Raw genomic sequence first — 57,671 nt, forward strand, 5'->3', positions numbered from 1 at the left:
AAGCGGTAATAAAAACCCAATACAATCGGTAAAAGTAGTGATGATGATGGATGATGCTACCGCGGGGTCAATCCCTACCCTTTTCAATATCAACGGGATGGAAGCGCCTGTTAAGCCTGCTATGATCAGGTTGCCTGTCATGGCTAAGAACAATACCAGGCCAAGCAGCGGGTTGGCATCGTAAAAGAACGCCACTATAAACACGATGAGCCCATTGGCCGCGCCGTTAATCAGGCCTACTAAAAACTCTTTTAATACGGTGTTATAAGCTTGTTTGTCGGAAAGATCGCTTAACGAAATACGCCTTACAGTTACCGCCAATGCCTGTGTGGCGGCATTGCCACCCATACCTGCAATAATGGTCATATAAGCCGAGATAATGGAAAGCTTGGCAACTGTCGAATCAAATGTCCGGATAATGGATGCAGCAAGGAACGCGGTACCGAGGTTGATCACTAACCACGGCAAGCGGCTTTTTACAGCCTCCACCCAGTTACCGCTCAATTCCTCATCTTCTGATACACCGGAGATCTTCAAAATGTCCTCGGTGTTTTCTTCCTCCATTACGTCGATGATGTCATCTACTGTAACGCGGCCAAGCAGTTTCATATCGTCATCAACAACCGGGATACTGGTAAGGTTGTATTGCTTGATCAGGCGGGCTACCTCTTCCTGGTCAAGCTCGGCTTTTACGTAAACAAAATCGGTAGTTACCAGATCGCTGACACGGGCATCGGCGCGGGCTTTGATAACTGTTTTAATAGAGAGGATGCCTTTCAGTATGTCGTTATTATCAACCACACAAATGGTGTAAAACTCCTCCATCTCCTCGGATTGCCGGATGATCTCGTCCAGCGCGTCCTTTTTATCCAGGTTAATGTTTACCTTGATAATTTCAGAGTTCATCAAACCGCCGGCAGTATCCTCGGCATAGGTCATCAGCGCCCGGATGCTGCTGGCATCTTCATGGTCAAGATCCTCTAAAATCTCCTGCTGGTCTTCCTCATCAAGCTGGGATATGATATCGGTAGCATCGTCATAATCCAGCTCTTCAACTATCTCTGTACGTTTTTCGGGATCAAGGTTTACAAGCAGTTCGGCAGGGCCGTGCTCTTCGTCCATTTCGGATAAAACTTCCGAAGCAACATCAGCCGGGAGGATATTGATGATCCTTTCTTTTTCTTCCTGCTGAAGTTTTTCAAATAGTATAGCAATCTCCGAAGCGTGATATTCCTTCAGAACATTCTCTAACTCAGCATCATCGGCTTCGAGCGCAGTTTTAATGCGGAGCAGGTCGGTTTTATCTAAATCAAAAGATTGCATACCCGACTAAATTAAGACAATTACGTCACAATTAAGGAATTAAATCGGCACAAAAACAGTGCCCGAAGCAGATAAAGTAATGGAATAGTTAGATGCTGTGGTTGTATTTGGCCAATGCACCGCTTACCTTGTTTAATTTAAAAAGTGCCTGCTCAACCTGCGTTTTACGAATAGAAAGCTGGATGCTGCAGTCGTTGTCAAATAGCTGATCAAGTATAATAAGGTTCTCTTCCTTAATAATACGCATCACATCATTCATCTGCAGATAGTTAAACGATACGGTATAGACATCATTGACCGTTTTTGAAATGATAACCGCCTGATTTAATGCTTCTTCAGTTGCGGCTTTGTAAGCGTTGATTAAACCGGGAACACCTAACAAAGTACCGCCAAAATACCGAACAACTACAACCAGAATGTTGGTGAGGTCTTTTGACAGAAGTGTATTTAAGATTGGCCTGCCGGCGGTACCCGAAGGTTCCCCATCATCATTAATCCTAAATACCGAGCGATCGATAGTTAAACGCATTGCCCAGCAATGATGATTAGCCTTCGGATGTTCGGATTTTAATTGGGCAACAATAGCCTTGATATCGTTTTCAGAATTTACAGGAAAAGCATAGGCCAGGAATTTGCTGCCGCGGTCGCGAAAAATACCTTCAGCAGGGTTTTCTATCGTTTTATAAGTATCGTCAAAAAGCATTCAGAAATATTACAGGTGCAGGAAACTCAATGTTTGCGGGAAATAAATAATAACAATCGCCAGTACGGCTACGGCAATGCCAATTTTGTTAATCAGGCTCAATTTCTCTTTAAATACAAATATGCCAACCAATGCACCAACTAAAATAACACCTATGTTTACTGACGAAAATACTGCCGAAGGACTATTGGCCAGCGCCTGATGTGCTTTTAAATAAAACAGGATATTACCAAAATTAGCTATCCCCAATACCCAGCCTATGAGGATATGCGGCAATGAAAATTTCATTTTTTTAGTGGATACCTGGTAAATCAAACCCGCAAGGGTTAATATAAAAGCAATAATGAAGATCACAAAAATAGCTGTGGTAAAAGGCACATTACTAACCTTGGTAAGCTGTTTTAGCAATACATCAATTACGCCAAACCCCATGAAAACAATTAACAGGTAAATCCATGAGCCCTTTTCAACTTTGCTACCTGCCGATTTTTGCCAGGGTATAGAGCAAATGATAGCAATGAAGGCCAGTATAATGCCAATTGCTTTAATTGTACCAGTGGCTTCGCCAAATAAAACAAATGCAGCCAGTATGGGGATAAACAAGGATAAGCGTTGGGCTACGTCTGTACGAACAATACCGGCCTTGCGCACCGACGTTGCCATGATTACAAATATAGCGGGAAACAGGATGCCCAGAGCCACGTAATTATAAACAGGCCCGTTTTGGATAATGCTCAGCTGTGGTTTAAAAAAGAACCAGGTGAGCAGAATAGCCATAGAGTAATTCCAGGTAATGGCCTGGTAGACGTCCACGTGGTAGCGTTTTGCCAGTTTCAGCAAAATGGAAACGATAACACTACAGCAAATACTTAAAAAAACGAACAGCATTTATATAACCGGCTTATTGTATAACAATTGGAGGCGATCGGCGCCTACAGGATATTCATCGGCAAGTATACCTGTTATTTGCGGTGCTTTTATACCTTTCCCTAAAACTTTATTACCGGTAAATATCCTGGCTTCGTCCCAAAGTCCGGCTTCAATAAATGATTCAAGTGTTTTAGCGCCGCCTTCAATAATAACAGATTGGATATCCTGAAGGTATAATTGGTACAAAATGTATTGCGGCACAAAGCGTTCAAAATCTTCAAGTGCTATATACCTGTTTTTACCGTCAACATCAAACTTAACCTCGTTAAATATCAACGTTTCGGCAGACTGATCAAATACCTTCAATTCTTTATTTAATTCCAGCCTTCGATCTATCACTACACGTTTGGGTGATGGCCCATCCCAGTAACGGGTATTTAATTGCGGATTATCGCTAAATACCGTGTTTTTGCCGACCAGTATGGCATCCTCTTCGCTACGCCACTTGTGTACAAGCTTGCGCGATTCGGGACCGGTGATCCAGAACTGGCCGCCATCTGCCGGGGCAAAAAAGCCATTCTGTGTTTGTGCCCATTTCAGAATAATGTACGGTCTGTGCTTTTGTACTTTGGTAAAAAAGCGGCGATTGAGCCATTGGCATTCCTGTTCCAGCACACCGGTAATTACTTCAATGCCGGCGGCCTGCAATTTTTCAATACCCTTGCCATCAACCTGCGCAAAAGGATCGCGGCAGCCTACTACTACTTTAGAAATTTGGTGTTTGATGATCAGATCGGCGCAGGGAGGTGTTTTACCATAATGCGCGCAAGGCTCCAACGAAACATATATTACCGAATTTTTGAGCAACTCGGCATGGTTATCATACTTTTGCATAACCTGTGCAATGGCATTAACTTCGGCATGGGCCTGGCCATATTTCTGGTGATAGCCCTCTCCTATTATTTTGCCATCGTGAACTACAACCGCGCCAACCACAGGGTTCGGGCTAACGTATCCTGCACCCAATTGAGCAAGCTCCAAACAGCGGCGCATATATTTTTCATGTTCAAGCATGGTGCAAAAGTAGCTTTTATGTTACTTTGTTGCATGATTACGATTAAGGATGTTTTTGAAGATTACAGGCGGCAGATAAATGGCATTTATGATACTAATGAAACCGAAGCTATTACGCTGTTCGTTATTGCCGAAGTGACCGGTTTATCAAGGGCATCTGTTAAGGCATTCCCCGAAAGAGCGTTAACTGCTGAACAGTCGGAACGGGCGAAAAACATCCTTGCCGAACTAAAAACAGGCAAACCCATTCAATACATTTTTGGTATCACCGAGTTTTTTGGCTTGCTATTTAAAGTAAACCCATGTGTGCTGATTCCGCGCCCGGAAACTGAGGAACTGGTGGAATGGATTTTAGAAGGCGAAAGGTTAAAGGCGAAAGGTGAAAGGTTTTCTGTGCTGGATATAGGTACCGGTAGCGGGTGTATCGCCATCAGCTTGAAAAAGAATTTGGCAAATGCGGATGTTTCTGCGATAGATATATCCGAAGGAGCTTTGGAAATCGCCAAGGAAAATGCTTTATTAAATGAAGTTGAGGTTAGTTTTATTCTGGCTGATATTTTAAATATTGAGCATGATAAAGAAGAGGCTCAATATAATATCATTGTAAGCAACCCTCCTTATGTTACGCTTGATGATAAAAAGCAGATGCATAGTAATGTTACAGATTTTGAGCCACATACTGCTTTGTTTGTACCAGAACATGATCCGCTGATATTTTACCGGGCCATAGCCGATTTTTCACTTAGTAATTTGATTGCCGGCGGTCTGCTTTTTTTCGAGATCAATGAAAATTTAGGTAATGAAACTGTTGAGCTATTAGCCGGTAACGGATTTAAAAACATTGAGTTAAGAAAAGATATGAGCGGCAGGGACAGAATGATTAAAGCACAGTTTTAAAGCTACAGCTTATCGCTTACCTCTCCTTCAAATTTGTAATAATTATTATAGAACAGCAGGTAGGCTAAACTTAAGTTTAACGGTATAAGTATCCAAAGCAGTTTGAACATAATGATCCAAAACAATACAATAAATAACCCCAGGATCCATTGCAGGTACTTATCCATATTAAGGCCAAACCAGTAAAGCAGGCAATGAAACAGCATCACGGTGCTTAAGCCAACAAACAGCAGTTCAATAGCCATTAGCAAGTTAAACCTGCTGAACAGCCAGATACTTTCGGGGATGAGGAGAATGAAATAGACGCCTATAAAATTTAGAAATAGCTGTGGCCTGCTATAAGGCAAATTGCGGGAAAAGCAAAGGCCGTTCTCTTCAAATTTCCTTTCCTCAAATATCAATACAATATGTGCCGTTATAACAGCAAGGATTGCTATACCGGCAACACGGACATCAGTTTTAACATCAGCAAACACGTAAAACACCCCGGTGATGATAAGCCAGGAAAGCGCCTTGGTAATGAGGTATGGAACCTTGCGCTTATCTAACAGGTGGTAAACGTAAAGGCTGAAATAAGGTTTACGCCATTTGCTGCTTAGTTTTAATAATATAGATTGATCATTGCCATCAACAAGTCCGTTAATTTGCTTTGTATAAATAACTGCACTTAAATAAGTTAAGGCGATTAAATACAGTAAAATGCAAACTGGAAATAAATAATACTGATTGGAAAAACCCACCCCCACAGCGATGAGTGCGTACAATATTACCGGCGATAATATAGCAGCCTGTACCCAAAACCAGCTTATTATTTGTTTCCCTTTGTTCAGGGCATTGCTGCTATAAAATAAAAAATGTTGACTGGGGGCAAAGATTTGCCCGGATACGTAATGCCAGCTTTTAACGGCATAAATAAACCAGCTTATAAACACCAGGATCATTACAACCGAACTGCTGTCCATAGCCAGCATCAGTGCTTTGTGATAGCCTATTAAATACTGGGGAGGCACTACGCCAACCATTGCCAAAAATATAAATAGCAAAATCCCGGCATGCACCCGGAAAAAACCGTTTGCAAAAATCTTTAACAATACAATGGTTAGCGATTTCATCAGCTGATAAACTTTAAAGTTTGATCTTCGACGAGAAGTTCACCTGATACAGGTAATGAGCCATCTTCAAGTATCTGGTGCGATGACAGTAAAAAGCCGGTTCCCTCCTGCTCATACCTTTCCCTTATCCAACTATTTAATGTTGCTAACGACGCCATATCAATGGTGATCAAAGGTTCATCGAGCAGGATCAATTTGGGCTTGCCCAAAAAGGCAAGTAACAGGGAAAGCTTTTTCATCATGCCACTGCTGTAAGTGCCAACCCGGCGGTCTATGAAGCTTTGCATGCCCATGCTTTTAATATACTGCTCCTCCTGTCGCGCCGGCGCGCTTTTAGCAGCGATAAACAGGGCGATCATTTCTGAACCTGTTAAAAAATCGGGAAATACGGGTTCGGCCTCGGCAAAGTTTACCAGCTTTCGGTAAGCCACCGGTTGCTTTTTTATGCTGATACGTTCTTCAAGCATGATGTCGCCATCAAATGCCAATATGCCGGCGATGGATTTTAATAGAGTGCTTTTACCCGATCCGTTTATTCCTTTTATCCAATAAATGCCGGTTTCAAGGTTAAGATTTTCAATTTTTAAAGCAGGATAATTACCGTATGATTTTGTGAAATTTTGAAACTGCAGCATCGTTGGTTTTTGACGGTAGAATGATCTTGTTGTTACACTAAAAGAGACGCTTGTAACGCGTCTCTGAAAGTAATTATCTAAATAAATCCAAAATCGAAATCCCCAATTCCGAAATTATAACGTGGCTCCTTCGATCAGCGCACTGTAAAACTCGCCTACATCCATACCTGCCGCACGTACCTGTTGCGGAATCAAACTAGCGGCAGACTGGCCTGGTGTGGTGTTGATCTCAATAAAATAAAAATCATTACTGCCTTCAAGCAAAATAAAGTCGATCCTAGCCATGCCGCGGCAGTTGAGGCGGGTATACACCTCGGTAACTATGCCAGCAATTTCTTTAACCTTTTCAGCCGAAAGGTCGGCGGGAGTTATTTCTTGTGTTACACCAGAAGTATATTTCGCCTCGTAATCAAAAAAATCTTTTGAGGTTATAATTTCTGTAGCAGGCAATACCTTTATTTTACCGTGCAGGCGTGCTATACCAATACTGAACTCGCGGCCTTTAATAAATTCTTCTACTAACACCTGGGCATCTTCCAGAAATGCCCTGTTCAATGCTTCTGGCAGGCCGGCTATGTTTTGAACCTTGCTCATACCCACGCTGCTGCCACCATTATTAGGTTTAACAAACAACGGAAATTTCAAATTAGCTGCTATGGTGGCAACGTCATGCACATCGCGCTCAAATAAACGCATGGAATGTGCAGTATGCAAGCCATGGATCCCGTTCACGATAGCTTTGGTATAAGCCTTGTTCATGGTAATGGCCGATGTCGTAGCGTCGCAGGTATTATAAGGAATGCCAAGCATATCAAAATAGCCCTGCAGCTTTCCATCCTCGCCGGGAGTGCCATGAATGGTGATGAAAGCAAAGTCGAACTTTATTTTTTCCTGGTTAAGAGTAATGGTAAAATCATTTTTGTCAACATCAACTGTTGCGTCGTCTGCTTCAAAAAACCACCTGTCGCGGGTAATTAATATAGTATAAACCTTATAGTTGCTGTTTGACGCCAGGTTAGCCGCAATATTTTTTGCGCTGTTAAGAGATACTTCATATTCGCCGGTAAAACCTCCGGCCAAAAGGGCAATATTTTTAAGACTCATTTTATTTCGGATTTCGGATGTTCGATTTCGAATTTATTTCCAGGAGCAACGAAAGCGACCTGATTTCGAAGTCGAAATTAGAATAAATATCATTGCAAATAATACTAAAGTTTAAATTTTGAGTTTAAAACTCCCGAAATTCTGCAATAATTAATTCCGAAATCGAACATCCGAAATCCGACATCCTAACACCCATATCCAAAATAATTCCTATGTTTGATACTTAATTAAAAGGTTTACCCTTACATATACTGATGAGCAAATTTGGGGCTTACTTAAAATCAAAATCATTTCGGAATAACTTATTGATGGCTATTGTGACCGTGATAGCCGTTGTTTTAATAGCATTTTTCAGTCTTGGTTATTACACCCGTCATGGATCGGGCATACCTGTACCAAAGCTTAAAGGCCTTACTATTGATAAGGCGATGGATATTTTAAAAGAACAGGGATTCGGCTATAAAATAGATTCTGTGTATGTACAGGATGTGGCCCCCGGTACTATCGTAGAGCAAGACCCGGATCCCGGGACCAACGTTAAAGAAAGCCGGGTAATCTATCTTACTATGGTAACCCTGCAGGCGCCAAATGTAGCCCTGCCCGATCTTGAACAAAGCAATTATCGCGAAGCTATAGCTACCATATCAAATTATGGCTTAAAAGTGGGCGACACAACGTACCGTTCGGATATTGCCCGCGACCGGATCCTGGAGGTACGTTTTGGCGGACAGGTGATAAAAACAGGTACCAAGATCCCCAAAGGCTCAAGAATAGATTTGGTTTTGGGTGATGGTGAAGGTGCAAGCGAAGTGGAAATACCTGAACTCGTAAATCTTGACCTTGATGCCGCCCGCTTTGCTATAAAAGGCGCTGGCTTAACTGTTGGGATCATTACTTACCAGGGTACTATTACCGATTCGACCAATGTGGTTGTTGTTTCGCAATACCCGATGAAGACCGATTCGTTAAGCAAAACAAGTATTGGTACGCGTATTAACCTAACTGTTTCACAAGGCACAAAAACAGATGCAGCTCCACCGGCAAATTAAAGCTACCGAGCTGCTTGAACGTTTAAATAAAGGTGAAAGCCTTAATTTGATTGACGTGCGCGAGGTTATTGAATATCATACCTACAATATAGGAGGCGAAAATATCCCGCTGTCAAATTTAGAGAATACACTTAACCGTTTAAGCTACAACAAAACCGATGAGGTAATCGTTATCTGCAAAGCTGGTTTACGGAGCGAAACAGCGCAAGCCCTATTGGAACAGCGTGGCTATAGCAATGTGCGTAATTTAAGCGGCGGGTTAATGGCTGTTCAAAAACTAAAATAAATACTCTATTCAATATCATGACCGCGGAAAAACAAGGATCAGGCATGCTCAAAAAATTTATCATAGCATTGGTAATCGTTATCATTGTGCTTTTAGGCTTTACAGGTTTCAATTATTACCTTAAATACTTTGGCCCTAACGTTACCGATAAACAGGAGTATTTATACATCCATACCGGCGCTACTTTTAGTGATGTTTTTAAAACCATACAGGATGAAGGCATTGTAAAAGATACGGCTTCATTTGGTTGGGCTGCCCGAAATATGAATTATACTACCCGTGTAAAACCAGGTAAATATCGCCTGCATGAGGGTATGGGAAACCGCAAGCTCATCAATATGCTGGCCTCAGGTACACAAGAACCTGTTAAGGTTGAATTTCACGGATTGCGACTTAAAGAACAGTTTGCGGGATTTATATCGAAAAAGATTGAACCGGACTCAATGGCGATTATCCGGCTGCTCGATTCGGCAAGTTTTGTAAGTAAGTACGGTTTTACTACCGATAACGTATATACGGTAATGATGCCGGATTCCTACCAGATGTATTGGAATACAAGTCCGGAAAAGTTCTTTAAACGGATGTATGATCATTATCAGGCTTTTTGGACCCCTGAACGTAAACAAAAGGCTGCCGCTATAAACCTTACTCCGCAGGAAGTATCTATCCTGGCATCAATAGTTGATGCCGAAGCGTTGCACGATGATGAAATGCCTGCTGTAGCGGGCCTATACCTTAATCGCTTAAAAAGAGGCATGACACTGGACGCTGATCCTACAGTCATCTTCGCGATGAATGATTTTACTATAAAACGTGTACTCACCCGCTACCTTTCATACAATTCGCCATACAATACTTATCTGCATAAAGGTTTACCTCCGGGCCCTATCATGATGCCATCTGTTAATGCTGTAAAGGCCGTGCTCAACTATCAAAAGAACGATTACATTTACATGTGCGCCAAAGCTGATTTTTCGGGATACCATGCCTTTGCCACCAATGTGGCCGACCATTTGGTTAACGCGCATAAATTTCAGCAAGCCCTTAACGAACGTAACATCCTCAGGTAATGTTTGAGCACACCATCAAAATACGGGTGCGCTACGGCGAAACCGATCAAATGGGCTATATGTATTACGGTAACTATGCCGAATTTTATGAAGTTGGCCGGGTAGAGATGCTTCGCAGTCTTGGTCTTACTTATAAAGGTATGGAAGAATCGGGCATTATGATGCCTGTGCTCGAGCTTCAGTGCAAATACCTGAAACCTGCTTTATATGACGAGGAGATCAGCATCAGGGTGATTATGGATGAGCTGCCCGGCATTCGAATCCATTTCAGGTACGAACTTACAAATCCCAAAGGCGAACTTATTAATACCGGCGAAACGCTGCTCGTATTCATTAACATGAAAACCAACCGCCCATGCCTGCCCCCACAGGATTTTAGCGACAGATTAATGCCCTTTTTTAAGTAGCTTTGGTTTAAATGAAATGGCTGCACCGCTTTTTACTTCGGTTTAGGTTCTACAGGTACATCATCGAGTGGACGAAGTCTGTCATTATTCCAGGTTTCAGGCCACTGCCCCTTTATACAGTTATAGACTTTTTTGTAAAAGAAATCACCAATAACTCGCTTATTAACCGGGCCTATGCTTTAGCCTACAGCTTTATGCTGGCTGTTTTCCCTGCTACCATTTTTTTGTTCACGCTTATCCCCTACGTGCCTATAAAACATTTTAAAGGCAATCTGATGATGGTGCTGGCCTCTGTAATGCCTACAAATGCCTATATGGCGTTCAGAGAAACCCTTTTCGATATTGTAAGTAATCAAAACGGCAAGCTCCTTTCATTCGGTTTCTTAACAACCTTGTATTTTGCTACGAATGGCGTTATCAACCTCATGAAAGCCTTTAATAAATCCTCATTAATTGAGGATAAACGGAGCTGGCTCAAAAGGCGCCTGGTAGCAACAGGAATTACCGTAGCTATAAGCTTCGCGTTATTACTGGCCATTTCCATACTTATCCTGGGTCAATCCATTATCCGGTTCATCCAATCGCATGTAGCGTCTGAAAATCATTTTTGGGTTTACCCTGTGATGCTGTTCAGATGGGTGATTATTGTGGTGATCATTTTTGTAACCATAGGGTGCTTGTACCGTTACGCTCCTGCACATAAAAAGAAATGGAATTTTATTAATCCAGGCTCCATACTGGCTACGGCACTGGCAGTTTTAACCTCACTGGGCTTTTCCTATTATATCAACAATTTCTCGTCGTACAATAAAGTTTACGGCTCGATAGGTACGCTCATCGTTGTGATGATCTGGATGTATATAAACTCATTAATTTTAATAATCGGGTTCGAATTAAACGCGTCCGTAGAGCTTTCCAAGCGTACAATTCGCATCGTAAAACCCAGATTTAACACTTTTCGGGCAAAAAAAACCGACCAGTCAAAAAATTAAAATATTATTAATCAATAACTTACATAGATTATTTAATTAAATCAAAAAAAGTGAAATTCAAATTTGGCAATTCGCCCCGGATTTGTACTTTTGTCCCCGGAGAGTTGGCAGAGTGGTCGATTGCGGCAGTCTTGAAAACTGTTGAACTGTGAAAGGTTCCTGGGGTTCGAATCCCTAACTCTCCGCCAAGTATTATTCAATTAGGATCAGAAAGCGCTGTAAATGAATCATTTACGGCGCTTTCTGATTTTAGCCCTCACCAAAACAAACCAATCAATAGCTTTGTTCTGGTGCCCAGTGGGTGACCTTTTTCAAGGTAAGCTTGCCGGGTCACCGGAATGCTTATAAGTCTCTTATATTGAGCGTTTTATTAATTTAAACACCTTGATTTCAGCAGGATATGTAACTGATTTTATTCACTTAAAGCTTCAGTGATGAACAAATCTTTTAACCACCTCTTTTAAGTAAAGAGATCAAAAGCAAATGCCGAAGGCTTCGCCCCTGTTTATCTGCGTATCACTGTTGATGGCGTACGCATCGAAGTCTCCTCTAAGCGCTATGTCAATCCCGACAAATGGAACACAAATGAACAAAAGTTAAACGGAAACAGCGAAGACGTAAAAAGTATTAATGCCTACCTGAAAACTTTAGAACACCAGGTGTATGATGTTCACCGTGATATGATAGAGCGAAAGTTTAATTCCCCGCGGGAAATCTTTAGGCGCGGCATTATACTTGCCAGAAGAGAGGCAACTGCGTAACAAAACTGCTTTCGTGGAACATCTATTGCTACCCTGGCAGGCAGGGCGGCAGAAGAACTTACTTTTGGCGAAATATCGTCCGGGGCGTTGGATGATTTGGAAAAAGCGACCAAAGAAGCAAGATCGATGGTCATGTATTATGGTTTTGCCGAAAAGCTTGGAAACCTCAGTTATTACGATTCAACCGGTCAAACCCGATCTGGCAATACAAAAACCCTTCAGCGAATCAACCAGCAAAATCATTGACGATGAAATAATAGGGTTGCTGGCGCAGGCCTACCAGAACGCGAAAGGAATTCTTGCCAAAAAGAAGCCTTTATTGGACCAGTTAGCAACGCTATTGTTAACTAAGGAAGAAATAGATAAAGGTGACCTCGAAAAGATTTTAGGCACACGGTCCGATTTTTTTTTTCATTTACCTATACTTTAATAAGTGATTATAAGGAGCTTGGGATTGATTGTCGGTAATCAATTATTTTCCACAGAATTATATTGGGGATTATAGGTATTTAAAACTCAATTTACCTCGGGTATCTCAAATTCTTGTTCATAATAATAATTCATGCCATCATGTTCCCACTCAAGCATTGCCTTCCATTTACCGCTGCAGAGACCTGTTACCGAAATTTCAATTAAGCCCCCGTGCTGGTCATCAATCTGTACTACGCGTATTTCTGCCGGATAAAGTTTATTCAAAAGCCTGAGGAGACCTTTTACGGGATGACAAAAATTAAATGTGAGCTTTTCCATGATCCGCACTTAACAAGTTCGCGTAACATTGCAATTTAACAACCCTGCTTTAAATGGCTTAGAAAGTAACCAGTATTCAAATATTGATAAATATTAGCTAAAGAAAAATGACGTTTATCATTAAATTAACCAATACTGTCAATTTACAGCATCAGGCACCGATTAACAGTATTGTTGCATTCAAAATCAAGATATTACACAGTACCACGTATCACATTACAGCTGTTGATTCAAACTGAATAAAAGTTCCTTGTGGTAAGGCTTCATAATCTTTACTGTTAGTTTCAACTCATCCTGGATCTTAACCCGAAGAGTGTCTTGTGCGCATGGTTCGCCATGTACCAGGTAAACCTCGGATACCGAATTTTGAAACTGCTTTAACCAGTTAATCAATTCGTTTTGATCGGCGTGAGCGGACAAACCTTCTATCTCCTGTACCTTCGCCACCACCGGGTAATATTGACCATGAATTTTCAATTCGTGAGTATGGTTAAGTAACGCCCTTCCCCGTGTGCCCTCGGCCTGGAAACCAATCAGGAGTATGGTGTTACGCGCATCGCCCAAATAACGCTTCAAATATTCCAGCACACGGCCTCCGGTTAGCATTCCACTTGCCGCAAGAACGATCTTAGGTCCTGCCCTTTTAATGATCTTTTCGGTATTCTTATAATCCTTGTTGATCGTTACGCTGTTAAACATGTCAGTACATTCTTTTTCATCAATAGTAAACCATCCGGGAAAGTGTACCAGGGTCTTTCCGGCAACTGCAGCCATTGGACTGTCAAGGTATACCGGAATGGATGATGGAATCAGATTATGTTGTTTTAAACGATAGATCAGGTGCATCACTTCCTGGGCCCGGCCAACTGCAAAACATGGGATCAGGACATTCCCCTTATTAAAAATAGTATCATTAATAGCACCCGCTAAATCCTGTGAAGTGTCATTTTTAGAGTGTAGGCGATCGCCGTAAGTAGACTCCATGACTACAAAATCCGCTTGCCCTAATAGCTCGGGGCCAGGTAATAGCTCTGACTGGTCACGCCCGATATCCCCGGAAAATACAATTGTCTTCTCAAAGCAACTTATTTTGACCGAACAAGCACCCGCGATGTGCCCGCATGGGTACAAACTAAAACTTAGCTGTTTAGCCAGGCTGATTGTTTTATGTATTTCACAAACTTCAAAATAGGGCAACGCAGCCTCAACATCTTTCACGGTGTACAGAGCCTTTGCCGGATGATGCCTGGAGTAGCCGTATTTATTAGCCTTTTGGGCATCTTCTTCCTGTAGTTTGGCGCAGTCGCGCAAAATAAGCTCTACAAGGTCTCTGGTCGGCTGGCTCATGTAAATCTTGTTACGATACCCGTTCCGTATCAGTAAGGGGATATAGCCACAGTGATCGAGGTGTGCGTGGGTCAGTATCAGTGCACTAATATCAGCCAGGTTAACAGGCAGGCTTTCCCAGTTTTTTTCCCGCAAAGCCTTTATGCCTTGAAACAGGCCGCAATCGATCATAATGTTCCCCCCGGGAGTAAGCAGCAGATGCTTGGATCCTGTTACAGTACCTGCTGCACCTATTGACTGCAGGTAAACATTTTGTATTGCAGGCCCGGTTTCTATTGCCGACCCCCTGTCATTAAAAGATTCATTCATAACTTATTACTTGTTACCATAAAGGTATTGCGATAAAGAAACCGCCAAACTGACATGAATCACACCAAAGCGTGACAGTGGTCATTATACTTAGTGTCTCCCATGGCGAAATTTGGATAACCAATCATTCAACAAACAAATTTATGACAGCCTTAATAAAATCACATCGCGTTCCATCATGGAAATCAATGATGCATAATTTTTGGAGTCCAGACCGTTTTTTTGATAAAACTTCCAGCGGCGGAGAATTTCTCCCGGCTGTAAATATCCGTGAAACCAAAAATCATTATAAGCTTGACGTTGCTGTTCCGGGCTTAAAAAAAAAACGATTTCAAAATCATTACCGAAGACGGCTTACTGACCATCAGTGCGGAAACCAATAAAGAAGAAAAGGAAGAGATTGATAGTTATACACGTAAAGAATTTTCCTTTGCTTCCCTTCCGTCGCACATTTAAGCTACCCGACAATGTTAAGGAAGACGGGGTGAATGCCAATTATCACAATGGCCTTTTGGAAATCGAACTTAAAAAAAGCGGCAGAAACCAGGCGGCAAAGAAAGAAATTAAAGTAGACTAAAAATTTTCTGTCGGCAACACCGGCGATTTTGACAACCGGACGCTCTTCGGCCGGCTTAATAACAGTAACATGGAACATTTTATCAGAAAGTTTAGCGAAATCACCATCGGTGATATTGCCGATGTTGGTGGAAAAACAGCTTCATTGGGAGAAATTTACAATCAACTAACCAACAATGGAATAAATACGCCAAACGGCTTCGCTGTAACAGTAGCAGCTTTTCGTTATTTCATCGGGTTCAACCGGCTCGAAAAAAAGCTTGTTGATTTGATGGCCGGTTTAGACCGGCAGAACTTCTCTAACTTAACGATAAGCGGCGCCAGAGCCCGAAAACTGATCATGGACGCCGTTATGCCGAATGACCTGCAAATGGCAATCATAGACGCCTACGATTATATTTTTGAAAATGCAGAACCGACTGTGGCCGTGCGAAGCAGTGCCACAGCAGAAGATTTGCCAGGGGCGAGTTTTGCAGGACAGCACGAATCCTTCCTGAATATTAAAGGTCATAGTGCTTTATTAACTGCCGTAAAGCAATGCTTTGCATCACTTTATACAGATCGCGCTATTAAATATCGGGAAGATAAAAATTTTGATCATGGGAAAGTTTATCTTTCAGTTGCAGTCCAGAAAATGGTGCGATCTGATATGGGGTGTTCCGGTATCGGATTTACTTTGGAACCTGAAAGTGGGTTCAAGGATATTATACATATTTCGGGTGTGTGGGGATTAGGGGAAAATATCGTACAAGGTACTGTTACGCCTGATGAATTCCTGGTGTTTAAACCAACTCTTAAAAAAAATTTAAGGGCCACTATCCAAAAAAACCTTGGTAGCAAAAACAAAACCATGGTTTGCGCAACTACCGACGACGCAACCAATCCAACGATAAATCAGGATACGCCCTGGGAACTCCGGCAAAAATTTGTGCTCAGCGATCAGGAAGTTGAAAAGCTTGCCAACTGGGCGTTGATCATCGAAGACCATTACCGTCAGCCTATGGACTTTGAATGGGCTAAAGATGGATTCGATCACCAACTCTATATTATCCAGGCTCGTCCCGAAACTGTACATAGTCAAGAAAAAAAGATACAGGTAAAAAGTTTTAAAATTGCCGAAAAAGGGGAAGTTATAACCATGGGGGCTGCCATAGGCAATGGTATTACAGCCGGCAGGGCCCGTGTGCTCAAAACTCCTGACCAGGCTAACCTGCTTAAAGAAGGCGAAATTTTGGTTACTGAAACAACCAGCCCGGATTGGGACCCCGTATTGAAAAAGGTAGCGGGAATTGTTACTAATAATGGCGGCCGCACCAGCCATGCTGCTATTATAGCTCGGGAACTCGGCGCGGTGGCTGTAGTTGGAACGACAAACGGAACCTATAACATTGAGGATGGTGAGATGATAACCATTTGCTGCGCCGAGGGGAAGACAGGGATGGTTTACAGTGGCAAACTGGAGTGGACTGAAACGGTCAGTGACGTAAGCAAAACCCAGCTGCCGGCACACCCGAAAGCCCAACTAATCATAGCCGATCCGGGGCAGGCCTTTAAATCATCGATGTTTCCCAACCAAGGTGTTGGATTGATGCGAATTGAATTTATTATCGCGAACCAAATTGGGATACATCCGATGGCACTCGCACACTTTAACCAGGTGTTGGACGAGCAGGAACGGGTAAAAATCGCTCACCTAACAGCTGGCTATGCCGATAAAAAAGCTTATTTTGTAGATAAACTTGTACAGGGTGTTGCCACGATAGCAGCGGCATTTTACCCGAAAGATGTGGTCGTGAGGATGAGCGATTTTAAAACCAATGAATATGCCGGCCTAATTGGCGGAAGGTACTTTGAGCCAAAGGAAGAGAACCCGATGATTGGCTTCAGGGGGGCCTCCAGGTATTATGATGATCATTACCGCGACGGCTTCCTGCTTGAATGCGAGGCCATGAAAGTGGTTCGTGATGAAATGGGCTTCAATAATATTAAATTGATGATCCCTTTTTGCCGGACAGTTAAAGAGGGGCAAAAAGTCATCGATCTGATGTCGTCCTGCGGGCTTAAACGGGGTCTGAATGACCTTGAGATCTTCGTTATGGCAGAAATTCCCAGCAATGTATTACTTGCCGAGGAATTCGCGGAAGTATTTGACGGTTTCTCAATTGGTTCAAATGACCTTACACAATTAACATTAGGCATTGATCGGGATTCAGCACTCATAGCAGGCTTATTTGACGAACAGGACGCCGCGAGCAAACAACTGATCGTCATGATGATCCAAAAGGCAAATAAACTGAAAAAAAAAGTAGGCCTGTGCGGCCAGGCGGCAAGCGATTCAGAAACGTTCACCAGGCTACTGGTTGAAACCGGCATCGACAGCATCGCTTTTAACGCGGACGCATTGATTAAAGGTATCGAAAATATTAATGACGCCTTGAAATCCTGCAAGAACAAGTCTCAACCAAGTGCGGTATAAGAAAGGAAACCATGAGTTATCTCTTGGATAAACACAAACCGGTTTCTGCCTATGACACACCTGTTAAAACCATCTTTTATATCCTGGTTAACCAGTTGTTCCGTCGGGCTTAAAAATGATTTGCGTCACTTATCAGTGGTATAGATATCAAAAAAAATGCTGTCCGATATCACAAATTTTTCTTCGGACCCATATTAATTTTACCGTAGATCATTTTTTCAAATCAAGTTAAACAGATATAACGATGGCTTTCACTAAAAATATCAAAGCCTTTTTGAATGACACTGGGGATATCGCAGGATTTGCCGGCCAGTTTTTCTCTACCGGAATTAAACCGCGCTTTGAGGTCCGCGAATTATTAAACCAATGCTATATAATTGGATATAAATCGTTGCCGCTTATCGGCCTCACAGGTTTTATTATGGGCCTTGTTCTTACAATGCAGCTGCGGCCATCCCTGGTTGCCTATGGTGTTGAATCTCAACTTCCGGTGATGGTAGGCATTGCCATAGTTAGGGAGATAGGTCCGGTTATAACAGCGCTGATATTTGCAGGTAAAATAGCCAGCAGTATAGGAGCCGAACTTGGATCCATGAAGGTCACAGAGCAAATTGACGCAATGGAGGTAAGCGGAACCAATCCATTCAAGTACCTTGTCGCTACGCGTACCGTGGCAACTACATTAATGCTACCCGTGCTCACTGTCCTGGGCGACGCTATCGCCTTGTTCGGAGCATACATAGGCGTTAATATCAGGTCGGCCACCAGCTTTTATCTTTTTTTTATTCAGGTGTTTAGAAGTCTCAGTTTCGGCGACGTACTTCCTGCATTTTTTAAAACATTTTTCTTTGGTTTTGCTGTTGGAATCGTTGGTTGTTATAAAGGTTACACATCAAGCAAAGGTACCAGGGGTGTTGGAAGTTCGGCCAACTCAGCGGTTGTGTTATCATCTGTAGTAATCTTTTTCATCGACTTGCTGGCTGTGCAACTCACGGATCTGCTTGGTTTAAATTAAAGCATGAAAACACAAACAGCCACCGAAAACAAAGTGATTGTGATAGAGAAACTTTGTAAGCATTTCGGCGATCATACCGTGCTGCAAGACTTTGCATTATCAGTCAAAAAAGAAGAGAATGTGGTAGTGCTTGGCAAATCCGGATCCGGCAAGTCAGTACTGATCAAATGCATTATCGGTTTGTTGAAACCTGATAGCGGAAACATCAAAGTTTTTGGTCAAAATGTCCCTGATATGTCTCACGAAGTACTCGATCAGGTCCGCGCCCGCATTGGCTTTCTTTTCCAGGGCAACGCATTGTACGATTCCATGACCGTTCGTGAGAACCTGGAATTTCCTTTACGCCGTCACTGGATTGCTGCTTCGCAGAACGAGGTGGAAGCCCTGGTTATGGAGGCTTTGGAAAACGTAGGGCTGGCGCATACTGTTGATCTGATGCCGGAAGAATTATCCGGAGGCATGCTAAAACGTGTCGCTCTCGCCAGGACCATGATCCTTAAACCGGAAGTGATATTATATGATGAACCAACAACAGGGCTCGATCCGGTTACAGCCCGGGAAATCGATAAATTAATTTTGAAACTGCAGGATAAATACCATACATCATCCATTATCATCACACACGACATGAACTGTGTAAAAAACACCGCCGACCGGGTGGCTCTGCTGCTGGACGGTCGTTGTTATGCACAAGGTACATACACCGATTTCGAACATTCGACAGATCCAAATATTCATCAATTTTTCGAATAAATTATGGCAAACCAAACAGCAGGCAATATAAAACTTGGCGCATTCGTACTATCAGGCCTATTTGTGTTAATACTTGCCTTCTATCTTATCGGCAAAAATCATAACCTGTTTGGTAGCGATTTCAACATACGGGTGAGGTTTTCTAATCTCAATGGCCTCACCGTTGGCAATAACGTACAGTTCTCCGGAATTCAATCTGGTACGGTAAAAAAGATCAACATGATCAATGATACCACAATTGAGGTAACATTATCAATCGACAACAAATTCACATCCTATATTCATAAAAATGCGGTTGCTTCAATTGGCACAGAAGGGCTGATGGGCAATAAAATAGTAAACATAGTTCCTTCAAACTTACCAAGCCCACAAGTTACTGAAGATGATCTTCTTATAGCGCAAAAAAAAATCAGTACCGATGAAATGTTGCAGACCTTGTCCAAAACCAATAATAACGTTGCAGTTATCTCAGAAGCGTTAAAGGGTACTGTCCTGAAGGTTAACGGTAGCACATTCATGGCCATGCTGAACGATAAAAATGTCTCCGGCAACTTACTTGCCTCTTTGCAAAATTTAAACAAAGCGAGCGCAAATGCTATCAAAATTACCAATGGCATAGATGATCTGATTGTAGGGATAAAAAATGGAAAAGGGGCGGCGGGGGTCTTGCTCAGGGACACCATAGCTGCCGGCAACCTACAGGCAGCTATTTCGAGTATCAGGAAAGCAAGCGATAACGCCGATTCGTTAACCTGGCAGCTGAATAACCTGGCGCGTACCGTAAACGGCCATTTAAACAGCGGGAATGGCTCGCTGCCAATGATTTTAAAAGATTCAGCATTTGCCAAAGACTTGAGGGCAACTATGTATAACCTGCGCCAGGGCACAGATGGATTCAATAAAAACATGGAAGCGCTCAAACACAATTTCCTTTTTAGGGGCTATTTCAAAAGCCAGGAAAAAGCGCAAAGAAAACAACAGGCTGTGCAATCTCAATAAGCATTTGGGCAATATATTTAATATGCAAATTCATAAATAGCACATAGTGGCAAATGACTATTAAAATTTTGTCTTTTTCGCTCCTAATCACATTTTTTAATGATCGAAATCATTCTCTACATGCTGTTTACGAGTGATTTTTGTATATGTAAGTCAAACCAATTATGAAACAAATATCACAAAAAGTGGCCCTCGTAACCGGGGCCGGATCAGGGATTGGAAAAGCCATTGCAAAGCTTTTCGCCGAACAGGGCGCAAAAGTTATGCTTACCGATATCCATCAATCAAATATTGAAGCTGTCGCAGCTGAAATTCGCGCAAATGGCGGTATGGTAGCCTGTATCGCTGCAGATATCTCCGTAAAAGGCGATGTGCAATTGGTGATGAAGTATGTTCGCAACACTTTCGGCACACTTGATATTTTGGTAAACAATGCCGGCGTTATGGACAATTTTACTCCGGTGATCGATGTAACAGACGAATTATGGGAGAAAGTAATAGGAACAAACCTGAACGGTTGTTTTTTTGCCTGCCGTGAAGCTATACTTCTTTTCCTGGAAAGCGGCTCCGGTACAGTTATTAATATTGCATCCATCAGCGGCTTTCAGGGAGGCCGGGCCGGTGCCGCTTATACAGCATCCAAGCATGCAATAATCGGTTTAACTAAAAACATAGGATATCAATATGCCGATAAAAATATCCGCTGCAATGCTATAGCACCGGGGGGAGTGAATACCAATATCGTTTTTGGCATGGAACCCAATCCGTTTGGCTTTGAAAGGATGAACGCCGGAACAGGCAATGCACCAGGTGCTGCGGCTCCCGAAGCAATTGCCGAAGTTGCCCTTTTCCTGGCTTCGGTAAAATCAAGCTTTATTAATGGCTCCGTGCTAACAGCGGATGGAGGCTGGACAGCATATTAAGCTTTGTTCAAGAAACAATTCGGGCTTGTTTTTCTGGTTTAATTGCTGCCACCGGTTTTTACAGTGGCAGCAACAGGAAACATACCCCGGGAGTCACTATCCCTTAAATCAATTACAACCACTCCGCAGAAAACCGGTTAAACTCGTGGCGCAAATCGTTGAATATTTTTTCTTCGTTAAGATAGCGCTCATGAACTCTTGAATGTTCGGCAGCTATACTTTCAGAAACCATAGTACCGGAAAGCAAAAGATCTGCTTTTATGTCAAGGTCATTACGGTGAATGTCTTGTTTTAGCTCCGTAAGGCATTTTTCATGAATTATGAACTGATTCTGAAAATGCTCCACTTGTTCCTGTACTTCGCGGGCCGTATTGTCGCCGGCAATCTCCTGTAACCTTTCCTGTAAAATAGCCAACTCCTGTGTATAGAACGCGATACCCCTTAACACATCGTTGTTAAGGTTCTTAATGTGTTTGATGTTAATTTGATTTTTCATAACACAAGGTTACAACGCGCGTTATTCCGGATGAATGACATCCGGCAACCACGAAAATGATATTGGTCATGTTATTACTGATTGTCGCTGATTTTAAGACAAGTGACCACTATCATTTTCAAAGGCCAATAATATCATCTTTTTTTACTTGCCGAAAATCTATTTTTATAGTCGTTGGCGCGCCGGCAATGTAACACATAGCTATGCCTCGCGGGAGGAAATGTTTTTCTCTTACCATCTACTGGCAACGGAGCCGGAAATCTGCGATATATCGGTTACTCTCAAATGGTATGTTAATGAACAGGTAACTTTCTGAAACAGGATATTAAGATTATTGTAAATTAATAAAAGATTAATATGAAACACACTGGTGACATGCAGGCAATGGTGCTTGAAAAAGCCGGCGGGCCACTGATATATCGCCAGGTTCCCATTCCTCAGCCTTCTGACTATCAGGTGCTGATCAAAATAATTGCCTGTGGTATCTGTCGTACCGACCTCCATATATTAGATGGCGAACTGGATAAACCAAAGCTTCCGCTGATACCCGGCCACGAAATTATCGGAACCGTGGTTAAAACGGGCAGTACTGTAACTGAACTTTCTTCCGGTCAGTTAGTGGGTGTTCCCTGGCTCGGTCATACCTGTGGGCGTTGTAAATTTTGCCTGTTGGGCATGGAGAACCTTTGTGATGCCCCCTTATTTACGGGATACACCATTGATGGCGGTTATTCCGAATATACGGTGGCCGACGCACGTTTTTGTTTTATATTAGACAAACGATATAATCAGCCGGCTTCAGCGCCCCTGCTCTGTGCAGGTTTGATCGGGTTTCGTTCCTATAGCATGATCGCACCATCGGCCAAAAATGTTGGTTTCTATGGATTTGGCGCTGCTGCTCATATCTTGATCCAGGTAGCCATAGCGCAGGGTAAACAAGTATTCGCGTTCACCAGAGATGGGGACGAGCGTGCGCAGCGATTTGCAAAGACCATGGGTGCACACTGGGTTGGCGGAAGTTCCGGCGTACCACCCGAAGTGTTGGATGCGGCTATAATTTTCGCTGCCGCAGGGGAACTTATTCCCAAAGCTTTAAAAGATGTAGACAAAGGAGGCCAGGTAATCTGTGGCGGTATCCATATGAGCAATGTACCCGAATTTCCATATAACTTGCTCTGGGGCGAACGGTCTGTTAAGTCGGTGGCTAATTTAACCCGTCAGGATGGTTTGAATTTCTTTTCTATTTTAAAAAACATCGAAGTATTAACACAAACGAAAGTATTCCGCTTATTTGAAGCCAATGAGGCGATAAATCAATTCAGATCAGGCCAAATTAGCGGAGCGGCTGTATTGGTTATGAACGATATGTAATTAGCATTTCGCTAACTGGGCATATGTGTATGTATTGGGATAAGCAGCTACTTTTATCGATGAATACGTCCTTTTACAACGCCTTGCTTTATGCATACAAACCGGTAAAGTCAGTCATCAGCCATACGGTGAATATTTTCGATTAGAGGTTTAAGCTGACTCCGTTCGAGATGATCAAACCCATTACGCATCACTGATTTCTTTTCAGGATCTTTTTCAATCCAGGCGCCCAATTTTAGCATAAGCCGGTCTTTCCACGACAGCCCGGAAACGACACACCTGCCGGGCAGGAAAAATATTTCGGCAACATCTTTGATCTTGGTACCAAGATTATTTTTTATTATCTCCCGTTGTTGCGCCATGTCATTAACTGCGAAGCTGCAAACAATAAAAATGAAAAGCTTTTTGTCTTTTAGCCTGATGTCATTTTCCTTTAACCAATCTTGCAATACCAGCCGACCGATGTAAACTGAGCTGCCTATAATAATGGTATCATAAAGAGCTAAAACTGCAGGTGTTACATTCTCCACTTTTGATACCGGCATCTGCAATGTCTCTCCAAGCCAATGCGCATACTGCCTGGTTGCACCATATTTGCCCTGATAAATAATAATTCCATTCATAGCGGTAATTTGATTTGGTTATACAAGTTACCGAACCGGAGCTAATGCAAAAATGACAATGGTCACCCCTGAACCGTCAATTACACCACAGCCCACTATAGCGTCACTCGATTCTTAACCCGAAACGAGATACAAAAAGCTTTTATGAGTACTACTCCCCTCTTATCCATGACGAGAATCAATGATCTTGCTGACAGAAATCACAGCATACATCGCTGATATATAGTTTATTTACATATTAATTACTCATTAACAGGGAGCATGAGAACAGATCAAGAAAGTCAGGAAATTAGAAAGAGCATTCAATTATTTGAAACTACCTGGGCAAGGTCGGGCCCGCTCCCATCTTATCCATTACATACACTAACTCATTAGCTATGGTTACGAATCACAAAAACACGGCAATAACCTTTTTGATTGCTATCAGTCTGATAGCAATAATAGTACTGATGATGATTTTGTCTGGTATTAAAGTGTATGGTTATCCGTGGTAATTTTTAATTGGTAAAAACAGATAAATTCAGCGCGGCAATTATGTACATAACGCCCCTATTGCGTGCCTGTCTTTTTCGGCAAATTCAGTTTTTCATTTTAACCAATCGCTGCAGATCAAGCACTGTTATCACACTTCCATTCTTTTCAATCAAGCCTTCGTTACGAAAATCCGACAGGGTACGGCTAACTGTTTCGGTGGCCATCCCTGCAAGTGCGGCCAGGTCTTCACGGGAGATCCGGACGCCTTCATTTGGGGAATCGCTTTGGCGATAAAGCCTCAGAATCGTGTCCGCCATCTTTTTTCTGACAGAATAATATGCAAGTTGCAGTAATCGCTCTTCGCTTTCCCTTATCTGACCTGCCATCAATTTGATAAAACTATCCGTTACTTCCGGGTATAGGTTCAACATTTCCTGTAACTGCTCTTTGGGTATGAGGCACAATTGGCTATCCTCAAGGGCGCTTGCGGTTTCTGAATATGCCTCGCCGGCAAGCAATGCCTGAATACCAAGGTACTGATCCGCTATATGTAAACCAGTAATCAATTCGCGCCCATCGTCTGCAAGTTTACTGGTCTTTATCTTTCCACTAAGAACAACGTATAGTCCATTTCCTCTGTCACCTTCATAATAAATCACCTGGTTCTTTTTAAAAGAACGAATCTTGCGTTCCCGGATAACACGCTTTAGTTCGTTCAACCCATCAGTCCTGGCAACTATATTACTGAGTTCGTCCAACCCCTTACTGTAAAATTCCTTTTGTTGCTTTTTCTTTTTCAACCTGCTTTCGATTGCATTAAGTAATTCTACGTCATCAAAAGGTTTGGTCAGGTAATCGTCGGCACCCATTTCCATAGCTTTACGCAAATCGATCCGTTCGGCTTTGGCTGTAAGAAAAATGAAAGGGATATTAGCCGTGTCGGCCGATTTTCCGAGCATAAACAGCACACCATACCCATCCATTTCCGGCATCATGACATCGCAAAGTATTAAATCAGGTAACTGGACTTTAGCCAATTCCAATCCCATTTTACCATTACTTGCTGAAAATACGGTATAGCCGGCCAGCCCCAGTATTTCCACTACACCCTCGCGAATATCCGCGGAATCTTCAATGATCAGGATTTTAAAACTCATATCGGTGAGCAGTATATTGTGTAATTTAAATCATTAAATTGAAGTGTCCAAATCCCGTGCTAATACAATGTATAACACAAAGCTATTGCAGCTGCCCCCATGGCAGCAAAACTGCTCCAAAGCAGCAATTTGGAAATAAACTTGCTATTGTACTCCCCCATGATTTTGGGGTTAGAGGAGATCCTGGCAATCAGGAACAATAGTGGTACCGCTGCTATCCCATTCAATACAGCCGCATAAACTAATGCCTTAACAGGATCGATGCCAATATAATTGATTAGTAATCCAATTAAAGTGGCAATGCATATGACGGCATAAAAAGAGCGCGCCTTTTTCAATTTTAAATTAAGCCCGGCCTTCCAGTTAAAAGCCTCACAAGCGGCATATCCTACCGAGCCTGAAAGTACCGGAATAGCCAATAAACCAAGGCCTATAATGCCGATCGAAAAAATTAATTTGGCTAAAAATCCGGCGTTAGGAAAGGTATGCACCAGCGGCTCTATTGCCCTTGCCGCATCAGACGCACTTTTTATGTCAGTTACACCGCTATTATGCAAAACTGTTGCAGCTACCACGATAATACTCCAGGTAGTGAATTCTGAAAATATCATGCCAACGGTGTTGTCAATCCGCATTCTTTTAATTTGCATCCAACCGGGCCTGGGTTTATGTCGCGAAAGCCTTTCCTTTTCTTTCTGTTCTTCCACTTCCTGTGAGGCTTCCCAAAAAAACATATATGGAGAAATTGTGGTCCCCAATACCCCCGTTATGATAAATAGAAAATTAAAATTTAACTCAAAATGAGGGATAACAGTCGCTTTCAGGACGGTAAGCCATGGCTGGTGTACAATAAACAAAGTTATGGGATATGCCAACAAAGTTACCGCAAGCCATTTTAATATCCTGGCATAAGAATGATAAGAAGTAAAAATCTCCAGAAGGAGGGTTAACAGTGTAAAAAACAACGTTAATGCAACAAATGAGGCTGGGATAAGTAATTGGGCCGCAGCTGCCATAGCTCCTATATCGGCCCCGATATTGATTGTATTGGCCACTAATACGAGCCCGACAACTGTATATAAAACAGTTTTGCTGTAATGTTCCTTAATTACAGCTGATATGCCTTTACCTGCTACCATGCCGATGCGTGCGCAAGCTTCCTGAACGGCAATCATAAAAGGTAACATATACAGCGCTGTCCACAACTGATTGTAGCCAAACTGTGCGCCGGTTTGCGAATAAGTAGCAATGCCAGAGGGGTCATCATCGGCAGCACCAGTAGTAAGGCCCGGGCCTAAAACTGAAAAAAATCTCAAAAAATGGTTCTTTTGTTTCTTAACCTGTTGATTCCCTTTCATGGTTTTGAATATCAGAAAATTATATTATTCCCGTACACTAAATGAGGAATTTTCTGATGGCCTACTATGTTTTGACGCTGGTAGTAGTGGCCGCTTATAAGTTAAAGGTTCAAAATTTGATTTAACAATTTTTGCGCAACACGAAGCTTATCTTATGCTCGTATTGCGTTGAAGCTTGCCGTAAATAGCCAATTCCAGGTTTGTGTCCATATTGTAGATATCCTCAAACCTGATTAGTTCACCTTTTTTTATGTCACATGTCAGGTAAGTGATTTTTATAGGAACAGGTTTATTAAGCACGAAATTATGTGTCTTTGATTTTTTAAGAATTTTAAACAATTTGTCGCTTTGCTCTGAAGCGTCATATTTGAGCAATAACGCGGCGAGCCCGACAGCGTTATCTAACCAGATACAACCATTGCTTAAATCACGTTTATCTTTTTCAAACAGCTTTTGATCAGCAATTTGATTTAAATATATGTTGTACAAATTTTGAAAATGAAAAACCAGCGATCCCAAGGTGTTATCACAGCCGGGAGCCTGTTTAGCGTAATAGCCCTGGGGCGAAGCCAATATGCTCTTAAGTTGGGCGTTAGTGATATCTGTTAATTGACCAGCCTTATTATAAATACTGATCTGAAGCCGGTCAAGGAATAAACTATCAGCTATTGCTTTCGGAAGGATGTCGCGGATAAATATCCGGTCAGGAACAAGCCAGTCTGGAAAAGAAGTAAAATAAGTGATTTGGCTCTGCAAAGTCGGGCTGGGAGTTTGTGGCGTCCCGACAATAGCTTTAAATACCACCAATGTATCCGGCAAATGAAATGTCAGCTCGTAGGTAGGGATATTGATTTGTATATATTTTTCCCCGTCGTCAACGTTTGCCCACCTGATTCTTTCCATGTTGACGGCGATTTTCATTACATCATTTCCTGGGGTTCCATAGCAATCATCCGGAGCTTGTCCTCTGATTATGTGCAGCATTTCCTGAAAAGCGGTATAGAGTTTTGCATTAGGTTGTACCTCCAAAACAGACTTCGTAAACTCCTGCGAATGTATAATGTCCTGCAGTTTAGCTTCTGCATGAAATGGTACATCCATGCCATGATCTACCCTGTCGGATCCGTAGTCAGGATTAAGCTTTCCATAATGCAAATAGTTCAGCATGGTAATGACAGCATCTGTAAGCAAAACATCAAACTGTGCCTTTAAGGAGTCACTGACCGAACCTGGATTTTCCAAGATATCGCGGAGCATATCAAACTGAAGCTCTTTAGGATGAAAATCATCGTGCGATAATCCGTATTGTAACACACAATCTAAAAGCACCATTGCATTCCCGGTGTTTTGACGTGATTCCGGATTAGTCCATACCGGAAGGTAATTGTTTTGGCGATAAAACCGGGTAACGCTTTGTGGGTAATGTAATTGCTGCGACGTAGCAGCGGTTTTGAGCTGTTCGTTAATTACGTTATTGGTAATCCCCTTCTTTTCCTGGGCAAATACATTAACCAGAAAAAACGAACTGAAAGTGAATAACAAAAGAACCAACTTTTTCATTGCAATATTTTGTGAGTATCCAAATCTTCTTCAGTGCAGCCCATGGCTACATTGATATTGTGTAAAGTTTTGAATAACACCCAACAAAAAGAATGACACACATCAAATAACTTGTTGATGCAGATCATAAAATTATGCCTGCCACCAAATTGGCGTGAGCACCGTCACTATTCATCCTGATATTTATCAAACTTAAAGTACTTAAGAGTGATGACATTAGCAATATGAAAATTGTTAGGAGCTTTAGTATTACTGATAATATAACAAACCATCAGATAAATATTGTAAAAGCGATAATTACTGCATCCACGTTTCTGTTCAGCTTTTCCTGTCAATTAAAAAGCGATAAAATAAGGCCGGTAGTTGCTTCCATATCAGAGTCTGTATATGCGTCTGGCATAATTAAAAGCGGGGATCAATATCAAGCTTTTGCCTCAGTTAGTGGTATCATTCAGGAACAATTTGTAACTGAAGGCCAATATGTTACTGCTGGAACTCCTTTAATATCTATTAAAAAAGAAAATCAAAAGCTAAATGTTGAAAACGCGATGATATCGGCTTCATTTGCTGACTATAAGCTAAATAAAGATAAACTGGCCGCAGCGGCAATTGTGGTTGATCAGGCCCGGTACAGGATGCTGAACGACTCGGTAATGTTGGTCAGGCAAAAAGAACTGTGGGGTCAGCAGATCGGTACGAAAGTACAGCTTGAGGAAAGGGAATTAGCCGTAGTCAATTCAAAAACAGCCTTACAAACAGCCATAATTAATTTCACAGAATTGAAAAGGCAATTGCGTTATAACGCCGCTCAAAGCATAAACAATCTCAGTATTAACAAACAACAGGAAAGTGACTTTACCGTTAAAAGCAATATAGCCGGAATAGTATATAACCTTTACAAAAATCCGGGCGAAACTGTTGGTCCGCAAACGCCGCTGGCCCTCATTGGCAAAGCCGACTGTTTCTTACTTGAATTACAAGTGGACGAATATGATATCGTTAAGGTAAATCCGGGGCTTACCGTTTTTGTCACGATGGATAGTTACAGAGGTAAGGTATTTGAAGCCAGAGTGACCAAAATATATCCGGAAATGAACGAACACACCAAAACATTTCGCGTTGAAGCTATTTTTACTACCCCGCCGCTAAAATTGTATCCTAACACTACTTTGGAAGCAAATATAATTATCCAAACCCGAAAAAAGGCTTTGCTTATCCCCAGAAGCTACTTGCTCAATGATTCTATTGTTGTAAGAAGCGACGGTGAAAAACTTAAAATAAAAACAGGTCTTAGTGATTACCTGCAAGTAGAAGTAATTTCTGGTCTCCAGTTAAATGATGAACTAATAAAACCGATACCATGAATTTTAAGCTGACCTGGAATATTGCGGTAGCTTTATTATTAGCCCACTTAAGACAGACGATTGTTGCCGCAACCGGTGTAACTTTTAGCATAACAATGTTTATTGCCCTATTGAGTTTTATGGGTGGCTTAAACAAGCTTTTAGATGGGCTGGTAATAAACCGCACTCCCCATATCAGATTGTATAATGAAATTGCAGCTGCACGGCATCAACCAGTGGACCTTACCAACGCGTACCGCCACAGTTACAACTTTGTAAGCTCCGTTAAGCCGCAGAACAAGCGCCTGGGCATTTACAATAGCAAGGCTATAATGAAGGCTATCGCAGTCGATCCACGCGTGCAGGGACTTTCACCGCTAATTACCGCGCAAATATTCTACAATACCGGAGAGGTTAATATCACCGGGCTTATTAACGGGATTGATCCGAACAAGGAAAATCAACTTTTTTTATTTGGGGACTATATTATAGCAGGCAAATTCATTGACCTGAAAAATACTCCCAACAGTATTATTTTAGGAAAAGGCATTGCAAAAAAAATGATAGTCCATCTCGGAGACATCATTCACGTAACCCCGGCTAATGGCAACCAGGTGCCTTTAAAAGTAGTAGGAATTTATCAATCCGGTCTTGAAGAGATTGACAACAAGCAAAGTTATACCTCTATCGCAACAACTCAAAAATTACTTGACGAATCAAACAATTATATCACAGACATCCAGGTCAAATTAAAAAACATCAGCGAAGCACCGAAAATTGCAGCTTATTACAGGCAGGTATTTAATATAGATGCGATGGATATTCAAACGGCCAATTCACAATTTGATACCGGTAGCTTTATCCGCTCGCTGATATCTTACACAGTTGGGGTAACTTTACTGATTGTAGCAGGTTTTGGGATATATAATATTCTGAATATGATGATTTATGAAAAGCTCGATTCAATCGCAATATTAAAAGCCACAGGATTTTCAGGCAAAGATGTCAGTCGCATATTTAGTACAATTGCATTAGGCATAGGTATTTTTGGCGGCCTGGCAGGGCTGATTCTGGGTTTCATCTTATCTGTTATCATAAACCACATCCCATTTAATACAACCGCGCTTCCAACAATTAAAACCTATCCCATTGATTTCAATATAGGTTTTTATTTTATCGCTGGTCTATTCTCTTTTCTAACCACCTATTTTGCGGGATATTTTCCCTCTAAAAAAGCAAGTAAAGTAGATCCTGTAATCATTATAAGAGGGAAATAACATGGACTCAATAATATTAGAAGCTTTAAACATCTCAAAAACCTTTTATGAACCCAAAGCGGTAAAAGTATTGAGGGATGTTAATTTTTCGCTTCATAAAGGCGAATTCGCCTCAATTATGGGAAAATCAGGCTGCGGCAAATCAACACTATTATATATCCTTTCAACCATGGACACTGATTATGAAGGAGACCTTAGGATTGATCATATCAGTATGAAACAAAAGAACGAACCGGAGCTGGCCTCGGTAAGAAACGAAAAAATAGGCTTCGTATTTCAGTTCCATTACCTGTTAAATGAATTCTCTGTACTCCGAAATGTGATGCTCCCAGGCCTGAGGCTTGGGAAATACAGCGCAGAAGAAACTGAACACCGGGCTTTTGAAAAATTAAAAGTATTAGGCGTTGAAACGGAAGCAAAAAAAAAGCCGAATCAATTATCTGGCGGGCAAAAGCAAAGGGTAGCCATTGCACGGGCATTGATCAATGACCCGCTAATTATCATGGCTGATGAGCCGACCGGTAATTTGGATAAAAAAAATACAGAAACTGTATTTAACATTTTTAGTGAATTGGTTTACAGATATCAGCAGACTATACTTGTAGTTACACACGACAGTGAATTCGCGGGTAAAACTCATAGAATTATTGAAATGGAAGACGGAACGATCAAAGACTGATTGAAAAAATCAAGGTTAGTATTTCTGGACTATTACCTGTTAAATGAAGTGGTCCAAAATGTGATGCTCCAGGGCCTGAAACTTGGAAAATATAGTGCAGTAGAAACAGAACATCGCGTTTTCAAAAATTAAGAAATATTGGATATTAATTCGGTTATTTAAAATTTCATCCTGCTTAAGGGAGCCGCCTAAAGTGTAAGGCTCTCCAATACGCGGAACGTTTAATTCGATGCCCCACAATTTTGCAGCAGGCACAAGCCTTTTTATCGGTTCATTCCATGACTGATTAGCTTCCACAAACTTGGCCCAGTGAATAGGTTGCGCCAGGTCGGCGGCTGCCTGGGCGGGTTGTCCAAGCCAAAGATGACTCCAGGGCCAGTTAGGGCTGTACTGCCCACATTCTAAAAACGCCAGATCAAATGGCCCGAATTGCTGGCCTATTTTTTTAAAATGTGGGCAGTAACCACCATCACCACTGTAAAACAGCCTATAGTTACCAATCTGCAAAACGTAAGATGCCCACAATGTTTTGTTTTCCTGATTATACGTACGGTTACTGCGATGTTGCGCCGGGGTGGCGGTAATCCGGATATCACCGGGTAACGAACTGATTGGTTCCAATTAAGCTCGGGGATTTTCTTTTGGTCAAATCCTCAAAACACCAGATCAGAGCCTACTCCCATCGGTACAACAGCCATTTTAATACGGTTCTTCAATTTTTTTAAAGTCCGGTAATCCAGATGATTATAATGATAATGTGAAATGATCAGCACATCTATTTGAGGCATATCATCATGATAATGCTTTGTACCCGGAAATCCGGTAATCAGTCCTGGTACAGGTCCTGCATAATCCGGATTTCTACCCAGAGATTTAATTATGCCGCAACCGTCAATAACAGCAATACAGATAACATTACTCCCCAAACGACTCTTTTCATGCACTAAACAATGAATGTAACGCTCAATTACCGTCTTTATTCTATCAATGTGCCCATATTGCCGGCCCGTTCTTTTACAACAGCATTGTAATAAAGATAGGATCAATCCGGCCAAACCAATGATTAGCACGTTGGCCGACAGCAATATGCTGGCGTCATATTGTGCTAAAAACGTCCATAAACCCGCACAAATAACGGTAAGCACAATTGCAGGTAGCGGACAGGATCTTGAAGTCGACGGCATCAGTGCTTCAGCCTCATTTAGCAGGCCCGTTTAGCTTCCTGCCGCTGTCATCAAGTATTATTTAATATTAAAATTGTAAACTTGTCGCTAATCTAAGTCAACTACCTGTAAATGGCTGGGTTTTGTAGGTTAACAATTGACTCCATCTATTCTGCGTATGTCTTCTTTTTTATGCAATACCCTTCAATTACCAGGATGTCTATATTTGTTTGGAGAAAACAGTTTATCGCTTCCTGTGGCGTGTTTACGATAGGCTCTTCGGTTGAATAAAGTATTAAATAGGCGGGCAACGTGTTAAACCGTAAAAAGCTTTATAAGGTATAAAAACCAGGGTGACTACCATTTTAAAATTAGTCAACGGCGTCAGTCAAGTGTAATTTATCCACTCAGAAGTGTTGAAATACCGTTTAAATAACATTTTGAGTTAAGTCCCACTTAACTCGTTCATCGTCCTATTCCCCATCAATGTCCGCGAATATCTTTGTATCAAAAAGACAGAATGAAAACGCAAACACACTTTGACGTGATAATTATCGGTAGAAGTTACTCCGGGCTGGCCGCCGGCTTGGCCTTAGGTCGGGCCTTACGCAAAGTCCTCATCATCGATAACGGTAAACCCTGTAATGCGCAGACCCCTCATTCGCATAATTTTCTGACCCGGGATGGCGAGACACCCGCTGCAATTGCGGCACAAGGCCGCAAACAGCTGGAACAATATAGCAGCGTAAGTTTTTTAAACCGGACAGTGGTTAAAGCTGTCAGGACAGACAAAGATTTTGAAGTGGAGGTGTCTTCTGGTGAGGTTTTTGGCGTCGCTAAGCTGCTCTTCGCTACCGGGATCTGCGACCTGTTGCTAAATGTCGACGGCCTGGCTGATTGTTGGGGGATATCAGTACTCCATTGTCCATTTTGCCATGGTTATGAAGTGCGTAATCAAAAAACCGGTATTATCGGGAACGGTAATGACGCTTATGAATTAGTCAGCTTAATTGCTAACTGGACCGGCAAGCTTACCGTCTTTACAAACGGTCCGGCAACGTTAAGCCCTGAACAAACCGCAAAGCTTCACGCGCATCATATCGGTATTGTAGAAAAACAGATAATTCGGTTGCAGCATCATAATGGCCACCTGCATCACATACAATTTGTAGACGGCAGTGAAGTTGCGTTGTCGGCTGCTTATATCCGCAGCCCGTTCCGGCAAGCCTGCCCGCTTCCGGAACTTTTGGGCTGTGCCTTAAACGACGAAGGCTATATTCAGGTGGATAGCGCTCAGGCAACCAGTATTGCCGGCGTTTTTGCCTGCGGTGATAATACCACCAAAATAAGAACTATAGCCAACGCTGTCTCTTCCGGGGCCACAGCCGGTATTGCTATCAGCCGTCAATTGATTACCGAACAATTTTAAAATAAGGAAATGAAAGAATTCTGGAACGAGCGCTATAGCCGGGCGACCTATGCCTGCGGGACTGCGCCAAATAAATTTTTTGAAACACAATTGCCCGTAGTAAAACCAGGATCGATCTTAATGCCGGGCGACGGCGAACGCCGTAACGGTGTTTATGCGGCCAAATTGGGATGGGAAGTTACCTGCGCAGATTTGAGCGAGGCTGGAAGGACAAAAGCACTGGCAATAGCCGGCGCTAATTGGGTTAGCCTGGATTACCGCGTGGACATATCGAAATAGTAAATTTTGAACCCAGCTCTTTTGATGCAATAGCCCTTATTCATGCGCATTTCGCTGCGAGCCGGAAGGCGGCTATACACCAGCAACTCCATTCCTGGCTCAAACCAGACGGAATGATTATCCTGGAAGCTTTTCGCAAAGCGCACCTGGAGTATAATAAAGCCAATCCCAACGTGGGCGAGCCCAGGGAATTAGGCATGCTTTATTCGCGCGAGGACTTTTTACAGGTTTCCCGGAGGTGATATTTTTAGACGAACCTTATATCAGGCTGCAGGAAGGTATATACCATGACGGAACGGGCTCGGTGATCAGGTGTGTTGGTCAGAAACCCAACCTTGACACTTAAACTTTAATAAATTAATAAATCAAGTATGAAAATCATCATCGTAGGTGCTACAGGCACCATGGGGCAATATTTAAGCAGTGCCCTGGAAAAAGAACATGAAGTGATACGCGTCGCTTCCAAAGGCGGAGATATTACGGCAGATATTACTTCTACTACCTCAATCGAAAATATGTTTAAAATGGCAGGTAGTTTTGACGCACTCATCTCGACCGCGGGCCCAACCTATGTCGGCCCCTGGAGTAAACTGGATGATAGGGAATTCCGTAAAGGTGTCGAAGGAAAAATGATGGGCCAGATTAACCTCGTATTGATCGGCCAGCGGTATATCAATCCGAAAGGCTCCTTTACGCTTATAACCGGCGCCCTGGCCGAAGAACCGCAACACTACTTTGCCAATGCTTCGGCAGCTAACGGTGCGGTGGAGGGCTTTGTACGTGCCGCTGCTATAGAACTGGAAAATAGCATTCGGATCAACGCAGTAAGCCCGACTGTTATTGAAGATTCTCCTCAGTACTTTCCATATTTCCCGGGAGAAATACCCACCACGATGCGCGAGCTGGAATTCGCTTTCCGTAAAAGTTTGTTTGGCGCGCACACCGGGCAAATCATCAAAACCTGGTAAGTTAGTTGACAAGGGCCGCTCGATTGGAACAGCCCTTTTTTGTTAATCCGCTTTGGTTTTCCTTAAGAGTCGTTCCAGGCCCGGAATCGCCACAAATACCATCCAGGGCACTAAGGCAAGCGTTAAAATAAACATACGTTGATAGCCGGGCAACCCCGTTAACGCTGCTCCGAACAACACGTTGAAGAGCAGTATCGATGGGTAAATCACCACCCAGATCTTGAGGGCGGCGACAAGTTTCATTTTTATTTTCATCGGATTTTGTGAATTGTTAATACTCGCAAAACTACCATCAGGGCGTACCGGGCAGGTAGGACAAGTCTCCAATTTTATAGGATTAAGCCAAAGAAACGCTACTTCGATAACTATAAATAAGCCAATTAAAACTTTAATACCCGATTCAACTCGCTGTTGGTCGTATCAATCCATAGTCTTGTTTGGTAACGCAAGAAGTGATTTTCGCCGCTTGAAGCAAGCGCGTAGCTTGGGGGTAAAGCCTTTCCATTCAGACAAAGCGCATCGAATTGGTTGTTCTCTATGCTTACGGATTGAACAATATTGGCCAGCCAGCGAATTATATAGCCGTGGCGTTACGGCAAACGTATAGACGTATATCTGGTTTTTAAGGAGTTTAGGCCTTAAACTGTTGGCGAAAAGCATCCGGCGAAGAGCCGGCATGTTTTTTAAAAAAGCGAATAAAGTACGAAACATCCTCATAGCCCAGCTGCTCTGCGATTTCCTTTATTTGGTTTGATGTAGCCAGCAAATAACGTTTAGCTTCGAGAATAATATGTTCATTGATAAGGTCAGAAGCGGTTTTGCCTACGGCAGATTTAGTGATTTCATTCAGCTGGTACGGCGAAAGGTGCATCAGATCCGTATAAGCCGCTACCTGCTTCAGGGTTGCGATATTTTTATCGATCAGTTCTAAAAAATCTTCAAAACGTTCCTGCACATAAGTCCGGCCTTGTAAAGTATTGCCATTGGTATTTCTGCTTTGCCTGACATATTCCGTGCAAAAAATGTCCAGGTTCGACCTGATCATATCTTGATAACCCTCCTTCCGGTTGGTATATTCCCGAAACATATAGGCCAGCGCCGTCTCAAGTTTCTTAAAACTTTCAGCATCAGGCCGACAAAAATTCTTGTTGCTGGCTTTTCGTAACCGTTGCTGTGAAGAGTGATCTTTAGGATGATAAAATTCATCGTTGAATTCAAGCAGGTAGCCATTACAACCCACTTTTAAAAAAAGTTGGTGTACCTGTCCTGGACGCAGAAAGAAAACAGACTGACCCTGTACTTCATGTGCAATGAAATCAATTTCATGACTGCCATTTCCCTTTGTAAGTGCGAGTAAAAAGAAGAAACTATGACGGTGTAAAGGGTGTCGTAAATCTTTATCCGCGATTATGTCCTCCAGGCGGCGAATTTTGAACTGTTCAGCGATCGGATGGACTTCCTGCGCCTTGTTCAATTGCCGGATAGGGATCTTTTGCATGAACCGAAATTAATCAAAAAAAGGCAAATGATAACTGTTTTATCACTCTAAACCAGGGCTGGAAAATACAGCCAGCTATCCCCTGTGCCCCAATATTTTACATCCATGTTTGGTTATTTCTGGCAGGAGAAATTACTCTCCTTGTCCATCACTCAACCCAGGCGAGTTGAATATCCGTTTTTAAATGGTTAGTTTCACCTCAATTGGTAAAATAACCATAAATATTTTTTGAAAGCGCTCGTAAGATGGGCCTGATCCTTAAAACCTATCGCATGGGGCTTCAGCTACACTTGTATGCTCATAGAGTATCATTTTTTTGCGGCTTCCATTCTCAGCCTGCCAATATATCCATAAACGTTGTACCGTAATAAGCTTTGATGCCTTGTTTTAATTAAACTCATTCAAACTAATTAATCTGGAAAATTTTCTGACAGTTAGTGGATTTACGTAGTCCCTGTCGAGTAAATACCTTTGCCTGGTAAAGTTTATCAAGATCATCTGCTTTTATCAATGTTCTCTCCGCTTCATCGCTGTTAATCTGCATTTGCTCCAGTTGCAGCATCAACAGTCCGAGTACTTTCGATTCTGTATAAAACTTTTTAATTCGCCTGTTTTTTACACTCGCAAATAGCATTGATTACGCGTTTCATTTCCATAGTCGCGGCGAGGTTTTGTGCAGCGAGCGATGTATATTTACCCTCGATGATAGCTGATACGAATGCAGAATGGATCAAAGCATGACGATCGTAAAATGAAATAATATTCTTTGGAAAGCACCATCAGGAAATAATTATATTCTACATCAGGTACGACCTCATAATTGCCTTTTGAAGAAGGAATATAGGAGATGTTATGGCGATCATTTCCATAGATACTTTTTTCGGGGGGGGGTGACAGGATGCGTGGCCCCTTCATAAAAAATAAACTGTGAAGTTACCGTATCCCCACTTTCCGAAACTAATTCAGCACTTACAGAAGATGCCATTTTTAGCCTGGCTTCTGTCAGCAAAATATTTACGGGAATAGTTGTTATGAAACTGGTGAAACAAGGGAAGCTTCAGCTTAACAACGATTTGCGGAGATATTTACCAGACCTGCCTTATAACCATATTAACATCTACTATTTATTACCCCATACTTCGGGGCTGGAAGAATATTTCGCGCCTCCCGTCCGTAACATACTCGGTGTGGAGCCTGATAACTTCGCTATCGAAAAAGCCTATGTGAAAGCAAATCTAAAATCAAATTTCACCTGGAGCTGACTGGCGTTACAGTAACACCAATTTTATGTTGCTGGTGTTGGTCATCGAAAAATCTTTTAAGGTTTCTGTTTACCGCACTGTTATAATCACACGCTGATAGCCGGTAAGAGATGGTGTGCCGTTATCAGTTGCCTGAAAAATAAGGTGAATTGTTTGGCCAGAAACAGCGTCTTTAGGCACCCCGATTTGTGTTTGCTTAGCTTCGGGATTTAATATCGACACTTTTCCAGGATAAGTTCCTTGTTGAAATTGCCACCAGCTAACAGAAACCAGATTTCCGTCAGGATCAGAAACGGCTCCGTTTAATCTGATCGTTTCGCCGGCTGCTGCCCTGACATTTAATGGACCTTCTATTTTGGCGACTGGCTCGTGGTTTGCTCTTGTATATACTGGCGTTACCGACCATTTAAGCCGGGCGGCAAAATCCCGCTGAGCGGCGGGAAAAAAGTCAGGGTACGTATTATTTCGGTCTTTCGGCGCAGCGAGTGAAGCTGCCATAGCCTGGGATGACGTATCACTATTCTGGAAGAAGATGTTTTTACCTTTAGAATCAATAAATGCGGTGCCGCCCCAGCCTCCATAAGTACCTTTTTCATATGCGCGCAATCCATTGTCAAGCATGTTCATAAATGTTGGGTTGTCGCCCTCCCCTAACCATGAACCTTTTTGCTGAACAGGCATCCATACAACATAACCTATTTCCTTCAACTCGTCGTTGGTATGGCCGCCGAGACCAAAATAGTCCATAATGTCGCCTTTTACCATTTGTTTTCCATCGCCCCATACCCTGTACAGGGCCCCTAATGGCCCCCTGCCTGATATATTTTCCTTCATCCAGGATGCTGTCATATAAACGGAATCCTGTGAAGCCGCATTTAACTGGGCTCCATATCCATAGTTCGGTCCGCCTTTAAACTCACGGTATTCGATACCCGGCCAGTTAGGTTTAATGTAATTTGCACAAGTATCATCCTGGTCACCGGAGGGAAGTAAAACCACCTTTCGATAAATTTTTAATTTTATTTGCTCCCAATTGGTGGTGAACTCATATTGTTCCTGAATAGCTTTTAAAGCACGCGCTATAGTGCTTTGGCCTCCCCATGCTGTAATAAATAATTGGCCCGGTTTATCATCAAGTATCAGGGTTTTGATGAGATCTGAACCTGGCGAATCTTTTGAAATATCACCATCAAATTCAATATTCCCAATCCTGATTTTGCCTTTGAGTACATCGGGTGCAGGATAATTGGGATTATGAATTTTTAGATTGGGGTAAACATTTGCGTAGGTATACACAGCATCATGAATGAAATGCTCATCTTCACCCCACCGCCAGGATTCACATGGGCACAAGTTTAATCCAAAGCGGGTATACTCCCGCCCCGGTACAAACCATTTGGTTCCTTTGCCATCTCCTTTCCAATGAAAAGCGCTGCTCGCGTAAATCAATCCTTCAATTTCAACATCACTGCTATATAGCAGGAACCGAATAAGCGAATTATTATCATCCAATTCCGGATCGGCTGTAATAATGATGCGTGGTCTTGTTTCGTTGGATAAGTTTTGAGCATGCGCAAAGCCGTTAGTCGTAAAAAGAACGATTAACAAAAATGCGTAGCCCCCCGCTCCGAAGCTAAAGTATTTCCGGTTTAAAATCATTGGCTGCACTGGTTTATAATTCTCTATCAAGCAGAGAGTTAAAAATAAGCAAATCAGCCCTAATATGTATACAAAAATCCCGCCTGAGCAGGATATTTGTATACAGTCGCATATGGAAAAATTTAAATTGTAAATTACGTTTACTGCTGTTCCCTCAATGGTGCTTCCGCATGAAGATGATGCGTTTTTTGGATCAGCACGTGCGCTTCGGTCCTGTTATGCCCCGGAGGCGCTAAAAGCAAACTTGTTTTGGATAAACCCGACCATAAGGTTTGATTTTGAAATGCAATTGTACAACCGCCGCGCCTCCTTTGCGAAATCATGCGGTTGATATCGCCAACACAAACCCAGGGATCATGCAATGTGACTCCCCATTTGGCATGGTCATGTGTTTCGGGCCAGGCCCAGTGTGCGCCCATGAAACCTAAGTTGATATACTTGATGTCAAAAGTTTTATGAATGCCGTCGCTATCAGCAATAGGTGGAATAGGACCGCGAATCCAGGTTTCAATGTCTAAATCATCGTTTAGGATAGGCCCTACCAATTCGTTCCAAAAATCTTTATTCCATTCCCGGTTCTTGGCTATAACTTTGAATGGCATACCGCCAATAGACTTTAAATCAATGGAGTCGCCCAGAGCAATCGGGTGGCTCGTCAAAGGCTGTGTTAGCGAATGCAGCTCAGCAGTTGCGGGCAGATTGGCGGTATTATGAAGATAGATTTGCGGCTCCTGGTGGTTCAGCATCTGTTTGGCAATAAGATTAGCGGTATCCAAATCCAATGAAATGCACAGATAGGTTTGCCCGTATTTGGGCGTAGGATCTTTGACAGCACCAGGATCTGCAAATTTCGGCCATGAGTGAAGTAACCAAAATGCGGTTTTAGATTCGGTATCAAATGCCAGTACCCCTTTGGTATGCCCTTTGGTGCCATCATCATGTTTATTAACACTTTCGGGCATCTCGTCATTATAAAGGACCCATCCGATACTCGGAGCCGGTGATTTAAAGTTTTTGAAAACGGAGTCCATCGTCAGGTTAAGTGCTCCTTTATCGCCATTCAAAACATTGGATGATTTGGTAATCGTTCTTTTTCGGGCATCGGTATTTGCATCGATAGTTGAGTCGTAATAAACATATTCGTACCCTGTAGCTTTGTCATTACCCACACCTCCGTCAAGTTGCGGAACTTTGTAGATAAACCACCAGTCAACTGGCGCGCCGTTCTCATCAAGCGCAGAAATTTTCATAATTTTTTTGGTTAGGTTGAAAAATTGATTGATTAATTGCTTGCAGGCGCTGACGAGGTTTGCAATAAAGATAAAGTAATATCGTGCATAAATGACCACGTAATTTCACGGAATTTTCAGAAGAGTTTCCCGTATTTTTACGTATAAAACAATTAATCAATCATTAGAGATTTAAGGCAATCAGCTATAAAAAAACTCACTATCTGATTAAGACAGCGAGTTCTGAGCATCCATATGATATTATATAGTTAACCTCTGGAAATGATGTTAACGTTAGCTATTTTCCCGATCAATCATCATCGTCTTCATCTTTGCCGGCCAGTTTAGCAGGATAAGCTTTTTTGCCTTTGGCAGCAAACCAAAGTATCCTGTTCATCACATCGTCATTACCACCGTCAATATGGTCATATTCGGGCCTCGATGATAGCTGTGCAAAATGCAAAGCGGAGCCTTTTAACGCAGAAAAAGGCTGATTGATTTTATTAATCGGCACCCTGTTTCTTAAACTGGTATAAGTGTATGCAGATGGCTTGCCGGTAAAGCAATCAAACATAGGTAATGCAGTAGCATCGATGATATTCATTGGTGGTAAACCCAATATTTGCTCAATAGAACGTACTACACAGGTTTGATTATAGTTTTTGCTCACCTTGTGCTGCAACCTGCTATACGGACTAATCACAAACCCTGTAGTACGATAAGCGGACACATGGTCCCACCCAGCCTGTGAATCATCTTCGGTGACAAATATTACCGTGTTTTTCCAAAAACGGCTTTTTGAAATAGCCTCAACAATCCGGCCAAGCGCCAGGTCGTTATCAGCTACCATAGCATCAGGTGTCGGGTAGCCTGGCCGGGTGCCTACAGTATGATCGGCCGATAGGGCCATGATCATCAGTTGCGGTAATTGGTCACCAGGCTTTTGCTCATATTCATGAAGCTCTTTAATAAAAGCGGTGGCCCGTAACTGTTCATTAATCTTATGCTCGTCGGACCCCGGGAAGTTTTGTGACAGCATTGGCCTCACCCGAGAAATAGTGCTGGTGTTTTTAAATGCGAATGGTTTACCTGCTGTGTAATTGTTATAAATATCGCTCCAGTTTAACTTATCATCAAAATGCACGGCACAGGCTTCACCGTAAATTCTGACCGTTTTGCCATGATCGGCGGCATTATTCCAGATAAAACCGTTCCCGTCATAAACCAAAGCATCCTCCTGCACATGAGGATAACTTCTAAACCATGAACGGACGCTTTTTTCAACATAATCTGTAACCATAGCGGCATCAGTCCATTGGTGCCCTTCGGCAGAGCATTTTCCTGAGGCATAATAATTATCAAGCAATAAAAAGTTGCGCGCTAAATTATGCTGATTAGGGGTAACACTATTACCATAAATACAAAGCGATTTATTGCCTTCACCTTCAGGCATATCGCCCAAAACCTGGTCGTATGTACGGTTTTCCTTGATGATATAAAGCACATGGTTAAATACCGATGGCTCGCCAATACGCTCTGGTATGGGTTTAGGCGCAATGTTTTTACGGGGCAGTAGCTGCGCTATCTGCTGGCGGAAACTCAGGTTTAGGTTTTGGACTTTTTGAGTATACTTTTTAAGCAAAGCATCATCGGGAATGGCTATCATTGATACCGTAGCCTTCGAATGGTGCGAGTTGTAAGCTGTAACGTCTGCTCCCGAGGGTAAATCACCTTTCAAATTGCTTTTACCTATCTCATCGGCACTTACCCTCGAGCCTTCTCCTTCCAGGTTAGTTACAAATAAATTATTGCCGTCAACAGCCAGGCCGCCAGGGTATGCTTCGGTTGGAATAAAGCCTTTCACTTCGTTAGTGCCGGTTCCTTTAAGAGATGTTTTACTACCCAATTTTACCATGGCCACAGCGTTATCCAAACCATTTGCTACATAAAGTATTGTACCATCGGCATTAATGGCTAAAGCATTGGGCGTATCACCTATATAACTCTTTTTGCCAGGATTTAATTTAACATCAATCGCTGCTACATTTTGTAATGAACTTGTTGAAATTACCGATACCATGTCACTATTGCCATTCGCAACATAAACAAAAGCTTCATCGGCACTGTTGATAATGGCATTAGGATGCAGCCCCACAGTAATTTCCTTGATCACATCTCCTTTAGCCAAATCCATAACCATTACAGTGCCCTGCACTGTTGCCCCTGTTTTAGGATCGACATAAGCCTTACCATAGGGTACACCCGCTGTTTCACGCTTCAATGTATCAATAGCTTGCGGCCCGGCCCAGTTGGTTAAAAATATCTTGCCCTTTGCTATCGTCAATCCATAAGGTGCAACACCGGTCGATCTTGTCCAAACGGTTTTATTATCAGTTAAATTAATCTTTACCAGTTGATTATTCCCGTTTAAAACTACATATAAGTAATTTGTGCTGCTTTCTTTATTGATGGCTAAATCGTTAGGTAATGCCAATGGCGACTCGCCTTCAGCTTTAAAATTGAAAGTGTTTTGTATGCTGATATTACCATCTTTCCAGATAGCCTGGAAAACGTACGATTTTGAATCCTTACCCTTGCCTGCTGCAGCGCTCCAATATATTTGAGTTTGATTGTCAATATTTACAACTTTTAGGCCGGAGTAAGTACTTGTAAGTCCGCCGTAGCGGGGATCTTGTTTATAGGTCCAGCGGGTGGTTACTTTTTTTGAGAGTGTATCAATTATAGTAAGTCCGTATCGGTCTTCGACAGCGATAAACCTGGTGCCGGGGATCAGCCTTACATCCATGCTATGATTTTCGTCGGATGCATCGCCAAACGATATCACCGTTCCTGCCGGATCAATAATACGGTTGTAGGGCATTAAAACCGGTAGTATATGGCGATTTAGTGTGCTGTCATCATAAGCACTGTGCATATTAACCTGTTCATTATCGGAGGTTTGTTTGTTGCCAGAAACGGTATGGCAGGCATAAAGGGAAAAAGAAATTGCTAATATGGATAGATGCAATAAGAATTTTGAATACTTCATAGTACTGAACTAAGTGGCTAAATTAAGGCAGATACGTTTACTAAAGGTAAATATTTGATAAAGAATATAATTGTTACATAGTTAACGAAAATGCGTTGGTGATTGTCTTCTTTTATATAATTGTTATGATATTTACCGGGTAACACATCAATATACGAGTGATCAGGATAATCAGCTACCAGGAAGGCGAAAGCAACCATAATATTATCATCAAAGGCGCAACCATAACCGACTTTAGTGAAAGTGTTATTGCCGCTCATGCAGCCGTCAGCATTTATTTTGACAAGCAAAGTTACAGGCAAATACTGGCTAAACATTTGGAAATTAACCACGGAGCTTTTACCAATCAGTCGGGTACGGTTGCCTTCCCCGAGGTAATCATTACCAGTCATGAAGGGCAGCTGGCACTTTCGTGCGGGTGCCATGCTACAGGTAATAAACTGTGCGAGCACCAGGCACAGGTACTCTCGGCGATAACACAGCGTGATGAATTTAGGGTGTTTTTTGATGATGAACTACGGCATACAAAACTAAAAAAAGCAGCGGTCGATTACGGGCTTGAAGAGGCCCCTGATTTGGACAAGTTTTTTGAAGTAAGATCACTGTCCAAGAATTTCGAGATAGTCCCCCGCTCCGCCGCGTTAACAGCCATTACTAAAGAAAGCCTTGCAAATTTGCAAAGCGTTATAGTTAATGACGTTTCCGAACCGGTTGAGCACCCCGGCGAGGACACTGATAAAACAACCTGTATCGTACTGAAACAGCATAAATACTATAAATATTTATTTACTGAACTATACACCGCACAAAGCACCAAAGACGGAAAAATCAAGAACCCGCTGGTGCCTATAGCTCCTTTAGACCTGATCTGGGAAACGAACGACGCACAACAACTGAAATTCTTTACCGGGGTACACAAGTTTCAAAATCATATAAACACGCAAATAACCGCCGCCGATATTGCTGCCCTAAAGGCTATCGTTAAAAACCCGCTGGCCTATAGTTTCTACGCGCATGACAACACCATTTCAGACAAGGTAACAGCTGGCTCAATAAATCCTGTACTGGTTAAGAATTTAAAAAGTGATATCGAGCTGAAAGTAAATACCTGGGATGATTTTTATGAAATAAGCGGCATTTTAAACATTGATGGTTTGCTGTATAATGTTAAGGATCTTGATATCAGGTATACCTATTTTATCGGCATAGGCAACGCGCTTTATCTTATTGAAAGCCTGCAGGTATTGAATATCATTGATTTGCTGAAAAAGAAACAGGGCAGGCTGCAGGTGCATAAGAGTAAGTTTGCAGAATTAAAATCACATTTGCTTAATAAGCTGGAAAGCAAACTCCGCATTGATTACACTTACATTAAGCCTGCAACACGGGAACAGATAATAAAAGAGGGTTTTGATCAGCCTGCCGAAAAGATCATTTATTTGTCGGATTTTGGCGCTCATGTAATGATCATCCCCGTGCTGCGTTATGGCGAGGCCGAGATTCCAATTCGCACACAAAAGCAGATCTACGGAACCGACGAAAAAGGCAACCAATTTTTAGTTAAACGGCGCGATGATGAGGAAATAGCCTTTGCAGCCCTGCTTGTAAAACAACATCCTTATTTTAACGAACAGTTGGATAACGGCCTCGACTACTTCTACCTGCATAAAAGGCACTTTTTAGATGAGGAGTGGTTTTTAAATGTATTTGACGAATGGCATAACCACAATATCGAAATACTCGGCTTTAACGAACTGGAAGGCAACAAGCTGAACCCTCATAAAGTAAAGATCACTATCAACGTAGTGAGCGGGATTAATTGGTTCAACACAGTTATCGATTTAAAATTTGGCAAAAAAAGAGCTTCGTTAAAACAAGTTCACCAGGCTGTAAAAAATAAAAGCAAGTATGTACGCCTTGATGATGGAACCCGGGGAATTTTACCCACCGAATGGATAGAGAAATTCACCGATTATTTTAATTCGGGAGAGATTGCTGATGATGACACACTGCATACTTCAAAAAGTAATTATACTGCTATACAGCAATATTACGATGAGGAAATGCTTGATGAGGAGGTGCGAAACGAACTTGCGATATACAGCAAAAAACTTACCGGTACAGAAACCATTGATGAAGTACCGGTTCCTCCCGGATTAAACGGAACACTCCGAGCTTACCAGCGCCAGGGCTTAAACTGGTTAAATTTTTTAGATAACCTTAATTTTGGCGGCTGCCTTGCCGATGATATGGGTCTGGGTAAAAGTATCCAGATTATAGCATTTGTACTTTTGCAGCGAAGTAAAACAGAAAACAACACTAACCTTATTGTAGTGCCTACCTCGCTCCTGTTTAACTGGCAGCAGGAGGTACAAAAATTTGCGCCTTCTATCAGCATCCACACCATTTACAGTGCTGAACGGCTTAAGCATACCAAACACCTGCACCAGTATGAAATAGTGCTTACCTCCTACGGCACGCTACTGTCAGATATTAATTTCTTGAAGGATTTTAATTTCAACTATATTTTTCTCGATGAATCTCAGAATATAAAGAATCCCGAATCGCAGCGTTACAAGGCTGTAAGGCTCTTGAAGTCGCGCAATAAAATTACGATAACGGGTACCCCAATAGAAAACAACACGTTCGATTTGTATGGCCAGCTATCATTTGCCTGTCCCGGTCTATTGGGGAGCAAGCAATATTTTAAGGATATTTATACTGTTCCTATCGATAAATTTAAGGGCAGCAAACGCGCCGCCGAACTACGAGAAAAAGTTAGGCCTTTTATACTTCGGCGTACTAAACAGCAGGTTGCAACAGAACTGCCCGAAAAAACCGAAATGGTGCTGTATTGCGAAATGAAGCAGGAGCAGCGTCATATTTACGACTCATACGAAAAGGAATTCAGAGAGTACATTTCGGCCACAACAAACGAGGAGCTAAAAAAAAGCCCGATGAACGTATTAAAAGGGTTAAACAAATTGAGGCAGATCTGCGATTCGCCGATGCTCATAAAAGGCGAAAAAATGCCCGGTGATGCATCGGCCAAATTGGAAACGCTGATTGAGGAAATAGAAAACAAAAAGCACCAGCACAAGATCCTCATATTTTCGCAGTTTGTTTCCATGCTTGATCTTATCCGCAAGGAGTTGATATCCCGCGAGATTCGCTTCTCGTACCTCACTGGTCAAACCCGCAAACGGGAGCAGGTTGTTAATGAATTTCAAAACGATCCCGGCATCAGGGTGTTCCTCATTAGCCTAAAAGCTGGTGGTACCGGTCTTAATTTAACAGAAGCAGATTATGTTTACCTCGTCGACCCGTGGTGGAACCCGGCTGTCGAAAACCAGGCCATAGACCGCTGCCATCGCATAGGCCAGGATAAAAAAATTGTGGCAGTAAGGCTTATTTGCCCCGGCACTATTGAAGAAAAGATCATGGTGATGCAGCAATCAAAAAAGGATATCGCAAATAACCTGATTAAGCCCGACAGCGCTGTTACAAGTTCATTGTCAAAAGATGACCTCCTTGATTTATTGAATTAGTTAATTACTGTTAAGCATTCAAGCTACCCGTTGCTATTGCGTTTTAGATTTTCATAATAATGGGAGCACTAAAAAAGTAACAATAGCATGAGCAACTAATGCCGGGCCAAAAGTAACAGCAAACAAATGTCAAATACTATTCAACCGGATCAGGAGACGCCGGTTTCGATGGATCATATACAGCTACGGCTACCCGCGAATCGGCACAGCCATAGTAAAGGAACCATTTCCTTTTAAAATAAACCATTCCTTCAATAAAAACTGTTCCGTTAATATATTGACCACTTTTCTCAAAAGGTTCCATTGGCCTTAAAAAAGGAATATCAAGGCGTGTTTTGAATTTAGAAGGATCTTTTGCATCAAACAAGGCTTGCCCTGCACAGTATGAATTAGCGTTAAACCGGGTGTCCCTGCCTTCGGCGGGTTTGTTTTTGCCGTTGTAAAATAGGATTACACCGTTTTTGGTCATCAAAGCAGGCGGGCCGCACTCAGTTAAGTCACTGTCGAAATAACCATCACGCGGGGACATGAGTTCTTTCAACTCTCCTTTATTATCAACCACCGGGGCCCAGTCCACCAGATTTGTTGATGTTGCCGCGTATACATGATGCTCGCCCCAATACAACCAATATTTTCCATTTGTTTTAATAATCACTTGTTTACCGTTTATCACCCGGGTTAATATGGACGCTGATTTACTGGCGATATTAAAAAATTTGCCATGATAAGCTGTTTCAAATATCGGCCCGTGTTTTTTCCAATGGATAAGATCCTTTGATGTGGCCACACCTAATCTTGGCAAATCGCGGTTCCATTCTGTGTAAAAAACAACATAGGTGCCACCGGGCGTAACGGCTACGCGGGGGTCTTCACAGCCTCCGGGCCATTCGTACTTTTTAGCAATATCATTATCGGGATACAGCACCGGGGTTTTCCTTCTGCTAAACTTAATACCATCAGCACTTTCGGCATATCCAACACGGGAAGTACGGAAGCCAATACCGATCCCGTACAGGTCCTCAGCCCGGTATAGTACTACTATTTTATTATTTTTTATGGTCGCGGCAGGGTTAAAAGTATCATTGGCTTCCCATTGCACCTGCTTTCTACTCATCGGATCAAGGAACCGGGAAACCGTATCTGGTGAGATAATAGGATTGATATTTGCCGGCCGCACAAAGCCGCCAAAGGCCCAGAAAGGCAGGGTATTAACCCGCGATTGGCCATAGCATAGCTGGGTAAGTAACAACGAAAATATAATACTTCCCTTCCGTAAAAAGTTTATCATAATAAATGGCTTATGTATTTTGTTTTTTTAATTGGCCCACACCTTGATATCTATTATTTCCCTGCGATAATATCGCACTGAAACCCTGAAAACAAATCAGATATCGGCTATATTCGTTCCAAAAATAGTAAATTTATAACCTGTTATAAACCAGTTACCCATCCTGCAACGGGGTATAATTTTAGGCTGATGAGAAAATTTTTTTTACTCGCATTTTTATTCTTTGTATTTAACGCAAAATCGCAAACGTTTACACCCCGGCAACAATTCCCGGGACTGTTTGAAGCTGTTCAAACTTCAACCATTTTCCCTGATAACAAAACTTTTGTTGACGCTGTGCCCAAACAGGATCCGGCGCTGATCATGAAGGCTTATAACGAACAGAAAGATCAGCCCGGGTTTAACCTGCAGGCATTCGTATTGGCCAATTTTAACGTACCTGTATCGCACAACAATTTTCAAACAGATATATCTGCCGGTATCCGCAAACATATTGATACTTTGTGGCAGGTATTACAACGCCGTCCGGATGAAGCAAAACCTTTTTCATCAACCCTGGCACTGCCTAACCCTTACATTGTACCAGGCGGCAGGTTCAGAGAAATTTACTATTGGGATTCGTATTTTACGATGTTGGGTTTACAGGAAAGCCATCAGGTTAAAGTGATCCGCAACATGGTCGAAAACTTTGCCTACCTCATTGATAAATACGGCTTTATACCCAACGGCAACCGAAGTTATTATCTTACCCGTTCGCAACCGCCATTTTTTGCTATGATGGTAAACCTGTTGGCAAAAATTGAGGGAGAGAAAGTATTAGTACATTTCAGGCCACAATTAATCAAAGAATATGAATATTGGATGCATGGATGGGAGGCTGTACAAACCAACCAGGCTACACACCGGGTTGTACGAATGCCGGATGGGCAGATATTGAACCGCTATTGGGACGAAAGTGATGAACCCCGCGAAGAATCATATATAAAAGATGTAGATGCCGCCAAAGAAAGCAAACAACCGGCAGCACAATTTTACCGCAACGTGCGGGCAGCGGCGGCTTCGGGTTGGGATTTTAGTACGCGCTGGTTTGATTCGTCGGGCAAGTTGCCAACTATACAAACCACCGACATTATACCGGTTGATTTGAATTGCTTACTATATAACCTGGAAATGACTATTGCACGCAGTCTGAACCAGCTCTCAAATGCAAAGCTGGCCAAAATGTATAGGTACCGGGCAAATAGTCGCAAAAATGCGATCCTGAAATATTGCTGGAACCAGAAAACAAGCTGGTTTGATGATTATAACTGGAGGCTGAATCAACTATCAAGTGTGGAAACACTTGCAGGTGAATTCCCGCTCGAATTTAAAATTGCCAGTGATGAGCAAGCCCGTCTTGTAGCTGATGGACTCAAAAATAATTTCCTGAAGCCCGGCGGACTGGTTACTACCCTCAACTTTTCCGGCCAGCAGTGGGATGCACCCAATGGCTGGGCCCCACTGCAATACATAGCTATAGACGGACTCGAAAAATACAATTATAATACGCTGGCCAAAGAAATTGCTACCCGCTGGCTTAAACTCAACATTCGGGTATTCAAACAAACAGGCAAATTGCTTGAAAAGTATAACGTGGTTGATACCCAATTGACAGCAGGCGGCGGCGAATACCCGCTTCAGGATGGTTTCGGCTGGACGAATGGGGTACTGCTGCATTTAGTTAACAGGTATCATATCGATACTCAGCAGTTAGAAAAGGCACCTGCAGAAGTTCAGAACTAACTACCTGGTAAAAGTAGTTTCAGAAGCCAGACTTACGAAGTTTTAAAAACTTTGTAAGTCTTCCAATCGCCAATTCGCTCTCTCTAGTGCAGGAGATTAAAAGGGCATAATGTATAAAGTTATAAAGCAGTTACTTTATTGTATAAGTAGCCTTATTCATCCCCACACCTGTAATTTTCAATGATTTCCAGTTAACAGGCAACTTGCTTTTAACTTGCACTATACCGGTCGGTGTAATATCCAAACCACCAAAACCCATCAGCAAGCTTTGAATAATGCCACCTGCACCTGTAGCAAAATACGGATTGGTCCCGCCTTTTGTTTCGGCAATTATCCGGAATGGCGGGTTGAGATTAGGTTCGTAAGCATCCTTAAAAAAGTGAAATGCCTTATCGCCATTGCCCAACCGCGAGTATAATAAAGCAAAAACGGCCTGGGTCATGGCAGGAGTACCTTCGTTAGGTACACGGGTTTCATAATATTCAAGGTCTTTTTTTATTTGTGCCGGATCGGTTATTGTTTTAAGCGGATAAGCCAACAAGTTAACATCAGCCTGTTTAATTCCTTCACCTTTGTAAGAAGCATGTTCGCTGGTAACGCCGTTATCCAACTTCAGGATCGGGATGTTTTGAGCAACATTTACCCAATCGGCATCGGCCTTTTCTCCCAGGATTTTGGCAGCAGCGGTAGCATTTAGCAAGTTGGCTTTTGCTGCGGCGTTGGTGAAAGCATTGTTGTCAATATTCTCGGCCCATTCATCTGCCGCAACTACGTTTTTAATATCGTAATGACCGGGCCCATTGCGTTCAACTCTGCTTGCCCAAAAATCGGCAGTGGCTGAAAGTATCGGCCAGCCTTTTTCTTTTAACCATTGCTTATTCTGGGTTACGCAATAGTAATTCCACGCGGCCAGCGCTACATCCGCAGTAATGTGGTGCTCAAACGGACCGCTCAACGCCCAAACCGGTGTTTCCTCTACCCCGCTGTCAGCGCTTTCCCAGGGGAACATTGCTCCTTTATACCCATGCGAAAAAGCATTTTTACGCGCGGCATCCAATCGTTCAAACCGGTATTCAACCATTGATTTGGCAATGTCGGGGTGTAAAACCAGCATAGCCGGATACATCCAAACATCACAATCCCAAAAAACGTGGCCATTGTAACCCAACCCTGAAAGTCCCATAGGTGAGGGTGAGTATGCTGTACCAGCCCTCGAGAATGAATATAAATGATATAACATGCTGTGAACATCCTGCTGTGACTGCTCATCACCCTCAATTTGGATATCGCTTGTCCACAGGTCATCCCAAGCCTTGTTATGAAATTTAATTAGCCTGTCCCGACCTTCCAGTTTGGCAAAAATGGTGAGTCGTTCGGCTTCATTCAGCGGGTCGGCATGGTGGGCTGAAGTTATGGACGAACCAGTTACCGCATAATTATAAGTTTGCCCGGCAGCTATCGCTTTGCTAAACTTCATAAGGTGCATGTTGTTGTCCCACATTTCATGAATAATGCGCGGCTCTTGTCCATGCGGTTCACTGAATAAGAACGAAGTAGATGCACATAACTGCATTTTACCTGTAGGGCTCTTTGCCGTTGAGGTAAGCAAACTAATGGTTACATGCGGTCTGTCGATTTCATTATAATAATTCTGCACTTCTTTAAGCGCATCGGGCGCTTCCATTACACTGGCCGAAGTAATGTTGATAGCCTGTTTCGCTGTTACCGAAACATCCATCAAAACGGTAAAGGGCAATTGACGGAGTGAGTAATAAGTATATTTTACGGTCGCTTTATCGGCATAGTCAAAAGTAGCAGTGAAGGCGGCGCGTTGCATATCCAGTTCCTGCTTAAAATTGCTGATACTTTTGGCATCGATGCGCCTGCCATCTATTTCAAGGTACATATTAAGCAGGTTAAAGCTGTTCAGGAAATTGCTTACCCGTCCCCTGCCGTACAGATCATAGGCGCCGGCCAGTACTACATTTTTAACTTTGAAAGGCTCCGGTGCTGATACTATCCCAATCATCCCGTTGGCTACGGTAATTCCGTAATAGTTTGCGGGATCAATTTTGTCGGCTTTAATTTTCCATGGATCGATGCTTTGCGCCTCAGACACAACCGGTACCAGCAAAGCAAAAAGGAAACTAAATTTAAATATCTTATTCAAAATCAACTATCTAAGTAAAATAATTAAAATACTACTTAACCTTTAATTGTAGCTTTTTTACCACCAGTTGCCCAATCTCGGCGCCTTGTTTATTGCCCACAATACAGGCATTTTTAAAATGGATCCCTCCCATTACCCTTGACATTCCTGCCGATTTCGCGGCCGCCCGAAATGATTTAAAAGAAAGCGGATCGATCCCAAACTCCATTTCTGACGAATCTGTATAGGCAAAATTATCACCAATCCTATTGGTAAGTACTTCGGCCGCGGCTGCCGAAATTACGGCATGGCCGCTACTATATTCCGGAAATGGAGGCGTTTGAATATATGGGCGCCATTCGGCATCCATATATTTGGTAATTATGGTTTCGGGGCGAACGTAATTTGAGCGGTATTTAAGGTACCAGCAATTAATAAAGCCATCAAACAGGGCAATGGCAGTTTCGGTATAAACGCTTACTGTGGTTCCAAAATCAAACTTTTTACTTCTTGTACCGATTGCAGTAATATTCATCCAGTGCCCCCCGGGGGAAAATTTCTTGGTTGCAAATGATGCATGGCCAACTACATTAAGTTTAAAAGCATTATCGTCCCAAAAATCTGCCTGGTGTTTCTCTTCTTTGGTTAAGCTGTCAACTATTTGTTTTACCTCAAGCGCTTGTTTATAAAACGGACTATTATGGTCTTTAACATTGAAGGCCGGTGGGTCGGGCGGTATAAATTGGGCTGTGGAATCCAGCACCATGGGCCTGATCTCACCCCAATGGGCCTCAAGGGCCTGCGCGTACATAGGCGGCGTAGGAATCCAACGACCATCCAGCTGTTTTACCGTGTATTTACTTGCCGACCGGGTTTGGGCATAGTGATCACCTTTGCTCCACTTCAATATAAATTTGGCGACTTTATCAGCGTAGTTTACAGAGCCCTCAAACAAAGCCGACGGCATACCTGCATCTTTGGCCTTCTTTTTAAGCTCATCAACATACTGATCCATGCTACCTTCCGGAAATGTTACCGCGTTGCCAACTGTGCAAAAGGCAAGCAACGAAGCAAACTGGTAATCAACAGCAGTATCTTTTGATGCTTTGGGTACGGCCGGTAAGTGTTTGATTTGCCCGGCTAAAGATCTAAAATGCTCAGGATCGCCGGAAGCTATAACTTCATATGCCGCTATATTGGCATATACATAATTACGGGAAGCTGTAACCGGCGGAAAGTTATTTTCCAGTACAATATCATTAAGTTTTTTTACGGTTATACGATAAAGTTCGGGATCGTGGAGCACTTTTTTATAGTAGGGCTTTTTACAGGATGCGAATAAAAATAATACACCGGCAAGGCAAAATAAAAAGGATCTCATAAATTATAAATAGGTTAAAAACCGGGTGGAGATATCGGAAAAAAACCGCCCGTTTTTTGATTGATCAAGAGCCAATATAGGCTTTTTTTAGTATGTTACTGCATATTTTCATTAGTTTTTTAACTTGGTCGGGGACTTTTTTTATTTAATCAAACGGCGACATGTTTTATAACAATATACACCTGTTAATCCATCTGATATTATTAAATTTATCCCCCCGGTATCCGTCTTTTATAAACTAAATGAAGAAGATCTTTTTTATTGTACTCACCATTATCGTAATTATTGCAGCAGCGTATATTTTGCTCCCCGAAAAACCTGTTATAGCACAGGACCTGTCAATTGATACCTCCGATGTTATTGCCGGAAAATTCCTGACCACAGAAAGTGGATGGAATAAATGGTGGCCCGGCACCAAAACCGGGTACAGGCAATACAATTTTAAAGGTACAAAGATCGGTATCGATAAAATGACCAATAGCAGTACCTATCTTAAATTGAAAAAAGATAACCTGACCTTTAGCGGCAAAATAAGCTATTTTGCCGACGCCGAAGGTTCTGTCAAATTTAAATGGGATGCTGTTGATGAGAATAACACCCAATTTTTATCACGGATAACTAATTATTTCAAAACCAAAGATGTCGAAAACCGGGTTGCGGAAATTTTACTAAACCTTAAACATTTCCTTGAGGATGAAAGAAACGCATATGGCTATAGGATCTACTTAAACCATGCCAAAGACACAGTTTTGCTCGCTTCAGCTAATACATATCCGGAATATCCTTCATTGCAAGCTATTTATAGCACCATTAAAACCCTGCAAGAACAGGCCGTCGGCCAAGGGGCTAAACAAACAAACTTCCCCATGCTTAACGTTACCCAAACGGATGAACATGAATACCAGGTAAATGTTGCCCTGCCAATCAACAAAACGATCACTCCTTTTCAAAAAACAAGTATAAACAACATACCTAAGGGGGGAAATTTATTGGTGGTCGATGTACGTGGCGGACAAAATACGGTTAACAATGCCCTGGCGCAAGTGAAGATATACCTGAAAGATCATAGGTTGATATCACCTGCCATGCCGTTTCAATCGCTTGTTACCAACAGACTGGCACAAAAGGACACCTCAAAATGGATAACTAAAATATATTATCCGATACTATAACCGTGATTATTTACTTAATAACATTACCCGGCCATCATAGGTAACCGCAAGATAAGTATTCAGGTTAGTTGCTGTTTTCACTGGCACCAGATAATTGACTTCCTGTGAGTTGATTGCACCGTTAACATAGTATGTCGGCGCATCAAATTGCTTTTGCTCTTTATTGTAGTGTAAGCCAGCCAGGCCGAGTGCATCGTACTTTCCTTCATAGGGAACAACACCCCAAAAGTTTCCGTTCAACAATATATCGCCATTGTTATATTTTTGCATCGATTTAATTGGAGCCTGCTGATAAAGAAATGGCAGTGCAGTAATCGAAGCAGAATGCAATACATCGCTCACAAAAATACTATTGAACTGGTTCACACTTAAACGATCATTGTCATCCAGTTTGTCCTTAAATACCTCAGTGGTGGTTTTGTCAGCCATTTTTTGATAACTAAGCCATTCTTTTTTGAGATATGGAAGTTCCTGCTCCAAATCATTTTTGGGACGAAAAGGGAAATAGAGACCTTTATAAAAATATGATAATATCAAATCGTTTTTACCATCCTTGTCCAAATCGGTATTATAGGCATACAGCGGCTGATCAGCAGTAACATTATATTTGTTATTCAATCCCCAATTACCGGCAATAAGGTCGGCCTTGCCGTCGCCATCCATATCGCTTATTATAGCCGACTGCCACCAGCCCTTTTCCTTATCCAAAACCGGTGATGAAAAACGATTTAATTTTTTTCCATCATTCAGGAAAATGTAAACGGGCTGCCACTCGGCTGTAATCAGCAGATCGGGCTTGCCATTATGATCGATATCAGCAGTTGTTATACTAGTGACATATTGCAGGTTCGTGATTTGATTATAAGCCTTGTCGTGACTTATTTCAAACTTTCCAGTGCCTTTATTAATCAATATTGAGGAAGGAACAGTCGCTGTATAATCCTTAAATGAAACGGCGCTGGTAAATAAAATATCGTTCAGCCCATCTCCGTTAAAATCAAACAGCGTAATTTTTGCTGCCTGGTAATTAAGCTTTGGTAAACGCTGATATTCAAACTGGAAATTGCCCTTATTGAGATATAACCGTGGCTGTACCAATTTCTCTGTTTCCTGGAAAGGATGGTTAGCACTGATCACGATCAGATCGGGCCTACCATCGTTATTTACATCAGCCCATGCAGCCTGCTCATCCGCAGCATATTTATCCTGATCAAATAGTGACACTTTAACTTTGGTAAATCCCCCCGATTTATCACCTGCAAGTATGTATTTTTCTTCGTCGGCTATACCTCCTACATAAATATCATCAATGCCATCATTATTGGCATCAGCTACAGCAACTGCGGGGGTGTGCTGTAAATAGGTGTGCGGCAAAAGCGAATAATAATTAAAGTCGGGAGTGTCGAAAGTTTTAACGTTGGCTAAAAGCTTTGCTTGTATAGATTTGCTGTCAAACTGCTTTCTATCGCTGATGAAAGCTCCAATAGCCTCAGCTATAGGTTTACTATTTCCAACTGCTTGGGGGTTATATCTTAAAGTAGTTTTCTGACCGAGCCTAAAATCATTCACCACTTCATAGCTATTGTCTGGCCAAACAACTAACAACGATTCTGGTTTATCGTCAGGGGCAAATGTGAAAAGCAACTCGTTATTCAAATTACTTTCGTACGCGTTGCTGGTTTGTATTTCCTGGTGATCGAGATGATGCTTTGACTTAAGGAAAAATTTAGTACCGATGCCATCACGGTTTAAAAGGTTATATTTTACAGTGTATTTAAGATAGCCCGGCTTGCTTTCTTTGCGGCCCTCCATTGTGGTATTATTATAGATATATGCCGGCTCATCCATATTGTTGGTCACAATATCAAGATCGCCATCATTATCTAAATCAACGGCAACAGATCCTGCCGATATAGATGCTTGCTGCATATCGTTGCCGTTAGAAACATCTGTAAATTTCAATTTATCCTCACCGTGATAAAAGTAATTATGTACGCCGCCTTCGGGCATTCTGTTGATCTTGTCCTTGTCAAAAACGCGATTTTG

Annotated in this window: 52 protein-coding genes, 1 tRNA gene and 1 pseudogene (2 of these 54 running past the window's edge); 28 read left to right on the top strand and 26 right to left on the bottom strand. The window is 42.3% G+C overall.

Annotated elements, in window-relative coordinates; translation table 11 throughout:
- The 4 genes from mgtE to ribD all read right to left on the bottom strand — a co-directional run.
- Positions 1–1,323, bottom strand: the 5' portion of a protein-coding gene (mgtE, locus tag ABIC84_RS04050) for a magnesium transporter (RefSeq protein WP_426588019.1). It extends 30 nt beyond the left edge of the window; the window shows 1,323 of its 1,353 coding nt (coding positions 1–1,323); its start codon is at positions 1,321–1,323; its stop codon lies off the left edge, out of view.
- Positions 1,324–1,411: 88 nt separating this feature from the next.
- Positions 1,412–2,026, bottom strand: a complete 615-nt coding sequence (locus ABIC84_RS04055; protein WP_429262738.1) for an IMPACT family protein — start codon at positions 2,024–2,026, stop codon at positions 1,412–1,414.
- A gap of 9 nt (positions 2,027–2,035) precedes the next feature.
- Positions 2,036–2,914, bottom strand: a complete 879-nt coding sequence (locus ABIC84_RS04060; RefSeq protein WP_429262739.1) for an EamA family transporter — start codon at positions 2,912–2,914, stop codon at positions 2,036–2,038.
- Positions 2,915–3,970, bottom strand: coding sequence for a bifunctional diaminohydroxyphosphoribosylaminopyrimidine deaminase/5-amino-6-(5-phosphoribosylamino)uracil reductase RibD (ribD, locus tag ABIC84_RS04065; RefSeq protein WP_429262740.1), 1,056 nt, complete (start codon positions 3,968–3,970; stop codon positions 2,915–2,917).
- Positions 3,971–4,003: 33 nt separating this feature from the next.
- On the opposite strand from ribD, the gene prmC reads away from it, so the two are divergent.
- A complete protein-coding gene (gene prmC, locus ABIC84_RS04070; RefSeq protein ID WP_429262741.1) occupies positions 4,004–4,867 on the top strand; it encodes a peptide chain release factor N(5)-glutamine methyltransferase in 864 nt (287 codons plus the stop codon).
- Between the two features lie 2 nt (positions 4,868–4,869).
- On the opposite strand, the gene ABIC84_RS04075 is transcribed toward prmC, so the two are convergent.
- From ABIC84_RS04075 to ABIC84_RS04085, 3 genes are all read right to left on the bottom strand, one after another.
- Positions 4,870–5,979 (bottom strand): hypothetical protein, encoded by a 1,110-nt coding sequence (locus ABIC84_RS04075; protein WP_429262742.1) that lies wholly within the window; start codon positions 5,977–5,979, stop codon positions 4,870–4,872.
- Positions 5,979–6,614: an ABC transporter ATP-binding protein gene (locus ABIC84_RS04080; RefSeq protein WP_426588031.1), complete on the bottom strand. Its 636-nt coding sequence runs from the start codon at positions 6,612–6,614 to the stop codon at positions 5,979–5,981. Before ABIC84_RS04080 ends, ABIC84_RS04075 begins: the two co-directional genes overlap by 1 nt.
- A gap of 114 nt (positions 6,615–6,728) precedes the next feature.
- Positions 6,729–7,718, bottom strand: coding sequence for a D-alanine--D-alanine ligase (locus ABIC84_RS04085; RefSeq protein ID WP_429262743.1), 990 nt, complete (start codon positions 7,716–7,718; stop codon positions 6,729–6,731).
- 254 nt (positions 7,719–7,972) lie between these two features.
- Here ABIC84_RS04085 and ABIC84_RS04090 point away from each other — a divergent pair, with 254 nt between their 5' ends.
- The 8 genes and pseudogenes from ABIC84_RS04090 (at position 7,973) to ABIC84_RS04125 (ending at position 12,713) form a co-directional block, all read left to right on the top strand.
- Positions 7,973–8,767: a PASTA domain-containing protein gene (locus ABIC84_RS04090; RefSeq protein WP_429262744.1), complete on the top strand. Its 795-nt coding sequence runs from the start codon at positions 7,973–7,975 to the stop codon at positions 8,765–8,767.
- Positions 8,745–9,053: a rhodanese-like domain-containing protein gene (locus ABIC84_RS04095; RefSeq protein WP_426588037.1), complete on the top strand. Its 309-nt coding sequence runs from the start codon at positions 8,745–8,747 to the stop codon at positions 9,051–9,053. Before ABIC84_RS04090 ends, ABIC84_RS04095 begins: the two co-directional genes overlap by 23 nt.
- Positions 9,054–9,070: 17 nt before the next feature.
- The gene (gene mltG / locus ABIC84_RS04100) at positions 9,071–10,123 is read left to right on the top strand and encodes an endolytic transglycosylase MltG (RefSeq protein WP_426588039.1); all 1,053 of its coding nucleotides are present in this window, start codon (positions 9,071–9,073) and stop codon (positions 10,121–10,123) included.
- Positions 10,123–10,530 (top strand): acyl-CoA thioesterase, encoded by a 408-nt coding sequence (locus tag ABIC84_RS04105; RefSeq protein WP_426588041.1) that lies wholly within the window; start codon positions 10,123–10,125, stop codon positions 10,528–10,530. The genes mltG and ABIC84_RS04105 overlap by 1 nt, the downstream gene beginning before the upstream one ends.
- Before the next feature lie 11 nt (positions 10,531–10,541).
- Positions 10,542–11,522: a YihY/virulence factor BrkB family protein gene (locus tag ABIC84_RS04110; protein WP_426588043.1), complete on the top strand. Its 981-nt coding sequence runs from the start codon at positions 10,542–10,544 to the stop codon at positions 11,520–11,522.
- A gap of 98 nt (positions 11,523–11,620) precedes the next feature.
- A tRNA-Ser gene (locus tag ABIC84_RS04115) sits at positions 11,621–11,710 on the top strand.
- Between the two features lie 291 nt (positions 11,711–12,001).
- Positions 12,002–12,283 (top strand): annotated as a pseudogene (locus ABIC84_RS04120) (Arm DNA-binding domain-containing protein); the annotation flags it as partial.
- On the top strand, positions 12,258–12,713 hold the full coding sequence (locus tag ABIC84_RS04125; RefSeq protein WP_429262745.1) for a hypothetical protein: 456 nt from the start codon (positions 12,258–12,260) through the stop codon (positions 12,711–12,713). The pseudogene ABIC84_RS04120 and the gene ABIC84_RS04125, both read left to right, overlap by 26 nt.
- Before the next feature lie 86 nt (positions 12,714–12,799).
- On the opposite strand, the gene ABIC84_RS04130 is transcribed toward ABIC84_RS04125, so the two are convergent.
- Complete coding sequence (locus tag ABIC84_RS04130; RefSeq protein ID WP_429262746.1) at positions 12,800–13,033, bottom strand: hypothetical protein; 234 nt, start codon at positions 13,031–13,033, stop codon at positions 12,800–12,802.
- 216 nt (positions 13,034–13,249) lie between these two features.
- Positions 13,250–14,689, bottom strand: a complete 1,440-nt coding sequence (locus ABIC84_RS04135; RefSeq protein ID WP_429262747.1) for an MBL fold metallo-hydrolase RNA specificity domain-containing protein — start codon at positions 14,687–14,689, stop codon at positions 13,250–13,252.
- Positions 14,690–15,056: 367 nt separating this feature from the next.
- On the opposite strand from ABIC84_RS04135, the gene ABIC84_RS04140 reads away from it, so the two are divergent.
- From ABIC84_RS04140 to ABIC84_RS04165, 6 genes are all read left to right on the top strand, one after another.
- Positions 15,057–15,266 carry an Hsp20/alpha crystallin family protein gene (locus ABIC84_RS04140; RefSeq protein ID WP_429262748.1) on the top strand — a complete coding sequence of 70 codons (210 nt, stop codon included), beginning with the start codon at positions 15,057–15,059 and terminating at the stop codon, positions 15,264–15,266.
- Between the two features lie 69 nt (positions 15,267–15,335).
- Positions 15,336–17,741 carry a phosphoenolpyruvate synthase gene (ppsA, locus tag ABIC84_RS04145; protein ID WP_429262749.1) on the top strand — a complete coding sequence of 802 codons (2,406 nt, stop codon included), beginning with the start codon at positions 15,336–15,338 and terminating at the stop codon, positions 17,739–17,741.
- 244 nt (positions 17,742–17,985) lie between these two features.
- Positions 17,986–18,756 carry an MlaE family ABC transporter permease gene (locus ABIC84_RS04150; RefSeq protein ID WP_112653708.1) on the top strand — a complete coding sequence of 257 codons (771 nt, stop codon included), beginning with the start codon at positions 17,986–17,988 and terminating at the stop codon, positions 18,754–18,756.
- Positions 18,757–18,759: 3 nt separating this feature from the next.
- Positions 18,760–19,509 carry an ABC transporter ATP-binding protein gene (locus ABIC84_RS04155; RefSeq protein ID WP_429262750.1) on the top strand — a complete coding sequence of 250 codons (750 nt, stop codon included), beginning with the start codon at positions 18,760–18,762 and terminating at the stop codon, positions 19,507–19,509.
- Positions 19,510–19,512: 3 nt separating this feature from the next.
- Positions 19,513–20,508 carry an MlaD family protein gene (locus ABIC84_RS04160; RefSeq protein ID WP_429262751.1) on the top strand — a complete coding sequence of 332 codons (996 nt, stop codon included), beginning with the start codon at positions 19,513–19,515 and terminating at the stop codon, positions 20,506–20,508.
- Positions 20,509–20,672: 164 nt separating this feature from the next.
- The gene (locus ABIC84_RS04165) at positions 20,673–21,431 is read left to right on the top strand and encodes an SDR family oxidoreductase (RefSeq protein WP_429262752.1); all 759 of its coding nucleotides are present in this window, start codon (positions 20,673–20,675) and stop codon (positions 21,429–21,431) included.
- 112 nt (positions 21,432–21,543) lie between these two features.
- Here ABIC84_RS04165 and ABIC84_RS04170 read toward each other — a convergent pair whose 3' ends face one another.
- On the bottom strand, positions 21,544–21,927 hold the full coding sequence (locus ABIC84_RS04170) for a hypothetical protein (RefSeq protein WP_112653711.1): 384 nt from the start codon (positions 21,925–21,927) through the stop codon (positions 21,544–21,546).
- Positions 21,928–22,284: 357 nt separating this feature from the next.
- On the opposite strand from ABIC84_RS04170, the gene ABIC84_RS04175 reads away from it, so the two are divergent.
- Positions 22,285–23,298, top strand: a complete 1,014-nt coding sequence (locus ABIC84_RS04175) for a zinc-dependent alcohol dehydrogenase family protein (RefSeq protein ID WP_429262753.1) — start codon at positions 22,285–22,287, stop codon at positions 23,296–23,298.
- A 110-nt stretch (positions 23,299–23,408) separates the two neighbouring features.
- On the opposite strand, the gene ABIC84_RS04180 is transcribed toward ABIC84_RS04175, so the two are convergent.
- From ABIC84_RS04180 to ABIC84_RS04195, 4 genes are all read right to left on the bottom strand, one after another.
- Positions 23,409–23,921 (bottom strand): flavodoxin domain-containing protein, encoded by a 513-nt coding sequence (locus ABIC84_RS04180; RefSeq protein WP_426588060.1) that lies wholly within the window; start codon positions 23,919–23,921, stop codon positions 23,409–23,411.
- A gap of 578 nt (positions 23,922–24,499) precedes the next feature.
- On the bottom strand, positions 24,500–25,552 hold the full coding sequence (locus ABIC84_RS04185; protein ID WP_429262754.1) for a response regulator: 1,053 nt from the start codon (positions 25,550–25,552) through the stop codon (positions 24,500–24,502).
- A gap of 59 nt (positions 25,553–25,611) precedes the next feature.
- Positions 25,612–26,910, bottom strand: a complete 1,299-nt coding sequence (locus ABIC84_RS04190) for an NRAMP family divalent metal transporter (protein WP_429262755.1) — start codon at positions 26,908–26,910, stop codon at positions 25,612–25,614.
- Positions 26,911–27,057: 147 nt separating this feature from the next.
- Positions 27,058–28,470, bottom strand: coding sequence for a L,D-transpeptidase family protein (locus ABIC84_RS04195; RefSeq protein ID WP_429262756.1), 1,413 nt, complete (start codon positions 28,468–28,470; stop codon positions 27,058–27,060).
- Between the two features lie 224 nt (positions 28,471–28,694).
- Here ABIC84_RS04195 and ABIC84_RS04200 point away from each other — a divergent pair, with 224 nt between their 5' ends.
- Genes ABIC84_RS04200 through ABIC84_RS04210 form a run of 3 tightly spaced genes read left to right on the top strand, consistent with a single transcriptional unit; the run spans position 28,695 to position 31,769 of the window.
- The gene (locus ABIC84_RS04200; RefSeq protein ID WP_426588068.1) at positions 28,695–29,834 is read left to right on the top strand and encodes an efflux RND transporter periplasmic adaptor subunit; all 1,140 of its coding nucleotides are present in this window, start codon (positions 28,695–28,697) and stop codon (positions 29,832–29,834) included.
- A complete protein-coding gene (locus ABIC84_RS04205) occupies positions 29,831–31,090 on the top strand; it encodes an ABC transporter permease (RefSeq protein ID WP_426588070.1) in 1,260 nt (419 codons plus the stop codon). The genes ABIC84_RS04200 and ABIC84_RS04205 overlap by 4 nt, the downstream gene beginning before the upstream one ends.
- A gap of 1 nt (position 31,091) precedes the next feature.
- Complete coding sequence (locus tag ABIC84_RS04210; RefSeq protein ID WP_429262757.1) at positions 31,092–31,769, top strand: ABC transporter ATP-binding protein; 678 nt, start codon at positions 31,092–31,094, stop codon at positions 31,767–31,769.
- 39 nt (positions 31,770–31,808) lie between these two features.
- Here the strand turns inward: ABIC84_RS04210 and ABIC84_RS04215 are convergent, their stop codons facing one another.
- Both ABIC84_RS04215 and ABIC84_RS04220 read right to left on the bottom strand, forming a co-directional pair.
- Positions 31,809–32,390, bottom strand: a complete 582-nt coding sequence (locus tag ABIC84_RS04215; RefSeq protein WP_426588074.1) for an MBL fold metallo-hydrolase — start codon at positions 32,388–32,390, stop codon at positions 31,809–31,811.
- Positions 32,391–32,422: 32 nt separating this feature from the next.
- Positions 32,423–32,713: a hypothetical protein gene (locus tag ABIC84_RS04220; RefSeq protein ID WP_429262758.1), complete on the bottom strand. Its 291-nt coding sequence runs from the start codon at positions 32,711–32,713 to the stop codon at positions 32,423–32,425.
- 115 nt (positions 32,714–32,828) lie between these two features.
- Between ABIC84_RS04220 and ABIC84_RS04225 the strand changes: the two genes are divergently transcribed.
- Positions 32,829–32,987 (top strand): hypothetical protein, encoded by a 159-nt coding sequence (locus ABIC84_RS04225; RefSeq protein WP_429262759.1) that lies wholly within the window; start codon positions 32,829–32,831, stop codon positions 32,985–32,987.
- 112 nt (positions 32,988–33,099) lie between these two features.
- On the opposite strand, the gene ABIC84_RS04230 is transcribed toward ABIC84_RS04225, so the two are convergent.
- On the bottom strand, positions 33,100–33,243 hold the full coding sequence (locus ABIC84_RS04230) for a carbamoyltransferase C-terminal domain-containing protein (RefSeq protein ID WP_426588078.1): 144 nt from the start codon (positions 33,241–33,243) through the stop codon (positions 33,100–33,102).
- A 209-nt stretch (positions 33,244–33,452) separates the two neighbouring features.
- On the opposite strand from ABIC84_RS04230, the gene ABIC84_RS04235 reads away from it, so the two are divergent.
- The 4 genes from ABIC84_RS04235 to ABIC84_RS04250 all read left to right on the top strand — a co-directional run bounded on the left by ABIC84_RS04235 (position 33,453) and on the right by ABIC84_RS04250 (position 35,608).
- Positions 33,453–34,361 (top strand): NAD(P)/FAD-dependent oxidoreductase, encoded by a 909-nt coding sequence (locus tag ABIC84_RS04235; protein ID WP_426588080.1) that lies wholly within the window; start codon positions 33,453–33,455, stop codon positions 34,359–34,361.
- Between the two features lie 9 nt (positions 34,362–34,370).
- Positions 34,371–34,640, top strand: coding sequence for a hypothetical protein (locus ABIC84_RS04240; protein WP_426588082.1), 270 nt, complete (start codon positions 34,371–34,373; stop codon positions 34,638–34,640).
- Between the two features lie 113 nt (positions 34,641–34,753).
- Positions 34,754–34,882, top strand: a complete 129-nt coding sequence (locus ABIC84_RS04245; RefSeq protein WP_426588084.1) for a hypothetical protein — start codon at positions 34,754–34,756, stop codon at positions 34,880–34,882.
- Positions 34,883–35,011: 129 nt separating this feature from the next.
- The gene (locus ABIC84_RS04250; RefSeq protein WP_426588086.1) at positions 35,012–35,608 is read left to right on the top strand and encodes a short chain dehydrogenase; all 597 of its coding nucleotides are present in this window, start codon (positions 35,012–35,014) and stop codon (positions 35,606–35,608) included.
- A gap of 42 nt (positions 35,609–35,650) precedes the next feature.
- Here ABIC84_RS04250 and ABIC84_RS04255 read toward each other — a convergent pair whose 3' ends face one another.
- A complete protein-coding gene (locus ABIC84_RS04255) occupies positions 35,651–35,935 on the bottom strand; it encodes a hypothetical protein (RefSeq protein WP_429262760.1) in 285 nt (94 codons plus the stop codon).
- Positions 35,936–36,239: 304 nt separating this feature from the next.
- A complete protein-coding gene (locus ABIC84_RS04260) occupies positions 36,240–37,106 on the bottom strand; it encodes an AraC family transcriptional regulator (protein WP_426588090.1) in 867 nt (288 codons plus the stop codon).
- 920 nt (positions 37,107–38,026) lie between these two features.
- Between ABIC84_RS04260 and ABIC84_RS04265 the strand changes: the two genes are divergently transcribed.
- The gene (locus ABIC84_RS04265; RefSeq protein WP_426589712.1) at positions 38,027–38,368 is read left to right on the top strand and encodes a serine hydrolase; all 342 of its coding nucleotides are present in this window, start codon (positions 38,027–38,029) and stop codon (positions 38,366–38,368) included.
- A gap of 69 nt (positions 38,369–38,437) precedes the next feature.
- Here the strand turns inward: ABIC84_RS04265 and ABIC84_RS04270 are convergent, their stop codons facing one another.
- The 3 genes from ABIC84_RS04270 to ABIC84_RS04280 all read right to left on the bottom strand — a co-directional run bounded on the left by ABIC84_RS04270 (position 38,438) and on the right by ABIC84_RS04280 (position 44,305).
- On the bottom strand, positions 38,438–40,027 hold the full coding sequence (locus ABIC84_RS04270; RefSeq protein ID WP_429262761.1) for a nucleoside hydrolase-like domain-containing protein: 1,590 nt from the start codon (positions 40,025–40,027) through the stop codon (positions 38,438–38,440).
- A gap of 140 nt (positions 40,028–40,167) precedes the next feature.
- Positions 40,168–41,277 (bottom strand): deoxyribonuclease II family protein, encoded by a 1,110-nt coding sequence (locus tag ABIC84_RS04275; RefSeq protein ID WP_426588094.1) that lies wholly within the window; start codon positions 41,275–41,277, stop codon positions 40,168–40,170.
- A gap of 289 nt (positions 41,278–41,566) precedes the next feature.
- Positions 41,567–44,305 (bottom strand): bifunctional YncE family protein/alkaline phosphatase family protein, encoded by a 2,739-nt coding sequence (locus ABIC84_RS04280; protein WP_426588096.1) that lies wholly within the window; start codon positions 44,303–44,305, stop codon positions 41,567–41,569.
- 158 nt (positions 44,306–44,463) lie between these two features.
- On the opposite strand from ABIC84_RS04280, the gene ABIC84_RS04285 reads away from it, so the two are divergent.
- The gene (locus ABIC84_RS04285; RefSeq protein ID WP_429262762.1) at positions 44,464–47,853 is read left to right on the top strand and encodes a DEAD/DEAH box helicase; all 3,390 of its coding nucleotides are present in this window, start codon (positions 44,464–44,466) and stop codon (positions 47,851–47,853) included.
- Between the two features lie 136 nt (positions 47,854–47,989).
- On the opposite strand, the gene ABIC84_RS04290 is transcribed toward ABIC84_RS04285, so the two are convergent.
- Entirely contained in the window at positions 47,990–49,141 is a 1,152-nt protein-coding gene (locus ABIC84_RS04290) for a glycoside hydrolase family 130 protein (RefSeq protein ID WP_429262763.1), read from the bottom strand.
- A gap of 189 nt (positions 49,142–49,330) precedes the next feature.
- On the opposite strand from ABIC84_RS04290, the gene treA reads away from it, so the two are divergent.
- Complete coding sequence (gene treA / locus ABIC84_RS04295) at positions 49,331–50,923, top strand: alpha,alpha-trehalase TreA (RefSeq protein ID WP_429262764.1); 1,593 nt, start codon at positions 49,331–49,333, stop codon at positions 50,921–50,923.
- Positions 50,924–51,053: 130 nt separating this feature from the next.
- On the opposite strand, the gene ABIC84_RS04300 is transcribed toward treA, so the two are convergent.
- Together ABIC84_RS04300 and ABIC84_RS04305 are read right to left on the bottom strand one after the other, a co-directional pair.
- A complete protein-coding gene (locus ABIC84_RS04300; protein WP_429262765.1) occupies positions 51,054–53,093 on the bottom strand; it encodes a glycoside hydrolase family 65 protein in 2,040 nt (679 codons plus the stop codon).
- A gap of 31 nt (positions 53,094–53,124) precedes the next feature.
- Positions 53,125–54,453 (bottom strand): vanadium-dependent haloperoxidase, encoded by a 1,329-nt coding sequence (locus ABIC84_RS04305; RefSeq protein ID WP_426588106.1) that lies wholly within the window; start codon positions 54,451–54,453, stop codon positions 53,125–53,127.
- A 242-nt stretch (positions 54,454–54,695) separates the two neighbouring features.
- Here ABIC84_RS04305 and ABIC84_RS04310 point away from each other — a divergent pair, with 242 nt between their 5' ends.
- A complete protein-coding gene (locus tag ABIC84_RS04310) occupies positions 54,696–55,625 on the top strand; it encodes a hypothetical protein (protein WP_429262766.1) in 930 nt (309 codons plus the stop codon).
- Between the two features lie 6 nt (positions 55,626–55,631).
- On the opposite strand, the gene ABIC84_RS04315 is transcribed toward ABIC84_RS04310, so the two are convergent.
- Positions 55,632–57,671 carry the 3' portion of an FG-GAP repeat domain-containing protein gene (locus tag ABIC84_RS04315; RefSeq protein ID WP_429262767.1) on the bottom strand. 1,308 nt of this gene lie beyond the right edge of the window, so the window shows 2,040 of its 3,348 coding nt (coding positions 1,309–3,348); its start codon lies off the right edge, out of view; the stop codon is at positions 55,632–55,634.

Origin of the sequence: Mucilaginibacter sp. 3215 (assembly GCF_050433785.1) — a bacterium.
Lineage (GTDB): Bacteria > Bacteroidota > Bacteroidia > Sphingobacteriales > Sphingobacteriaceae > Mucilaginibacter.

Bases quoted from the DNA above. Each gene is read 5' to 3' on its own strand.
- ABIC84_RS04055 (WP_429262738.1), bottom strand. From the start codon at position 2,026: ATGCTTTTTGACGATACTTATAAAACGATAGAAAACCCTGCTGAAGGT.
- ABIC84_RS04060 (WP_429262739.1), bottom strand. From the start codon at position 2,914: ATGCTGTTCGTTTTTTTAAGTATTTGCTGTAGTGTTATCGTTTCCATT.
- ribD (WP_429262740.1), bottom strand. From the start codon at position 3,970: ATGCTTGAACATGAAAAATATATGCGCCGCTGTTTGGAGCTTGCTCAA.
- prmC (WP_429262741.1), top strand. From the start codon at position 4,004: ATGATTACGATTAAGGATGTTTTTGAAGATTACAGGCGGCAGATAAAT.
- ABIC84_RS04075 (WP_429262742.1), bottom strand. From the start codon at position 5,979: ATGAAATCGCTAACCATTGTATTGTTAAAGATTTTTGCAAACGGTTTT.
- ABIC84_RS04080 (WP_426588031.1), bottom strand. From the start codon at position 6,614: ATGCTGCAGTTTCAAAATTTCACAAAATCATACGGTAATTATCCTGCT.
- ABIC84_RS04085 (WP_429262743.1), bottom strand. From the start codon at position 7,718: ATGAGTCTTAAAAATATTGCCCTTTTGGCCGGAGGTTTTACCGGCGAA.
- ABIC84_RS04090 (WP_429262744.1), top strand. From the start codon at position 7,973: ATGAGCAAATTTGGGGCTTACTTAAAATCAAAATCATTTCGGAATAAC.
- ABIC84_RS04095 (WP_426588037.1), top strand. From the start codon at position 8,745: ATGCAGCTCCACCGGCAAATTAAAGCTACCGAGCTGCTTGAACGTTTA.
- mltG (WP_426588039.1), top strand. From the start codon at position 9,071: ATGACCGCGGAAAAACAAGGATCAGGCATGCTCAAAAAATTTATCATA.
- ABIC84_RS04105 (WP_426588041.1), top strand. From the start codon at position 10,123: ATGTTTGAGCACACCATCAAAATACGGGTGCGCTACGGCGAAACCGAT.
- ABIC84_RS04110 (WP_426588043.1), top strand. From the start codon at position 10,542: ATGAAATGGCTGCACCGCTTTTTACTTCGGTTTAGGTTCTACAGGTAC.
- ABIC84_RS04130 (WP_429262746.1), bottom strand. From the start codon at position 13,033: ATGGAAAAGCTCACATTTAATTTTTGTCATCCCGTAAAAGGTCTCCTC.
- ABIC84_RS04135 (WP_429262747.1), bottom strand. From the start codon at position 14,689: ATGAATGAATCTTTTAATGACAGGGGGTCGGCAATAGAAACCGGGCCT.
- ppsA (WP_429262749.1), top strand. From the start codon at position 15,336: ATGGAACATTTTATCAGAAAGTTTAGCGAAATCACCATCGGTGATATT.
- ABIC84_RS04150 (WP_112653708.1), top strand. From the start codon at position 17,986: ATGGCTTTCACTAAAAATATCAAAGCCTTTTTGAATGACACTGGGGAT.
- ABIC84_RS04155 (WP_429262750.1), top strand. From the start codon at position 18,760: ATGAAAACACAAACAGCCACCGAAAACAAAGTGATTGTGATAGAGAAA.
- ABIC84_RS04160 (WP_429262751.1), top strand. From the start codon at position 19,513: ATGGCAAACCAAACAGCAGGCAATATAAAACTTGGCGCATTCGTACTA.
- ABIC84_RS04165 (WP_429262752.1), top strand. From the start codon at position 20,673: ATGAAACAAATATCACAAAAAGTGGCCCTCGTAACCGGGGCCGGATCA.
- ABIC84_RS04170 (WP_112653711.1), bottom strand. From the start codon at position 21,927: ATGAAAAATCAAATTAACATCAAACACATTAAGAACCTTAACAACGAT.
- ABIC84_RS04175 (WP_429262753.1), top strand. From the start codon at position 22,285: ATGAAACACACTGGTGACATGCAGGCAATGGTGCTTGAAAAAGCCGGC.
- ABIC84_RS04180 (WP_426588060.1), bottom strand. From the start codon at position 23,921: ATGAATGGAATTATTATTTATCAGGGCAAATATGGTGCAACCAGGCAG.
- ABIC84_RS04185 (WP_429262754.1), bottom strand. From the start codon at position 25,552: ATGAGTTTTAAAATCCTGATCATTGAAGATTCCGCGGATATTCGCGAG.
- ABIC84_RS04190 (WP_429262755.1), bottom strand. From the start codon at position 26,910: ATGAAAGGGAATCAACAGGTTAAGAAACAAAAGAACCATTTTTTGAGA.
- ABIC84_RS04195 (WP_429262756.1), bottom strand. From the start codon at position 28,470: ATGAAAAAGTTGGTTCTTTTGTTATTCACTTTCAGTTCGTTTTTTCTG.
- ABIC84_RS04200 (WP_426588068.1), top strand. From the start codon at position 28,695: ATGAAAATTGTTAGGAGCTTTAGTATTACTGATAATATAACAAACCAT.
- ABIC84_RS04205 (WP_426588070.1), top strand. From the start codon at position 29,831: ATGAATTTTAAGCTGACCTGGAATATTGCGGTAGCTTTATTATTAGCC.
- ABIC84_RS04210 (WP_429262757.1), top strand. From the start codon at position 31,092: ATGGACTCAATAATATTAGAAGCTTTAAACATCTCAAAAACCTTTTAT.
- ABIC84_RS04225 (WP_429262759.1), top strand. From the start codon at position 32,829: ATGATTAGCACGTTGGCCGACAGCAATATGCTGGCGTCATATTGTGCT.
- ABIC84_RS04235 (WP_426588080.1), top strand. From the start codon at position 33,453: ATGAAAACGCAAACACACTTTGACGTGATAATTATCGGTAGAAGTTAC.
- ABIC84_RS04240 (WP_426588082.1), top strand. From the start codon at position 34,371: ATGAAAGAATTCTGGAACGAGCGCTATAGCCGGGCGACCTATGCCTGC.
- ABIC84_RS04245 (WP_426588084.1), top strand. From the start codon at position 34,754: ATGATTATCCTGGAAGCTTTTCGCAAAGCGCACCTGGAGTATAATAAA.
- ABIC84_RS04250 (WP_426588086.1), top strand. From the start codon at position 35,012: ATGAAAATCATCATCGTAGGTGCTACAGGCACCATGGGGCAATATTTA.
- ABIC84_RS04260 (WP_426588090.1), bottom strand. From the start codon at position 37,106: ATGCAAAAGATCCCTATCCGGCAATTGAACAAGGCGCAGGAAGTCCAT.
- ABIC84_RS04270 (WP_429262761.1), bottom strand. From the start codon at position 40,027: ATGATTTTAAACCGGAAATACTTTAGCTTCGGAGCGGGGGGCTACGCA.
- ABIC84_RS04275 (WP_426588094.1), bottom strand. From the start codon at position 41,277: ATGAAAATTTCTGCGCTTGATGAGAACGGCGCGCCAGTTGACTGGTGG.
- ABIC84_RS04280 (WP_426588096.1), bottom strand. From the start codon at position 44,305: ATGAAGTATTCAAAATTCTTATTGCATCTATCCATATTAGCAATTTCT.
- ABIC84_RS04290 (WP_429262763.1), bottom strand. From the start codon at position 49,141: ATGATAAACTTTTTACGGAAGGGAAGTATTATATTTTCGTTGTTACTT.
- treA (WP_429262764.1), top strand. From the start codon at position 49,331: ATGAGAAAATTTTTTTTACTCGCATTTTTATTCTTTGTATTTAACGCA.
- ABIC84_RS04305 (WP_426588106.1), bottom strand. From the start codon at position 54,453: ATGAGATCCTTTTTATTTTGCCTTGCCGGTGTATTATTTTTATTCGCA.
- ABIC84_RS04310 (WP_429262766.1), top strand. From the start codon at position 54,696: ATGAAGAAGATCTTTTTTATTGTACTCACCATTATCGTAATTATTGCA.